General features: G+C 74.7%; 50 protein-coding genes (2 of these 50 running past the window's edge). 27 read left to right on the forward strand and 23 right to left on the reverse strand.

Translation table 11 applies throughout. The annotated features are described in order from the left end of the window. Positions 1 to 389, forward strand: the 3' portion of a protein-coding gene (locus ABT345_RS23370; RefSeq protein WP_345091049.1) for a hypothetical protein. 361 nt of this gene lie to the left of the window's left edge; only the last 389 of its 750 coding nucleotides appear in the window; the start codon falls outside the window, past its left edge; it ends in the stop codon at positions 387 to 389. 84 nt (positions 390 to 473) lie between these two features. On the opposite strand, the gene amaB is transcribed toward ABT345_RS23370, so the two are convergent. From amaB to ABT345_RS23385, 3 genes are read right to left on the reverse strand one after another with little or no spacing between them, the layout of a single operon-like run. Continuing rightward, a complete protein-coding gene (amaB, locus tag ABT345_RS23375; protein WP_345091052.1) occupies positions 474 to 2,015 on the reverse strand; it encodes an L-piperidine-6-carboxylate dehydrogenase in 1,542 nt (513 codons plus the stop codon). Beyond that, the gene (gene hglS / locus ABT345_RS23380) at positions 2,012 to 3,412 is read right to left on the reverse strand and encodes a 2-oxoadipate dioxygenase/decarboxylase (protein WP_345091054.1); all 1,401 of its coding nucleotides are present in this window, start codon (positions 3,410 to 3,412) and stop codon (positions 2,012 to 2,014) included. Before hglS ends, amaB begins: the two co-directional genes overlap by 4 nt. Before the next feature lie 21 nt (positions 3,413 to 3,433). Continuing rightward, positions 3,434 to 4,690 (reverse strand): NAD(P)/FAD-dependent oxidoreductase, encoded by a 1,257-nt coding sequence (locus tag ABT345_RS23385; protein ID WP_345091057.1) that lies wholly within the window; start codon positions 4,688 to 4,690, stop codon positions 3,434 to 3,436. Positions 4,691 to 4,956: 266 nt separating this feature from the next. Here ABT345_RS23385 and ABT345_RS23390 point away from each other — a divergent pair, with 266 nt between their 5' ends. Further along, entirely contained in the window at positions 4,957 to 6,141 is a 1,185-nt protein-coding gene (locus ABT345_RS23390) for a LysR family transcriptional regulator (protein WP_345091060.1), read from the forward strand. Here the strand turns inward: ABT345_RS23390 and ABT345_RS23395 are convergent. Together ABT345_RS23395 and ABT345_RS23400 are read right to left on the reverse strand one after the other, a co-directional pair. Beyond that, positions 6,084 to 6,809 carry a FadR/GntR family transcriptional regulator gene (locus tag ABT345_RS23395; protein WP_345092172.1) on the reverse strand — a complete coding sequence of 242 codons (726 nt, stop codon included), beginning with the start codon at positions 6,807 to 6,809 and terminating at the stop codon, positions 6,084 to 6,086. The genes ABT345_RS23390 and ABT345_RS23395 overlap by 58 nt on opposite strands. Positions 6,810 to 6,907: 98 nt before the next feature. Continuing rightward, on the reverse strand, positions 6,908 to 7,336 hold the full coding sequence (locus ABT345_RS23400; protein ID WP_345091063.1) for an STAS domain-containing protein: 429 nt from the start codon (positions 7,334 to 7,336) through the stop codon (positions 6,908 to 6,910). 493 nt (positions 7,337 to 7,829) lie between these two features. Here ABT345_RS23400 and ABT345_RS23405 point away from each other — a divergent pair, with 493 nt between their 5' ends. The 4 genes from ABT345_RS23405 (at position 7,830) to ABT345_RS23420 (ending at position 11,896) form a co-directional block, all read left to right on the forward strand. Next, positions 7,830 to 8,591 (forward strand): DeoR/GlpR family DNA-binding transcription regulator, encoded by a 762-nt coding sequence (locus ABT345_RS23405; RefSeq protein ID WP_345091066.1) that lies wholly within the window; start codon positions 7,830 to 7,832, stop codon positions 8,589 to 8,591. Positions 8,592 to 8,713: 122 nt separating this feature from the next. Then, entirely contained in the window at positions 8,714 to 10,090 is a 1,377-nt protein-coding gene (locus ABT345_RS23410; RefSeq protein ID WP_345091069.1) for an ABC transporter substrate-binding protein, read from the forward strand. Next, entirely contained in the window at positions 10,071 to 11,042 is a 972-nt protein-coding gene (locus tag ABT345_RS23415) for a carbohydrate ABC transporter permease (protein WP_345091072.1), read from the forward strand. Before ABT345_RS23410 ends, ABT345_RS23415 begins: the two co-directional genes overlap by 20 nt. Next, positions 11,039 to 11,896 (forward strand): carbohydrate ABC transporter permease, encoded by an 858-nt coding sequence (locus tag ABT345_RS23420; protein ID WP_345091075.1) that lies wholly within the window; start codon positions 11,039 to 11,041, stop codon positions 11,894 to 11,896. The genes ABT345_RS23415 and ABT345_RS23420 overlap by 4 nt, the downstream gene beginning before the upstream one ends. Before the next feature lie 33 nt (positions 11,897 to 11,929). Here ABT345_RS23420 and ABT345_RS23425 read toward each other — a convergent pair whose 3' ends face one another. Then, positions 11,930 to 14,020: a SpoIIE family protein phosphatase gene (locus ABT345_RS23425; protein ID WP_345091077.1), complete on the reverse strand. Its 2,091-nt coding sequence runs from the start codon at positions 14,018 to 14,020 to the stop codon at positions 11,930 to 11,932. Between the two features lie 336 nt (positions 14,021 to 14,356). Here ABT345_RS23425 and ABT345_RS23430 point away from each other — a divergent pair, with 336 nt between their 5' ends. The 3 genes from ABT345_RS23430 to proP all read left to right on the forward strand — a co-directional run bounded on the left by ABT345_RS23430 (position 14,357) and on the right by proP (position 18,029). Next, positions 14,357 to 15,892 (forward strand): AMP-binding protein, encoded by a 1,536-nt coding sequence (locus ABT345_RS23430; RefSeq protein WP_345091080.1) that lies wholly within the window; start codon positions 14,357 to 14,359, stop codon positions 15,890 to 15,892. Between the two features lie 118 nt (positions 15,893 to 16,010). Beyond that, positions 16,011 to 16,247 (forward strand): hypothetical protein, encoded by a 237-nt coding sequence (locus tag ABT345_RS23435; RefSeq protein ID WP_345091083.1) that lies wholly within the window; start codon positions 16,011 to 16,013, stop codon positions 16,245 to 16,247. A gap of 198 nt (positions 16,248 to 16,445) precedes the next feature. Then, the gene (proP, locus tag ABT345_RS23440; RefSeq protein ID WP_345091086.1) at positions 16,446 to 18,029 is read left to right on the forward strand and encodes a glycine betaine/L-proline transporter ProP; all 1,584 of its coding nucleotides are present in this window, start codon (positions 16,446 to 16,448) and stop codon (positions 18,027 to 18,029) included. 123 nt (positions 18,030 to 18,152) lie between these two features. On the opposite strand, the gene ABT345_RS23445 is transcribed toward proP, so the two are convergent. Then, positions 18,153 to 18,947, reverse strand: coding sequence for a 3-hydroxybutyrate dehydrogenase (locus ABT345_RS23445; protein WP_345091089.1), 795 nt, complete (start codon positions 18,945 to 18,947; stop codon positions 18,153 to 18,155). A gap of 259 nt (positions 18,948 to 19,206) precedes the next feature. Here ABT345_RS23445 and ABT345_RS23450 point away from each other — a divergent pair, with 259 nt between their 5' ends. Both ABT345_RS23450 and ABT345_RS23455 read left to right on the forward strand, forming a co-directional pair. Further along, on the forward strand, positions 19,207 to 19,773 hold the full coding sequence (locus ABT345_RS23450) for a hypothetical protein (RefSeq protein WP_345091092.1): 567 nt from the start codon (positions 19,207 to 19,209) through the stop codon (positions 19,771 to 19,773). A gap of 162 nt (positions 19,774 to 19,935) precedes the next feature. After that, positions 19,936 to 21,069 carry a hypothetical protein gene (locus tag ABT345_RS23455; RefSeq protein ID WP_345091094.1) on the forward strand — a complete coding sequence of 378 codons (1,134 nt, stop codon included), beginning with the start codon at positions 19,936 to 19,938 and terminating at the stop codon, positions 21,067 to 21,069. An 81-nt stretch (positions 21,070 to 21,150) separates the two neighbouring features. On the opposite strand, the gene ABT345_RS23460 is transcribed toward ABT345_RS23455, so the two are convergent. From ABT345_RS23460 to ABT345_RS23475, 4 genes are all read right to left on the reverse strand, one after another. After that, positions 21,151 to 22,302 carry a glycoside hydrolase family 43 protein gene (locus ABT345_RS23460; protein ID WP_345091097.1) on the reverse strand — a complete coding sequence of 384 codons (1,152 nt, stop codon included), beginning with the start codon at positions 22,300 to 22,302 and terminating at the stop codon, positions 21,151 to 21,153. A 303-nt stretch (positions 22,303 to 22,605) separates the two neighbouring features. Continuing rightward, the gene (locus tag ABT345_RS23465; RefSeq protein ID WP_345091099.1) at positions 22,606 to 23,595 is read right to left on the reverse strand and encodes a DNA polymerase Y family protein; all 990 of its coding nucleotides are present in this window, start codon (positions 23,593 to 23,595) and stop codon (positions 22,606 to 22,608) included. A 6-nt stretch (positions 23,596 to 23,601) separates the two neighbouring features. Then, a complete protein-coding gene (locus ABT345_RS23470; protein WP_345091102.1) occupies positions 23,602 to 27,057 on the reverse strand; it encodes a DNA polymerase III subunit alpha in 3,456 nt (1,151 codons plus the stop codon). A 182-nt stretch (positions 27,058 to 27,239) separates the two neighbouring features. Beyond that, positions 27,240 to 28,097 carry a GNAT family N-acetyltransferase gene (locus tag ABT345_RS23475; protein ID WP_345091106.1) on the reverse strand — a complete coding sequence of 286 codons (858 nt, stop codon included), beginning with the start codon at positions 28,095 to 28,097 and terminating at the stop codon, positions 27,240 to 27,242. Between the two features lie 200 nt (positions 28,098 to 28,297). Here ABT345_RS23475 and ABT345_RS23480 point away from each other — a divergent pair, with 200 nt between their 5' ends. Next, entirely contained in the window at positions 28,298 to 28,588 is a 291-nt protein-coding gene (locus ABT345_RS23480; protein WP_345091109.1) for a thiamine-binding protein, read from the forward strand. A gap of 173 nt (positions 28,589 to 28,761) precedes the next feature. After that, positions 28,762 to 29,931, forward strand: a complete 1,170-nt coding sequence (locus ABT345_RS23485; protein WP_345092175.1) for an MFS transporter — start codon at positions 28,762 to 28,764, stop codon at positions 29,929 to 29,931. Positions 29,932 to 29,969: 38 nt separating this feature from the next. On the opposite strand, the gene ABT345_RS23490 is transcribed toward ABT345_RS23485, so the two are convergent. From ABT345_RS23490 to ABT345_RS23505, 4 genes are all read right to left on the reverse strand, one after another. Continuing rightward, the gene (locus ABT345_RS23490; protein WP_345091112.1) at positions 29,970 to 30,329 is read right to left on the reverse strand and encodes a zinc ribbon domain-containing protein YjdM; all 360 of its coding nucleotides are present in this window, start codon (positions 30,327 to 30,329) and stop codon (positions 29,970 to 29,972) included. 91 nt (positions 30,330 to 30,420) lie between these two features. Beyond that, positions 30,421 to 30,879 carry a pyridoxamine 5'-phosphate oxidase family protein gene (locus tag ABT345_RS23495; RefSeq protein ID WP_345091115.1) on the reverse strand — a complete coding sequence of 153 codons (459 nt, stop codon included), beginning with the start codon at positions 30,877 to 30,879 and terminating at the stop codon, positions 30,421 to 30,423. Then, positions 30,876 to 32,543, reverse strand: coding sequence for a SulP family inorganic anion transporter (locus tag ABT345_RS23500; protein ID WP_345092177.1), 1,668 nt, complete (start codon positions 32,541 to 32,543; stop codon positions 30,876 to 30,878). Before ABT345_RS23500 ends, ABT345_RS23495 begins: the two co-directional genes overlap by 4 nt. Before the next feature lie 71 nt (positions 32,544 to 32,614). Next, positions 32,615 to 32,956 carry an ArsR/SmtB family transcription factor gene (locus ABT345_RS23505; RefSeq protein WP_345092180.1) on the reverse strand — a complete coding sequence of 114 codons (342 nt, stop codon included), beginning with the start codon at positions 32,954 to 32,956 and terminating at the stop codon, positions 32,615 to 32,617. Positions 32,957 to 33,199: 243 nt separating this feature from the next. Between ABT345_RS23505 and ABT345_RS23510 the strand changes: the two genes are divergently transcribed. Next, positions 33,200 to 34,039 carry an endonuclease/exonuclease/phosphatase family protein gene (locus ABT345_RS23510; protein ID WP_345091119.1) on the forward strand — a complete coding sequence of 280 codons (840 nt, stop codon included), beginning with the start codon at positions 33,200 to 33,202 and terminating at the stop codon, positions 34,037 to 34,039. Between the two features lie 45 nt (positions 34,040 to 34,084). Here the strand turns inward: ABT345_RS23510 and ABT345_RS23515 are convergent, their stop codons facing one another. Then, the gene (locus tag ABT345_RS23515; RefSeq protein ID WP_345091122.1) at positions 34,085 to 34,693 is read right to left on the reverse strand and encodes a helix-turn-helix domain-containing protein; all 609 of its coding nucleotides are present in this window, start codon (positions 34,691 to 34,693) and stop codon (positions 34,085 to 34,087) included. A 92-nt stretch (positions 34,694 to 34,785) separates the two neighbouring features. Here ABT345_RS23515 and ABT345_RS23520 point away from each other — a divergent pair, with 92 nt between their 5' ends. Further along, the gene (locus tag ABT345_RS23520) at positions 34,786 to 35,778 is read left to right on the forward strand and encodes an NAD(P)/FAD-dependent oxidoreductase (RefSeq protein ID WP_417833231.1); all 993 of its coding nucleotides are present in this window, start codon (positions 34,786 to 34,788) and stop codon (positions 35,776 to 35,778) included. Positions 35,779 to 35,846: 68 nt separating this feature from the next. Next, entirely contained in the window at positions 35,847 to 36,197 is a 351-nt protein-coding gene (locus ABT345_RS23525) for a thioredoxin family protein (protein ID WP_345091125.1), read from the forward strand. A gap of 195 nt (positions 36,198 to 36,392) precedes the next feature. Here the strand turns inward: ABT345_RS23525 and ABT345_RS23530 are convergent, their stop codons facing one another. From ABT345_RS23530 to ABT345_RS23545, 4 genes are all read right to left on the reverse strand, one after another. After that, positions 36,393 to 37,100: a class I SAM-dependent methyltransferase gene (locus ABT345_RS23530; protein WP_345091128.1), complete on the reverse strand. Its 708-nt coding sequence runs from the start codon at positions 37,098 to 37,100 to the stop codon at positions 36,393 to 36,395. A 443-nt stretch (positions 37,101 to 37,543) separates the two neighbouring features. Beyond that, entirely contained in the window at positions 37,544 to 38,035 is a 492-nt protein-coding gene (locus ABT345_RS23535) for an NUDIX hydrolase (protein WP_345091131.1), read from the reverse strand. An 87-nt stretch (positions 38,036 to 38,122) separates the two neighbouring features. Next, a complete protein-coding gene (locus ABT345_RS23540; RefSeq protein ID WP_345091134.1) occupies positions 38,123 to 38,728 on the reverse strand; it encodes a hypothetical protein in 606 nt (201 codons plus the stop codon). Positions 38,729 to 38,818: 90 nt separating this feature from the next. Continuing rightward, entirely contained in the window at positions 38,819 to 39,616 is a 798-nt protein-coding gene (locus ABT345_RS23545; RefSeq protein WP_345091137.1) for a glutamate racemase, read from the reverse strand. 138 nt (positions 39,617 to 39,754) lie between these two features. Here ABT345_RS23545 and ABT345_RS23550 point away from each other — a divergent pair, with 138 nt between their 5' ends. Beyond that, positions 39,755 to 40,903, forward strand: a complete 1,149-nt coding sequence (locus ABT345_RS23550) for a glycosyltransferase (protein WP_345092186.1) — start codon at positions 39,755 to 39,757, stop codon at positions 40,901 to 40,903. 15 nt (positions 40,904 to 40,918) lie between these two features. On the opposite strand, the gene ABT345_RS23555 is transcribed toward ABT345_RS23550, so the two are convergent. Continuing rightward, positions 40,919 to 42,310, reverse strand: coding sequence for a TerD family protein (locus tag ABT345_RS23555; RefSeq protein WP_345091140.1), 1,392 nt, complete (start codon positions 42,308 to 42,310; stop codon positions 40,919 to 40,921). A gap of 287 nt (positions 42,311 to 42,597) precedes the next feature. Between ABT345_RS23555 and ABT345_RS23560 the strand changes: the two genes are divergently transcribed. From ABT345_RS23560 to ABT345_RS23575, 4 genes are all read left to right on the forward strand, one after another. Then, positions 42,598 to 43,041 carry a DUF6643 family protein gene (locus ABT345_RS23560; RefSeq protein ID WP_345091143.1) on the forward strand — a complete coding sequence of 148 codons (444 nt, stop codon included), beginning with the start codon at positions 42,598 to 42,600 and terminating at the stop codon, positions 43,039 to 43,041. A 66-nt stretch (positions 43,042 to 43,107) separates the two neighbouring features. After that, positions 43,108 to 43,932, forward strand: a complete 825-nt coding sequence (locus ABT345_RS23565) for an MOSC domain-containing protein (RefSeq protein WP_345091146.1) — start codon at positions 43,108 to 43,110, stop codon at positions 43,930 to 43,932. 207 nt (positions 43,933 to 44,139) lie between these two features. Next, the gene (locus ABT345_RS23570; RefSeq protein ID WP_345091149.1) at positions 44,140 to 44,745 is read left to right on the forward strand and encodes an Rv1733c family protein; all 606 of its coding nucleotides are present in this window, start codon (positions 44,140 to 44,142) and stop codon (positions 44,743 to 44,745) included. 230 nt (positions 44,746 to 44,975) lie between these two features. Beyond that, a complete protein-coding gene (locus ABT345_RS23575) occupies positions 44,976 to 47,417 on the forward strand; it encodes a right-handed parallel beta-helix repeat-containing protein (RefSeq protein ID WP_345091152.1) in 2,442 nt (813 codons plus the stop codon). Here ABT345_RS23575 and ABT345_RS23580 read toward each other — a convergent pair. Next, complete coding sequence (locus tag ABT345_RS23580) at positions 47,387 to 49,843, reverse strand: hypothetical protein (RefSeq protein WP_386459702.1); 2,457 nt, start codon at positions 49,841 to 49,843, stop codon at positions 47,387 to 47,389. The two genes, ABT345_RS23575 and ABT345_RS23580, sit on opposite strands and share 31 nt — an antisense overlap. Positions 49,844 to 50,244: 401 nt before the next feature. On the opposite strand from ABT345_RS23580, the gene ABT345_RS23585 reads away from it, so the two are divergent. Beyond that, complete coding sequence (locus ABT345_RS23585; RefSeq protein ID WP_345091155.1) at positions 50,245 to 51,096, forward strand: DeoR/GlpR family DNA-binding transcription regulator; 852 nt, start codon at positions 50,245 to 50,247, stop codon at positions 51,094 to 51,096. 280 nt (positions 51,097 to 51,376) lie between these two features. Then, positions 51,377 to 51,859, forward strand: a complete 483-nt coding sequence (locus tag ABT345_RS23590) for an SRPBCC family protein (protein WP_345091158.1) — start codon at positions 51,377 to 51,379, stop codon at positions 51,857 to 51,859. Positions 51,860 to 51,897: 38 nt separating this feature from the next. Here ABT345_RS23590 and ABT345_RS23595 read toward each other — a convergent pair whose 3' ends face one another. Then, a complete protein-coding gene (locus ABT345_RS23595) occupies positions 51,898 to 53,073 on the reverse strand; it encodes a PLP-dependent cysteine synthase family protein (RefSeq protein ID WP_345091161.1) in 1,176 nt (391 codons plus the stop codon). A gap of 240 nt (positions 53,074 to 53,313) precedes the next feature. Here ABT345_RS23595 and ABT345_RS23600 point away from each other — a divergent pair, with 240 nt between their 5' ends. The 4 genes from ABT345_RS23600 to ABT345_RS23615 form a co-directional block, all read left to right on the forward strand. After that, on the forward strand, positions 53,314 to 53,601 hold the full coding sequence (locus ABT345_RS23600; RefSeq protein WP_345091164.1) for a hypothetical protein: 288 nt from the start codon (positions 53,314 to 53,316) through the stop codon (positions 53,599 to 53,601). A 365-nt stretch (positions 53,602 to 53,966) separates the two neighbouring features. Next, positions 53,967 to 54,473: an ATP-binding protein gene (locus ABT345_RS23605; protein WP_345091166.1), complete on the forward strand. Its 507-nt coding sequence runs from the start codon at positions 53,967 to 53,969 to the stop codon at positions 54,471 to 54,473. 143 nt (positions 54,474 to 54,616) lie between these two features. Then, positions 54,617 to 55,267 carry a TetR/AcrR family transcriptional regulator gene (locus ABT345_RS23610; RefSeq protein ID WP_345091169.1) on the forward strand — a complete coding sequence of 217 codons (651 nt, stop codon included), beginning with the start codon at positions 54,617 to 54,619 and terminating at the stop codon, positions 55,265 to 55,267. 41 nt (positions 55,268 to 55,308) lie between these two features. Then, on the forward strand, positions 55,309 to 55,620 hold the 5' portion of the coding sequence (locus ABT345_RS23615) for a DUF4865 family protein (protein WP_345092192.1). 273 nt of this gene lie beyond the right edge of the window; 312 of the gene's 585 nt are visible here — the first part of the coding sequence; the start codon lies at positions 55,309 to 55,311; its stop codon lies beyond the right edge, outside the window.

Genomic DNA, 55,620 nt, shown 5'->3' on the forward strand with positions numbered 1-55,620 from the left:
GTCTGCTGCATATCACGGGGCGCAGCGAGGCGGCGCACTTCTGGTGGCACTTCGGCGCCGGGGCGGGCAGCCGGACCGCGGCGTACTGCCTCTATCTGGCGCACCGCCGCAACGGCGACTTCCGGGACGCGGCGTACTGGCGGGAGCAGGCGGCGCACTCCCCGGACGAGGAGCGGCGGCAGATCCCGGCGTTCGACACCCGGCAGCTGCTGCCGGACGCCGCCCGTCACAACCTTCTGGTGCAGTGGCACAGCGGGCTCGCGCCGACGTTGCCGCCCGCGCTGGAGGGCGTGATCAGCCGGCTGACGGTGGACGGCGAGGACGAGGACTTCGGGGAGATCCCGCGGCCCTCGCCGACGCTGGTCCGGGATCTGGGCGGGGCCCGCTGACCGGACCGCTCCCGGGCCCGGGCCCGGTCGCCGCGGCCCGTCCGCAGTGCGACGCGGGGCCCGGCGGGCCCGGGAGCGGTGGCGTCACAGGAAGGTGACGCCCTGGGCGAGCGGGAGCGCGTCGGAGAAGTTGACGGTGTTGGTGGCGCGGCGCATGTAGCCGCGCCAGGCGTCGGAGCCCGATTCGCGGCCGCCGCCGGTCTCCTTCTCCCCGCCGAACGCGCCGCCGACCTCGGCGCCCGAGGTGCCGATGTTGACGTTGGTGATGCCGCAGTCGGAGCCGTCGGCGGCGAGGAAGCGTTCGGCCTCCCGCTGGTCGCGGGTGAAGATGCTCGCCGAAAGGCCCTGCGGGACGGCGTTGTTGAGGGCGATTGCCTCGTCCAGGGTGCGGTAGGTGAGCGCGTAGAGGATCGGGGCGAAGGTCTCGGTGCGGACGACGGCGGTCTGCCGGTCCATCCGGACCAGCGCCGGGCGGACGTAGGCCGCGTCCGGTGCCTCGTCGGTCAGGCATGCCTCGCCGCCGGCGAGGACGGTGCCGCCGTCGCGGCGCGCGGTGGCCAGCGCCTCGTGCATGGCGTCGCGGGCGGCGCGGTGGACGAGCGGGCCGACGAGGGTGGTGCCGGCGAACGGGTCGCCGACGGCCAGGCCGCGGTACGTGTCGGCGATGCGCGGCAGCAGGCGGTCGGCGACGTCCTCGTGGACGATCAGGCGGCGCAGGGTGGTGCAGCGCTGGCCGGCGGTGCCGGCGGCGGCGAAGACGATGCCGCGGACGGCGAGGTCGAGATCGGCGGAGGGGGCGACGACGGCGGCGTTGTTGCCGCCCAGCTCCAGCAGGGTGCGGCCGAAGCGGGCGGCGACGCGGGGCGCGACGGCGCGGCCCATCCGCACCGAGCCGGTCGCGCTGAGCAGCGCCACGCGGGGGTCGTCGGCGAGGAGCGCGCCGAGGCCGGGGCCGCCGAGCAGCAGGTGGTGCAGGCCGTCCGGCGCGTCGGTGTCGGCGGCCGCCCGCGCCAGCAGGGCGGTGCAGGCGAGGGCGGTGAGCGGGGTGAGTTCGGACGGTTTCCAGACGACCGGGTCGCCGCAGACGAGGGCGAGCGCGACGTTCCAGGACCAGACGGCGACGGGGAAGTTGAAGGCGGTGATCACACCGGCGACGCCGAGCGGGTGCCAGGTCTCGGCGAGGCGGTGGCCGGGGCGTTCGCCGGCGATGGTGCGGCCGTAGAGCTGGCGGGAGAGGCCCACCGCGAAGTCGCAGATGTCGGTCATCTCGCGGACCTCGCCCAGCGCCTCCGAGCGGATCTTGCCCGCCTCGATGGTCACCAGGTCGGCGAGGTCGTCCTGGTGGGCCTCGATCAGCGCGCCGAGCCGTTTGACGAGCGCGCCGCGGCGGGGCGCGGGGACGGTCCGCCAAGCGTGGAAGGCGCGGGTGGCGGCGGCGAGCGCGGCCTCGGCCTCGTCGGCCGAGGTGGCCGGCAGCGTCCCGAGGAGGCCGCCGGTCAGCGGCGTACGGGAGGGGAGCGCGGCGCCGGACGGGGCGGCGGCCGGGTCGAGGGCGGTGGTGGCGCCGCAGCGGGCGAGGGCGGCGGCCGCCCGGTCGCGGAGGGTGTCGGTGGTGGGGTGGCTCATGCGGACTCCTCGGGGGTCGGGTCGAGGCCCAGGGCGCGGCGGGCCTGTTGCAGCGTGCCGAGGCTGCGGTCGGCGTAGCGGGCGAACGGGTCGTGGACGGGGCGGTCGAGGGCGGCGGCGAGGCGGTCGGCGTCGTAGGGGGCGGCGGTGCGGTCGGCGGTGCGGGTGGTGTCGCGGGTGAGGTTGGAGCGGAAGATCCCGGCGGCGGAGCGCGGCAGGAAGTCCTCGTAGACGATCGGACGGGCGGTCAGCCAGCCCTGGTCGAGGAGGGCGGCGAGGGTGTCGGGCGGGCGGCGGCCGTCGCGGGGGCGGGTGAGGGCGGGGGCGTAGGTGAAGAACGCGAGGCCTTCGGCGGCCAGTTGGCGTTCGGTGCGGGGGAAGCCGGCCTCCCAGACGGCGCGGGCGGTGGCGGCGTGCTCCGCCGCGGTGGTGCCGGAGCCGGCCGTGCGCCGGTCGGTCTCGGCGGTGAGGGCGTCGTAGCGGGCACGGCCGGTGCGGGTGAGGGCGATGCCGCGGGCCTCGACCTCGCCGAAGCGGACGCGCAGGGTGCCGTCGGTGACGCGGCCGTCGGCCTCGCGGAAGGCGCGGGGTTCGGCGAGCGCCCGGAACGACGTCTGGCGCAACAGGACGTCGGGGCCGTCCCAGCGGGGCGGGCCCTGGATGCGGTCGATCATGGTGATGCCGTGGTCGGTCATCCGCCGGTAGAGGGCGTCGATGTCCAAGACGCGCGGGGTGAGGTGGTTCAGGTGGGTGGTGGTGACCCCGCCGATGTCCGCGGCGACCGCGCTGACCTGGGACAACTCCTCGTACCAGGCGCGGTCCACGGGTTCGGTGGAGAGGGCGAACGCCTCGGTGGCGAGGGTCAGGAAGCGGTCGGCGTCCGCGTCGGGCAGGCCGCCTGTGTCCTCGGCGCGGGCGGCCAGGGTGAGGAGTTCGGGCGGGAAGAGGGTGCGGCGGCCGAGGAAGGCGGCCAGGCGGCGGGCGAGGGAGTCGTCGAAGAAGCGGCGGTCGTCGGGGGTGAGCAGGGAGGTGAAGACGCGGAACGGGTTGCGCTCCAGCTCCTCGGCGTCGAGGGGGCGGAAGGCGGTGGAGACGACGGGGACGGCGCCGGGCCCGTCGCGCAGGTCGTAGAAGCCGACGGGGTGCATGCCGAGCGCGGCGAAGACCGCGCCCGCCTGGCGCAGTTCGTCCGGGGTGCCGACGCGGATCGCGCCGTGCCGTTCGGCGGTGACGCGGTCGAGTCCGCCGAGGTGTCCGGGGTGTCCGTCGCGGCGCACGGTCTCCTCGTTGATCTGCGCGGTCACGTCGAGGAGCGTGGTGTAGGCGGGGACCTCCGCGCCGTACACGGCGGACAGGCGGCGGGCGAAGGCGGCGCGCAGCCGCCAGGTGGGGACCATACGGGAGCCTCCAGGGGACGGTCAGATGATGTGGGCCTCGGGACGGGTGGGCGTGGCGCCGTCGAAGCGGGCCGCGGAGAGCGGGGTGACGTCGAGGAACGGGGTGCGGCCAAGGCACAGGTCGCGGACGATCTCGCCGACGGCGGGCGCCTGGAGGAAGCCGTGGCCGGAGAAGCCCGTGGCGTACAGGAACCTTCCCTGATGGTTCGGGGGGCGGTCCGCCTCGCCGATGAGGGCGTTGCGGTCCGGCGTCATCTCGTAGAGCCCGGCCCAGCCGTCGCGGACCGGGAGGCGGGCGAGGGCGGGGGCGCGGCGGGCCGCGGCGGCGCGGAAGGGGGTGAGCCATTCGCGGGTGAAGGTCCGGTCGAAGCCGGGCTGTTGGGCGGGGTCGGAGAGGCCCAGGAGGAGGCCGCCGGCGGCGTCGTTGTGGAAGTAGAGGGTGGAGCCGAAGTCGAGGGTGAAGGGGATGCGGGGCGGGGCCGGGTCCAGCGGTCCGGTGAGGGCGATCTGCCGGCGCAGCGGGGTGACCGGCAGCCGCGCCCCGGCCATCTCACCGACGGTCGCGGACCAGGCGCCGGCGCAGCAGATGAGGACGGGCGTGCGGATGGATCCGTACGGGGTGCGGACCGCCTGGAGCCCGGGGGCGGCGGCGGTGTCGACGCCGGTGACCGGGCAGTGGGTGTGGATGCGGGCGCCGAGGCGGCGGGCGGCGCGCAGATAGCCGGTGACGGCGGCTTCGGGGCGGGCGTAGCCGTCGGCGGGTGACCAGGCGGCGGCGGTGAGGGTGTCCGGGTCGGCGTACGGGCACAGGTCGTGGGCCTCGCGCGGGGTGATCAGACGGCTGGGGACGCCGAGGGAGTTCTGCAGCTCGATCCCGGCGGCGAAGAGGTCGCGTTCGGCGGCGTCGCCGAGGAGGAAGAGGTATCCGGCGTGTTCCAGCCCGATGTCGGCGCCGGGGCGGCGGGCGAAGTCGCGCCAGGCGTCGAGGCTGCGCTGTCCGAGGCGGATGTTGAGCGGGTCGGAGAACTGCGCGCGGACGCCGCCGAGGGGTTTGCCGGAGGAGCCGGCGGCGGGGTGGTCGCGTTCGAGGAGGACCACGTCGCCGGCGCCCGCCTCGGCGAGGTGGAAGGCGACGGCGGCGCCGATGACGCCGCCGCCGACGATGACGACATCGGCGTGGCCGGGAAGGCCGGGGAGGGCCGCCGGGGCAGGCGCGGGGCCCGGCGGGTGCGCCCGGTCCGGGGTCTGACCGTCGGTCGGATCTGCGGTGGGAGCCATCGGTTCGCCTTCCCGTCGTCCGGTACCTGGGTGGGTGCGGTGGTGCGGGGGCGGTGCGCCGCCGGGTGGCGCCGCCCGGCGGGCCCGGGACGGCGTCGCGGTGCGCCTCCGGGTGCCTCGATGGTGGGGCCCGGGCGGCCGTACGTCCATGGAGAGTTGCTCCATGTGATCTTTCAGCGGTCCTGCGGATTCCCGGTGGACGGCGCGCGGTGGCGGCGGGTGCGGCCCCCTCCCCCGGCGGAGCGGGCGCCCGTAGATTTGGCGCCATGGAACTCCCGGGCCCGCAGCTCAGAACGCTTCTGGAGCTGGCCCGCGGCGCCACGATGACCGCGGCCGCCGCGGCGCTGGGGTACACGCCCGGCGCGGTGTCGCAGCACATCGCGGCGCTGGAGCGGGCCACCGGCGCGCGGCTGGTGCGGCGGGCGGGCCGCCGGGTGGAGCTGACCGACGCCGGGCGCACCCTCGCGGTGCACGCCGAGCGGATCCTCGCGGCGCAGGCGGCGGCGCTGGCGGCGCTGGAGCGCGGCCGGGGCGAGGTCGCCGGGCGGCTGGTGCTGGGGGTGTTCGGCAGCGCGGCGGCGGTGCTGCTCCCGCCGGCCCTGCACCGGCTGCGCGCCCGGCACCCGGCGGTGCGGGTGGTGAGCCGCGAGGTGGACGTGGACCAGGCGTATGCGGAGGTCTGCGCGGGGCGGGTCGATCTGGCGCTGGGGCTGGACTATCCGGACGCGCCGCTGCCGCGCGACGGCAAGGTGGCGCTGGTGCGGCTGCGGACCGAGCGGTTCGCGCTGGCGGTGCCGGCCGGGTGTCCGCCCGCGGAGGCGGCGGAGGGTGCGCTGCGGCTGGCCCGGGCGGCGGAGTGGGCGTGGATCCTGCCGGCGCCCGCGTCGCACTACGGGCGGGCGATGCGTACCGCGTGCCGCCGCGCCGGGTTCGAGCCGCGGGTGGCGCACGAGGTCACCGACACGGCGACGTCGCTGGCGATGGTCGCGGCGGGGCTGGGCGTGGCGCCGGTGACGGAGCTGATGCTGCGGCTGCGGTCGGAGGGGGTCGCGGTGGTCCCGCTGGAGGACGCGCCGGCGCGGCATCTCGTGGTGGCGGTGGACGCGGTGACCCGGCGGCGGCCCCCGGTCGCGGCGCTGATCGGGGCGTTGGGCGAGGGGCCGGTGGTGCCGGGGGCCGGTGCGGGGGCGGGGGCCGGTGCGGGGGTGGACGGCGCGGTGGCCCCGGATGCGGAAGCCGCCGCGTCCGCGGAAGCTCCTCCGGACGCGGAAGCCGCCCCGGACGCGGCCGGGCCGCGGCACCCGCCGGGGCCCGGGAGTGCGTCCCGTACGGGCGAGGCGGGGCCCGCCGGGGCCCGGGCGGACAGCGCGGCCGCCGGCCCGCCCGCCGGCGGCTACGGCCGGCCGGCCGCCCCGCGGGCCGCCGCGACCCGGCCGCGCACCGGTGCGTAGTGCGCGCCGATCGCCGCCGCGAAGGCGCTCGCGTCGCCGGAGCGGGCGGCGTCGACGACGGCGCGGTGGGCGGCGAGGCTCCGGCGTTCGTCGTCGGGGGTGACCATGCCCAGCTGCGGGCCGACGGCCTGGTGGCTGTCCCACAGCGCCTGGGTCAGCCGGCTGATGAGGTCGTTGCCCAGCGGTTCGACGAGGAGGGTGTGGAAGGCGCGGTCGGCGGCGGTGAAGCCGTCGCCGCCCGCGGGGTGCCGGGCCATCTCCGTGACCAGGTCGTCCAGCGCGTCGAGGTGGGCGGGGGTCAGGGCGGCGACGATGCCGTCGGCGTTGCCGCGTTCGAAGAGTTCGCGGACGTCGACGAGGTCGGCGTAGGCGCGGAAGTCGTCGTCGGGGCTGAGCAGTCCGCGGAAGGTGACGCTCTCGGCCAGCGCCGACAGGCCCAGGCCGCCGACGTAGGTGCCGTGGCCGTGGCGGACCTCGACGATGTCGAGCGCGGCGAGGGACGTGACCGCCTCGCGGACGCTGGAGCGGCTGGCGCCGAGGGTGGCGCACAGCTCGGACTCGGTGGGGAGGGGGTCGCCCGGGCGCATCCGGTGGGCGAGCATATGGCGCTTGATCTCGTCCGCGACCTCCTGCCGGAGCGACGACCGTCCGCGGCGCGCCTGCGCCACCTCAGCACCCGGCACCTGATGCCCCTCTCCCCGTTGCGGCCGGGCGCAGCGTATCAATCGGACATGACGCGGCCGGGCGCCGCGGGAGGGGCCCGCGGTCAGGCGGGGGCCGGGGCCTGCGGTGTCTGCGGGTCCTCCGGCTCCGGGGGCCAGACGGGGCGGCTGGCGAGCGGGACGGCGGCCAGGGCGTGGCCGACGGTCGGGTAGCAGGAGAAGACGCCGAGCGACTGGGTGCCCACCAGCAGGCGCAGCATCCGCACGCCCAGGGAGGCGAGGAGGAGGCGGCCCTCCAGGCGGCGGCAGAGCCATTCCAGGGCGAGCAGGCAGCTCAGACCGCGGGAGTCGCAGAACCGCAGGGCGGTCAGATCGAGCACGAGGAAGCGGTGTCCGGCCGAGACGACGGACCGGGCCTCGGCGAGAAATGCCTGCTCGGTGCGGAGGTCCAGCTCCCCCGTGACACGCAGCACCGCGCACTCGTCCGCCTGGACGAGCGCCGTGACCGCCAGCGACCGCATATCCGCACTCATGCCGTCCAGCGTAAGCGGCCCGGCCGCCGGCCCCGCCGCCGCGGCCGTCCGGGCGCTCGGGGCGTACGCCTGCGGGCGGGCCGGTGCGCGGCGGTGCGGACGGGGGCTCCGCCGCCGCTCAGGGGCCTTTGCGGGGCGCTCCGAACCCCTCGCACGAGTGATCATTCGGGGCCTTGGATGATCTTTTGCGGTCATTCGGGAGCGATTCGGTCAGCCGGTCCGGCCGGAATTCGCCGGGTCGGGTGGGCCCGCAGATGCCCGCGGACCGCGGGGAGCGGTCAAACGGGCAGCCTCCGGATCACGGGACCGCAACGGAGCGGACCGGCACGGGCAGAAGCGGGCATTTTTTCTCTCCCTGCGGGCAGCGGGACGCCCCGGTTCGGTTGCTATAAACCTCGGGCGGGCAGAAACGGGCAGGTCCATGACCGAACGGATCGGCGCGCGCACCCTGATCCGTGCCCGAGCGGGCCGACGTACAGCGCAGGAGAGAACCATGAGGGCCGAGGAACGTCAGCACCGGATCCTCGTGCTCGCCCGGCAGACCGGCCGGGTGGAGGTCGCCGACGCCGCCGAGGAGTTCGCCGTCGCCCGGGAGACCGTCCGGCGGGACCTGAGCGAGCTGGAGCGGCGCGGTCTGGTGCGGCGCACCCACGGCGCCGCCTACCCGGTCGAGAGCGCGGGGTTCGAGACGACGCTGGCGCGCCGGGAGACCCAGCAGGTCCCCGAGAAGCGCCGGATCGCGGCGGCCGCGGCGCAGCTGCTCGGCGAGGCGGAGACCGTCTTCGTCGACGAGGGGTACACCCCGGAGCTGGTCGCCGGGCTGCTCCCGGCCGACCGGCCGCTGACCGTGATCACCCCGTCGCTGCGCACCGCCTCCCTGGTGTCGGCCAACGAGTCCGCGACCGTGCTGCTGGCCGGCGGCCGGGTCCGCGCCGGGACGCAGGCGACCGTCGGCTCCTGGGCGCGGGACATGCTCGCCCGCTTCGTCATCGACCTGGCGTTCCTCGGCGCCAACGGCATCTCCCGTGAGCACGGTCTGACCACGCCGGATCCGGCGGTCGCCGAGGTCAAGGAGCAGGCCGTGCGGTCCTCGCGGCGGCGGGTGCTGGTGGGGGTGCACAGCAAGTTCGGGGCGAGCAGCTTCTGCCGGTTCGCCGCGATCGGGGACGTGCACACCGTCGTCACCGACGCCGGGCTGTCCGCGCCGGAGGCCCACCGCTACTCCCTCCTGGGGCCGCAGGTGCTCCGGGTCTGACCCGGGCGGGCCACCGTCCGCCGCCGTTCCCGCGGCCCGCCGGCCGCTCCTCGCCCCCGTGCGGGCCGCCGCGTCCCCGGGCGCCGCGGTCCGGACCCGACCCGTCCAGAAAGGTACGAGCCGTGAGAGCACGCTCCCCCGGAATCCGCCGGGCCCGCACGGCGGCGCCGGCCGCCCTCGTCCTGGCCCTGACGCTGACCTGCACCGGCTGCTACCGCGGCGCCGGTGACACCGGCAACGACGGCAGCGACACGATCAACGTCCTGATGGTCAACAACCCGCAGATGGTCGACCTCCAGCGGCTGACCGCCCGGCACTTCACCGCGCGGACCGGCATCAAGGTGCACTTCACGCTGCTGCCGGAGGACGATCTGCGCGACAAGATGAGCCAGGACTTCTCCAGCCAGGCCGGGCAGTACGACGTCGCGAGCCTGAGCAACTACGAGACCCCGATCTACGCCCGCAACGGCTGGCTGACGCCGCTGGGCGAACGCGCCGCGAAGGACCCGGAGTTCGACCAGCAGGACATCCTGGCGCCGGTCCGCTCCTCGCTGACCGCGGCGGACGGGAAGGTCTACGCCGAGCCGTTCTACGGCGAGTCGTCGTTCCTGATGTACCGCAAGGACGTCCTCGCCGCGGCGGGGCTGACCATGCCCGCGCATCCGACGTGGCGTCAGGTCGCCGCGCTGGCCGCGAAGCTGGACGGCGCCGAGAAGGGCATGAAGGGCATCTGCCTGCGCGGTCAGCCCGGTTGGGGTCAGCTGGCCGCGCCGCTGACCACCGTCGTCAACACCTTCGGCGGCACCTGGTTCGACAAGGACTGGAAACCGCGCGTCGACTCCCCCGAGTTCACCCGGGCCACGCGGTTCTACGTCGACCTGATACGCGAGCACGGCGAGGCGGGCGCCCCGCAGGCCGGCTACACCGAGTGCCTCAACGACATGCAGCAGGGCAAGGTCGCCATGTGGTACGACGCGACGGCGGGCGCCGGTTCGCTGGAGAGCGACGGCTCCAAGGTCGCCGGGAAGATCGGCTACGCACCGGCGCCGGTGGAGAAGACGAAGAGTTCCGGGTGGCTCTACACCTGGGCCTGGGGCGTGCAGAAGGCGAGCCGGCATCAGGACGCCGCCTGGAAGTTCGTCTCCTGGGCGTCCGGCAAGGGCTACGAGCGGCTGGTCGGCAAGGAGTTGGGCTGGTCGCGGACGCCGGGCGGCAAACGCGCCTCGCTCTACCGCGATCCGGAGTACCGCGAGGAGTCCGGCGCCTTCGCCGCCGCGACCGAGGAGGCGATCCGCACCGCGCGGCCCGACGATCCGGGGGTGCAGCCGCGGCCGGCGCCCGGGATCCAGTTCGTCGGCATACCCGAGTTCTCCGACCTGGGCACCAAGGCGTCCCAGGAGATCAGCGCGGCCATCGCGGGCAAGCAGAGCGTGGCCGCCGCCCTCGCCGAGAGCCGGCGGCTCGCCCAGGAGGTGTCCGATGCCTACACCGACCGCTGAGACCGCTCGTCCGGCCACCGCGTCCGGTGGTGCGGCGCCCGTGCGGGGGCCGGCCGCCCGGCGGGCGAAGGAGTGGGCGCGGCGGGCGCCGCTGCTGCCCGCGCTGGTGTTCCTGATCATCGTGACCCAGCTGCCGTTCGTGGCGACGGTGGTGCTCTCCTTCACCCGCTGGAACGCGCTCGCGCCGGACCGCCGCGGCTTCGCCGCCCTCGACAACTACGCCGCGGTCCTCACCGACCCGGCGCTGCGCGCCTCGGTCGCCACGACGGTGCTGCTGACGGTGGTTGTGGTCCTGGTCAGCCTGGTGCTGGGGCTGGGGCTCGCGCTGCTGCTGGACCGGAAGTTCTTCGGCCGGGGCGTGGTGCGCACGCTGCTGATCACGCCGTTCCTGGTGGTGCCGGTGGCCGCCGCGCTGCTGTGGAAGCACGCGCTGTACAACGCGTCGTACGGGCTGCTCAACGGCGCGTTGACCGCGGTGTGGCGGCTCTTCGGCAGCGACGGCGCGCCGCAGCCGGACTGGATGACGTCCGCGCCGCTGGCCGCCGTCGAGACCGCGCTGATCTGGCAGTGGACGCCGTTCATGATGCTGATCCTGCTGGCCGGGCTGCAGTCGCGGCCGGCGGATGCGATCGAGGCGGCGCGGATGGACGGCGCCGGGGCGTTCGCGATCTTCCGGTATCTGACGCTGCCGCATCTGCGCCGCTATCTGGAGCTGGCGGCGCTGCTGGGCACGGTGTACGTGGTGCAGAACTTCGACGCGGTGTTCACCATCACCTCGGGCGGGCTGGGCACCGCCAATCTGCCGTACACCCTCTACCAGACCTTCTACCAGGCCCACGACTACGGGCGGGCGTCGGCGCAGGGGGTGGTGGTCGTGCTGTGTTCGCTGCTGGTGGCGACCTTCGCGCTGCGCACCGTGTCGTCCCTGCTCCGCGAGGAGATCACCCGATGACCACGTCCACCGCGCCCGTCTCCCTGCGGCGCCGCCGCCGCGTCAACGGCCTGCTGGGGCTGGTGGCCTGGCTCTCGGGGATCGCGTTCTTCCTGCCGGTCGCCTGGATGGTGCTGACGTCGCTCCACGGCGAGCAGGACGCGGCGACCAACCCGCCCTCGCTCACCGCGCCGCTGACGCTCGACGGCTACCGCGAGTTCTTCGGCGCGAGCGGCGGCCTCAGCCCGTGGCCGCCGCTGGTCAACTCGCTGACCGCCTCGGTCCTCTCCACCCTGCTGGTGCTGCTGCTCGCGGTCCCGGCGGCGTACGCGCTGTCGATCCGGCCGGTGCGCAAGTGGAGCGATGTGCTGTTCTTCTTCCTGTCGACGAAGATGCTGCCGCTGGTCGCCGGGTTGCTGCCGGTCTATCTCGTCGCGCAGAACACCGGGATGCTGGACAACGTCTGGCTGCTGGTCCTCCTCTACACCTCGATGAACCTGCCGATCGCGGTGTGGATGATGCGGTCGTTCCTCGCGGAGGTGCCGGTCGAGATGCTGGAGGCGGCGTCGCTGGACGGTGCGGGGCTCGCCACCACGCTGCTGCGGATCGTCGGCCCGGTGGCGCTGCCCGGTATCGCCGCCACCTCGCTGATCTCGTTCCTCTTCAGCTGGAACGAACTGCTCTTCGCGCGGGTGCTGACCGGCGTGGTGGCGGGCACCTCGCCGGTGTTCCTGACCGGTTTCGTCACCAGCCAGGGCCTCTTCCTCGCGAAGGTCTGCGCGGCGGCCACGGTGATCTCGCTGCCGGTGCTGGCGGCCGGTTTCGCCGCCCAGGACAAGCTGGTGCAGGGGCTGTCCCTGGGGGCGGTGAAGTAGCCGGGGCCCCGGCCGGCCCCGTGCGCCGGGTGGTCAGGTGCGCGGGGTCAGGCCGGTGGCGTGGGCGACGAGCAGGGCGACGTCGTCGTGGTCGTGGGGGTGGCGCAGCGCGGCCAGCAGGTGGTCGCACAGCTCCTCCAGGTCGTCGTGGGGTGCGGCCAGCAGGTCGACGAGGCGCTCCAGACGCCGGTCGAGCGGGACGTCGCGGGTCTCCACCAGCCCGTCGGTGTAGAGCACCAGACGGTCGCCGGGGTCCAGCGGGACGACGGTCTGCTCGAAGGGGACGCCGCCGACGCCGAGCGGTGCGCCGGTCGGCAGCTCGATGAGGAGGGGCCGCGGTCCGGGGCGGACGACGACGGGCGGCAGATGCCCGGCGCTCGCCATCCGGCACTCCCCGGCGTGCGGGTCGTAGACGGCGTAGATGCAGGTGGCGAAGGCCGGGTCGAGTCCGGCGGCGGCGTGGTCGAGGTGGCGCAGCACCTCGGCGGGCTCCAGGTCGAGGTCGGCGAGGGCGCGGGTGGTGGTGCGCAGCTGCCCCATGGTGGCCGCCGCGTTGATGCCGCTGCCCATGACGTCGCCGACGACGAGCGCGGTCTTGTCGCCGGCCACCGCGAGGGCGTCGAACCAGTCGCCGCCGACCTCCCCGGCGGCGCGGGCCGGCTGGTAGCGGTGGGCGATGGCCATCCCGGTGGGCTGTGCGGGCGCCTCGCTCATCAGATGGCGCTGGAGGGTCAGCGCGGTGCGGCGTTCGCTCTGGTACGAGCGGGCGTTGTCGATGCAGACGGCGGCGCGGGCGGCGAGCTCGACGGCGAGGACCACGTCGTCCTCGTCGAACGGCGCCTCGTTGCGGACGCGGTAGAGCGACACGGCGCCGAGGACGTCGCCGCGGGCGATCAGCGGGACGCCGAGGTAGGAGCGGAGCCCGGCGCGCGCCAGGGCCGCGGCGCCCTTCTCGTCGGCGGCGATCCGCGGCAGGTCCTCGGGGCGCACCCGGGCGAGGAGCACCGGGCGGCCGGTGGTCACGCACCGGGTGATGACGCGCTCGGCGTCGTAGGAGGCGAGCTGTCCGGCCGGGTCGAGCGCCTGCTCGGCATCGGTGGGACGGGCGCTGGCGACGGCGAGCGCCCGGAAGCGCACCGGGCCGTCGGGGACGGGCGGGAGCGGGCGGCGGCCCTCCAGGACGGAGTCGAGGACGTCGACGGCGGCGAGGTCGGCCAGCTCCGGGACGACGACGTCGGCGAGTTCGCGGGCGGTGCGGTCGACGTCGAGGGTGGTGCCGACGGTGGCGGAGGCGTCGGCGATGACGGCGAGGCGGCGGCGGGCGCGGGCCGCCTCGGTGGCGGCGCGGTGGTGGTCGGTGACGTCCAGCACCGAGGAGGCGACGCCCAGCACCTGGCCGCCGGGGCCCTCCAGCCGGTAGTGGGAGACGGACCAGGCGTGTTCGGTGCCGGGGTCGTCGGGCGGACGGCCGACGGTGACCTGGTCGAGGCGCGGGGTGCCGGTGGCGAGGACCTTGCGCATGCTGGTCATCAGCATGTCGGAATCGAGGAACCGCAGGCAGGCGTCGGGGCGCAGCCCGAGCTGGGCGCCCGCGGGCTGGCCGTTGAGGCGTTCCAGCGCCGGGTTGACCATGACGTACCGCAGGTCGGTGTCGAGGACGGCGAGGCCGATCGGGGACTGGGCGACGAGGCGGACGGAGAGCGCGAGATCGCGTTCGATGCGGCGCAGCAGCTGACGGTCGCAGGCCATGCCGAGGGCGTAGACGCGGCCCTCGGCGTCGGTGAGCCGCATGTTGCGGAATTCGACGAGCAGGGTGGTGCCGTCCTTGTGCCGGACCGGGAAGGAGCCGGACCAGGGGGTGCCGTCGGCCATGACCTGGGCGAACAGCTGGAGGACGAGTTCGGTGTGCTCCGGCGGGACCAGCAGCGGGGCGGCGGGGCGGCCCAGCGCCTCCGCGGCGCTCCAGCCGAAGAGGGCCTCGGCCTGCGGGCTCCACAGCGTGATCCGGCCACGCGCGTCGAGGACCACCGCGGCCACGCCCAGCGCGTCGAGAAGGCCCCCCGCGTCCCCCGATGCCGCCCCGGCGGGGCCCACGTCGCCGGGGAACGCGTCGGTCGCCCCCATCCAGGCACTCCTTCCGCCGGTCACGGGCGGCGCCCGGGGCACCGTCCGTTTTCCGCCGTGCTGCGCTGCGCACCATCATCCCTCGCGGGCGCCGAGTCGGCCATGGACGGGCGCCGCGGCGGCGGCAACACGGGGCTGAGCGGCGCCGTGACACCGCTTTGACGAGCGCTTTCGGGGCCGGTGCGGGGCCGCGGCGGCAGACGTCCGAATCCCGACCCTCCGATTGGAGGTGGGATTCGCGAGCCACTACGCTCCTTTTAGTTGCCTCTAGCAACTAATTCTTTCCTTACATTGCCCGCCCGCGCGCCCCGTCGCCGGTCCCAGGAGGATCCCCCCATGTCCGCAGCCGCCCCGCCATTCCGTACGCACGTGGAGGAGATCCTCGACGTCCTCGCCGCCCACCCGGACCGCGAGATACTGATTCACCAGGGCCGCCGGATCACCGGCGGCGAGCTGCGCGACCTCATCCACCGCCTCGCCCGCGCCCTGCGCGCCCGGGGCGTGACCCGCGGCGACACCGTCACCCTGCTCAGCGGCAACATCCCCGAGGTCCTCGCCGCCCGCTACGCCGCGGGCCTGCTCGGCTGCCGCATCAACCACCTCTACAACAAGCTCTCCGCCGCCGCCCAGGCCGCCATCGTGCGCGATGTGGAGACCCGGGCGCTGATCGTCGACCCGCGGCAGGCCGAACGCGCCGCCGAGCTGGCCGAGTCGGCGCCGGGCCCGGACGTGCTGATGCTCGGCCCCGCCAAGACCGGCAGCGATCTGCTGGAGCTGGCCGCCGCGCAGAGCGCCGAGCCGGTGGCGAGCGAGGCCCGCCCCGACGACATCTGCCTCATCCGCCACACCGGCGGCACCACCGGCCACCCCAAGGGCATCTGCAGCACCTTCGACCAGGGGCGCTGGGACCGCGGCGGGATGTTCGACGAGGAGCTGCCCCGCCAGCTCGTCTGCACCACCCTCGCGCACGCCGCGGGCCTGCTCGCCGATGCCACCCTGCGCCACGGCGGCACCGTCGTCCTGCACGACGACTTCGACCCGGGCGAGGTCCTCGCCGCCATCGAGCGCGAGCGGATCACCCACCTCTTCGTCCTGCCGCCGCTGCTGTACGAGCTGATCGACCACCCCGCCTCGGCGGCCACCGACACCGGCAGCCTGCGGTATCTGACGTACGGCGGCTGCCAGGCGTCGCCCGCCCGCCTCGCCGACGCCGTCGAGCGGTTCGGCCCGGTGCTGATGCAGGTCTACGGCCAGAACGAGGCCGGCGGCGTCTCCTTCCTCAGCCCCGAGGACCACGACCCGGCGCGCCCGGAGCGGCTCCGCTCGGCCGGAAAGATCATCCCCGGCGTCGAGGTCGCCGTCCGCGACGAGGCCGGCAACGACCTCCCCGCGGGCGAGGCCGGCGAGCTGTGCGTGCGCTCCGACATGACCATGAAGGGCTACTGGAAGCAGCCGGAGCTGACCGCCGAGGTCATGCGGGACGGCTGGGTGCGCACCGGCGACATCGGCTTCGTCGACGCCGACGGCTACGTCACCATCGTCGACCGCATCAAGGACATGATCGTCGTGGTCGGCGGCCATGTGTACACCACCGAGCTGGAGGACCTGCTCAACACCCATCCGCAGGTCCGCCAGAGCGCGGTCTACGGCGTCCGCGACAGCGACCGGATGGAGCGGGTGCACGCCGCCGTCGTCCTCGCGCCCGGCTCGGACGTCGACGAGGCGCAGCTGCGCACCCTGGTCCGCGACACCCGCGGCGCGATGTACGAACCGGCCCGCATCACCTTCCTGGACGCGCTGCCGCTGACCGATGCGGGCAAGCCCGACAAGAAGCTGCTGCGGGCGGCGGCCGAGGCGGAAGCGGGGCGCTGATCTCGCCGGGGGAATCGCTCACGCGATCGGCCGAGCACGGGGTGCGTGCACGTTTCGCGGGGGGCGGGCCGGGGTGATCTGTGAATCGATCGCATCCCCCGCACTCTCAGGAGTCTTCATGCGCATGCGCGCCGTCCTCTCCGCCGCCGCCCTCGCCGCCACCCTCGTCCTGGGCGGTGCCGGCTCCGCCATGGCCGGTGGCGACAAGGACCACCACGACGACCACTCCACCCACTCCAGCGGCGACGCCAAATTCGGCGCCTGCGGCCTCGGCGCCGCCATCATCGGCGGCAACCCGATCTTCGACGAGGGCTGCCTGGGCGGCTCCCTGAAGTGGCTGGACGAGTGGAAGTGACCCGGCTTCCCGCTTCCTGAGCGGGATCCCACGGCAGCCGGCCGCCACCCCCGCGGGTGGCGGCCGGTTTCCGTGTCCGGCGGCGGGCGCCACCCCGGTGGGCGACACGCTGGGCCGAAGGAGCCACCCCCGAACCAGGACATCGCGGGCAATAATCCGTCGTCATGCTCCTCTCGACATCGTCATGGACGGGGTGACATGCCCCCTGGACGCCGCACACCGCAGGCGCGGCGGGGCCGGGGCTCCGCCCGCGGCAACGCCGTCAACGACCGTCTGCTCCGCATCCTGCTGCGCCGCCGCAAGCACGCCCTGAGCGCCGCGGACGTCACCGTCGCCGACCGCCCCCAGGTCCGCCGCGCGGTATCCGCCGCCGCGCTCGGCAACACCATGGAATGGTTCGACTTCGGCGTCTACGCCTATCTGGCCGGGACGCTGGGCAAGGTGTTCTTCCCCGCCAGCTCCCCCGGCGCGCAGGTCGTCTCCGCGTTCGCCACCTTCGCCGCCGCCTTCCTCGTCCGGCCGCTGGGCGGGCTGGTCTTCGGGCCGCTGGGCGACCGCATCGGCCGCAAACGCGTCCTCGCCGCGACCATGATCATGATGGCGGTCAGCACCTTCGCGGTGGGTTTCCTGCCCACCTACACGGCCATCGGCTTCGCCGCGCCGCTCCTGCTGCTGGTCTGCCGTCTCGTCCAGGGGTTCTCCACGGGCGGCGAGTACGCGGGCGCCACGACGTACATCGCCGAGTACGCGCCCGACAAGCGGCGCGGCTTCCTCGGCAGCTGGCTCGACTTCGGCACCTTCGTCGGCTACTCGCTCGGCTCCGGGCTGGTCACCGTGCTCACCGCGGTCCTCGGCGACGACGGGATGACCGGCTGGGGCTGGCGGCTGCCGTTCCTGGTGGCCGGGCCGCTCGGGCTGATCGGCCTGTACATGCGGCTGCACCTGGAGGAGACGCCCGCGTTCGAGCGGGAGGCCGAGGCGGCGCGCGAGGAGGCGGAGCGGATCCGCAGCGCGGGCGGCGAGGACCCCGTCGAGGTGGCCCGGCAGTCCGGCCACGGCCGGCTGAAGGAGATCTTCACCCGCCACTGGCAGGCGGTCCTCATCTGCATGGGTCTGGTGCTGCTCTACAACGTCACCAACTACATGGTCACGTCCTACCTGCCGACCTTCATGAGCGAGACGCTGCACCAGGACGCCCTCACCGCGCAGCTGCTGGTGCTCGGCACGATGATCGTGGTGGTGCTGACGATCACCACCGTCGGCCGCACCTCGGACCGCTGGGGCCGGCGCCCCGTCTTCATGGCGGGCAGCATCGCCCTGATCCTGCTGGCGGCGCCCGCGGTGCTGCTGATCCGCGCCGGCGGCGTTCTGCTGCCCGCCGCCGGCTGTCTGATCCTGGGCCTGCTGCTGGTCTGCTTCGCCGGGACCTCGGCCGCCACGCTGCCCGCGCTGTTCCCGACCCGGCTGCGCTACGGCGCGCTGTCGATCGCCTTCAACATCTCCGTGTCGCTCTTCGGCGGGACGACGCCGCTGTTCGCCTCCGCCCTCGTCCAGGCGACCGGCGACACGATGGTCCCGGCCTACTACCTGATGGTGGCGGGCCTCATCGGCCTGGTGGCGACGTTCTTCCTGCACGAGACGGCGGGCAAGCCGCTGCGCGGCTCCGGCCCGATGGTCGAGACGACGGAGCAGGCGCGGCAGCTCGTCGCCCGCAGCCGGACGCAGGCCGGGCGCCGCGCCCGCGATCTCTGGATCCGGCTGCGCCACCCCTGGGCCCGCTGACCGCACGACGGCGCCCCGCCCTCCGGCGACGGGGGCGGGGCACGGGCGGGCCCGACCGGGCGACCGCACCGGGCCCCGGCGGCGCGGACGGCCCCGGTGCGGCGACGGCCCGCCGCGCCGCGCTCAGTGCGCCGTCCAGCCCCCGTCCAGCGACAGCGACGCACCGGTGACGAACGCCGCCCCCGGCGAGCAGAGGTAGGCCACCGTCTCGGCGACCTCCGCCGGCTCCACCAGCCGCTTCATCGCGGACCGCACCAGCAGCACTTCCTCCAGCACCCGCTCCTCGGGGATGCCGTGCGCCTCGGCCTGATCGGCGATCTGCCTCTCGACGAGCGGGGTGCGGACATAGCCGGGGTTGACGCAGTTGGAGGTGACGCCGTGCGGGGCGCCCTCCAGCGCCGCGGTCTTCGACAGTCCCTCCAGCCCGTGCTTGGCCGCGACGTACGCGGACTTGTACGGCGAGGCGCGCAGCCCGTGGACGGAGGAGATGTTGACGATGCGGCCCCAGCCGGCCCCGTACATGTGCGGCAGCGCGCCGCGCAGCAGCCGGAAGGGGGCCTCCAGCATGATCGTCAGCACGTCGTGGAACGCCTCGGGCGGGAACTCCTCGATGGGGCGGACGAGTTGGATGCCCGCGTTGTTGACGAGGACGTCGCAGCCGGCGGCGGCCCGCTCGGCCGCGTCGAGGTCGGTCAGATCGAGGGTGCGGGGTTCGACGGCGCCGGGCAGGCCGCCGGGGAGCGCGTCGAGGAGGCGGGTCAGGCCGTCCTCGTCGCGGTCGACGGCGCGCACGGTCGCACCGGCGGCGGCGAGCCGCAGCGCGCAGGCGCGTCCGATGCCGCCGGCGGCGCCGGTGACCAGCGCCGTCCGGCCGCCGAGGTCGAGGGATACCTGTCCGGGTGTTCCCATCATGGTCATGACGGCACCCTACGGGCCGGGCCCACGGGCCCCGTAGGGTTCGCGCCGCCCCAGGAGCCACCGGCCGGATCCGGCCCGGCACGCGGCGCTCGGTCGGGCGGCGGAGCGCGCGGCGCCACCGTCACGAGCCGCCGGGGTGCGCGCCGCGCCGGCCGTCCCCGGTGGCGCTCACCCGGTCGGCCGCCCCGGATCGCCGTACCGCTCCCGGGCTCCTACCGTCCGAAGATGCAGTACGCCACCGACACCAGGGGGTCCGACCATGCGCCGACTGCTCGCCGTGCCGACCGTGCTGCTCGCCCTCGCCGCCGCCGCGTGCTCCGGCGGCGAGCGGGCCGCGGACACCGCGGCCTCCTCCCGCACCCGTGCGCCCGGCCAGGCGCCGACGCCGACCGGCAGCGCGCCGACCGTGCCGGGACAGCCGGTCGGGTGCGGCACGATCCGCGATGCGCTCGGCACCGCGCACGACGTGGCCCTCTTCGCGGACCCGGGCGCCGACGGCACGGTGGGCTGCGGTGAGGCCCACGACGTGATGGCCGATTTCTTCCGCCGGGCGCCGCAGGACGGCGGTGACACCGCCGGCTCCCTCTCCGTCCGCGGCTGGCTCTGCCGCTACGAGGGCGGCCCGACCGGCACCTGGGTCAGCAGCTGCCGCAAGGACCGCCTGGAGATGCACACCGAGGAGCCCGAAGGGCCGCCCTCCGACGCGCCGGGCTCCCCCTCCGACGAACCCGGCTCCCCCTCCGACTCCCCCGACGAGTCCCAGCTCCCGCCGCTGCCGGACGACTCCAGCACGCCGGTGGACGATCCGTCGACCGAGGAGCTGTGAGCCGGGGCGAGCTGCCCGTTCGTCCCCGTACGGCATACCCGAAGGGCATCGGGCCGGGCGTCACCGCTGCCCCCGGCGCCACCCGTCCGTACCTGTTCCCGGGCGCCCCGGTCCCGTAGCGTCCGGTTCCGCCTTGTGCCGCACCACCGGAACGGAGTTTTCGTGCACGCCTGGGAACAGCATCGGCCCGCCGCCGCACGGGCGCAGGCCCCCGCCCGGCAGCACGTCCGGCAACCCGCCGGCGGCGGGGCGCCGGACGTGGCCTTTCTGCAGCGGACGGCGGGGAACGCCGCGGTGGCGCGGCTGCTCGGGACGGCGGTGCAGCGGGCCACCGGGGCGGCGGACGGCGGCGCCCAGGGGTTCGAGAAGGTCTCCGCGGGCGGGCACCTCGCGCTCCGCGGCCGCCAGGAGGCGTACGCGTCGGAGACGATGTTCGCCCAGGCCAACGCCCGGCTGGCGGCTCTGGACCGGGTGGCGATCACGCTGCGGCGCGGGGAGCCCGTGCGGGTCGGCGCGGAGCGGCTCTTCCGGGTGCTGCCCGTGTACAAGAGCGCGGAACGGGCGAAGGCCTCCGGATCGGCGGAGCACGAGCCGGTGCACGGGGACGACGACGCCCGGCGCGCCGGCAAACGCGCCGCCTACCAGCGGTCCCTGGCGCGGCCCCCGGAGTTCGAGCAGCTCAACGCCCTCGCGCTGCGCGTCAGCAAACTGCTCGGCAGCGCGAAGGAGCCGGCCGGCCGGTCCGTCGACGGCGTCCGCGAGGAAGCCATGACGCTGACGCTGAAGACGATGGGCGGCGGCTGGCTGAGCGCGCACTTCCCCTACCCGGAGCAGTTCGGGCGCGACGGGCTGAAGGACATGCGGGACTTCCTGCCGAAGCTGGCCCTCGCGTACGCCGAGCAGATCGCCGTCGGGGCGGGGCAGGAGGCGCAAGTCGACGAACTGCTGATCACGCTGCCGAACGACTGCCAGGCCGCGGCCCAGCGGCTCATCGGCCGCCCCGAGAACGGCCTCGGCCACCGCCGCGAGCGGCCGGAGGTGGGCGAGAACCACTACATCGACCTGAGCGGCGCGGCGCCGGACGGCTGGCAGAACCACTTCGCCGCCGTCATCATGCGCGACGGCCCGCACTCCCTCACCTACGAGGCCGCCGCCAACCGCGACGCCGTGCTGCAGGAGGGCAAGTCCCTGGGGTATTTCGCCCTGTACGGCGCCACGCAGGCCGAGGACTCCTTCGACGCGGTCATCGGCGCCCAGAACCAGGCGTACTCGGCGGCGTCCACGGCTCACGGCTGACCGCCTCGGAACGGGCCGCCCGCCGCGCCGGAAGTGACCGGGGCGGCGGGCGGAAGGTGATTCATCCCCGCCGGGGAACCCTCACTCGAAGAACTTGATGCTGAATCCCTTGTCGCTGTTCGGGCCGGGGACATGGGCGCGCTTGTAGGTGGTGTTTCCCCACCAGACGAACGACCCGGTGTACCAGTAGCGGTTCTCCCACTTGTACGGCGTTCCCTTGGCGACCGCGTGGAACATCAGGGGGAACTTCTTGCCCGCCGGCGGGCTGGTGCCGATGTCGCCGTTGAGCAGGACGAAGCTGTGGTGCCCGGGGCCGTCGACGTGCAGCGTCGGGTCCCAGCCGGGCATCATCGTCTCGCGGTGCGAGCCGAACAGGCAGCCGTTGGACTTGTACCAGTCCCAGATCTTCGTCGGGTCACCGCCCTTCTTCAGCCGCAGGTCGCCCAGGCAGTAGTAATCGGTCCAGCTGCCGTTGGCGGAGTAGACGAGGTGCAGCTGCCCGTTCGGGTCCTTGATGGCCTCCGGCGCCTCGTTGATGTAGGGATTGCCCCTCTTGCGCTCCCATGCCTCGCGGGGCTGCGAGATGAGGTAGCGCTTGCCGGTCGGGGTGACCGGGTCGCTCATGCGGGCGAGGTAGAGGTTCTGTTCGTTGGCGCTGCCGCCGGACCAGCCCGACCAGACGAACCAGCGCTTCCCCCCGAAGGTGAACAGCGTGCCGTCGATGGCCCATCGGTCGTCCGGCAGGGCCAGTTTCTTCTCGGCGCCGTATCCGCCGTCCGGGGTGGCGGAGCTGATGACGTACATCCGGTGGGCGGAGCTGCGGCCGCCGGTGAAGTAGACGTAGTAGCGGCCGTTGTCCCGCACGATCTCGGGGGCCCAGACGTCCTGCAGGCCGTTCGGGTTCGACCAGATCTTCTTGGCGGGCGCCGCGGCGAGGCCGTCCGGGGACGAGGCCTGGCGTACGACGATGCCGCCGGCCGCCGCCTTGACGGCGATATAGGTGCCGCCGACCCTCAGCACGCTGGGATCCGCGCCCCGTAAGGTCGTCCGGCCCCGGGTGGCCGGGTCCTGTGCCGTGGTCGTCCGTACCGTCGCCGCCGTTTCCGCTCGCGTCCTCTCCTGCGCGGACGGCGCGCCGCGGGCGGCCTCGGGAGAGGAGAGGGACAGCGAGAGGGCGAGGGCGCCGGCCAGCGCCATGGCGCCGAGGCCGGCGGAGCTGCGGAAGAGTTTCATGGGCTCTTTCCTGGTAGGCCTCCGCTGCGGCGTCGCCCGGCCGGCGCGGACGCCGGTGGACGGGTGACGCCGGGTCAGGGCGTGGCGATCGGGAGGCTGCGGAAGGGGTCCCTGACGTCGCGTCCGTCCGGGTGTACCTCGGGTTGACCGGCACCGGCAACGGGACGCCCGTCCAGCGTCACGAGGGGCCCGGGGCGCGTCAACGGCCTCTCCCGGCACCGTGGTCGTCCTGGGACGAAAAGGGCTTTTCCTGTGACCGAGGTGTCACACGGGAGGGGTTGACCGGTGCCCGGGGCCGGGCGCTCAGGGCAGCCCGGCCGTGCTGGCGGGGCGCACCGCGCCCGTCCCGAAGCGGGCCCGGGCCCGGTCGGCGGCGGCCTCGATGCGGCGGGCCCGGTCGTCGTCGGGGCCGAAGGTCAGCTGCCGGGAGACCGTCCCCGCGTCGCACAGCTCCTCGGCCCGCAGGGCGAGGCGGCGGACCCGGGCGCGCTGGAGCCCCAGCCCCAGGTGCACCGCATGGGCCGCGGCGCGCAGTTGGGGGCTGTGGGAGGTGGGTTCGGGCAGGGTGCGGCCGCGGGTGGTGGTGGAGCGGTCGGCGTACCCGACGGTCAAGGTCAGCGCCCGGCAGGCCCGGTGCTCGGCGCGGAGCCGGGCGCCGAGGCGTTCGGCGAGGTGGGTCAGGGCGCCGCGCTGCCGGTCGGGGTCGAGTTCGTCGTACGGGAAACGGTGCTCGGCGCCGAAGGCGGGCGGTGGGGTGCCGGGCAGGACGCGGGTGGGGTCGACGCCGTGTGCGCGCCGGTGGAGCTGCCGGCCGGCGGTCGTGCCCAGGATGCGCTGGAGGGTGAGCAGCGGGGTGGCGGCGATCCGGTCGGCGGTGGTGAGGCCGTAGGAGGCGAGGGTGCGCGCCGTCGCCGGGCCGACCCCCGGCAGTGCGGCGGCGGGCAGTCCGGTGAGGAACGCGGTGACGGCCCGGGGGTCGTCGGGGAGGGCGCGGATCGCGCCGGGGGCCCCGCGGTGGGCGACCAGTTGGGCGAGGAGCGGGCTGGGGCCGATGCCGATCGTGGTGTCGACGTCGAGGACGGCGGCGGCGCGCATACGGATCAGCGCCGCGAGCCCGGCGGCGTCGCGGTCGAAGTACCGCACGCTCCCGGACACATCGGCGAGCGCCGCGTCGGGCGGCAGCGCCTGGACCACGGGGGTGAACTCGCCGAGCAGGTCGATGAGCTGCCGGTACGCGGCCTCGGCCGGGGCGCCGGCGGGGGGCAGGTTTCCGAAGTGCAGGTAGAGGATCATCGCCGGTCACCCCGCGCTGCCGGGACTCGCATGGTGGAAGGTCCTTCCGTCGAGGGCCGTGAGCGGGGTGCGGGCGGTGCCCGCGGGCCGCAGGTCGGCCCAGGGGTGGAGGGCGGCGCCGGTCGGCTGGGCGAGGGTGCGGCGCGGACCGGACCTGCGGGTGGCGGGCGCGGGCCCGGCGAGCCGGTCCGCGACGGCGGCCGGTCCGCCGCTGTGGTGCAGGTCGATCAGTTCGGCCAGATCCCAGGCGGCCGTGCCGGTGATGCTGAGCGCGCGCGGAGGCCGGCGGGTCAGCGTGCCGCGCACCAGCAGCAGGCCGCTGTGGAAGACCGTATGGGCGCAGCGCGCATGACTGTCCTCGAAGAACGCCAGGTCGGACAGGCCGGTGGGGTCGTCGAGGGTGACGAAGACGACGCGTTTGCCGGAGCGGATCGGCGGGGTCTGGGTGGCGACCTTCACGCCGGCGACCAGCACGGTGGCGCCGTGCCGCAGCCGCGGCAGGTCCGCGGCGGGGGTCGCCCCGATGTCGGCCAGCAGGGACCGGTGTTCGGCCAGCACATGGCGGGAGACGTCCATGCCGAGCACGTCCAGCTCCGCGGCGAGCTGCTCGGAGCCGCCCATGGACGGCAGGCCGGTGGCGGGGCCCGCGGCGCCGTCCGGTCCGGGGCCGGCCTCGCCGTCCGCCAGGGGGAGCTGGCCCGCGGCGGAGCCGTGGCCGCGGGCGGAGCGGTGCAACTCGGCGATCTTCAGCAGGAGTTCGCGGCGCGGGCCGAAGGCATCCATCGCCCCGACCTGTGCCAGGCGTTCGGCCAGCGGGCGGCTGGGGCGGGCGCGCTGCCAGAAGTCCTCCAGGGAGGTGTAGGGCTGCCCGGAGGTGATGCGGTCGCTCTCCGCCTCGGTGATGCCGCGGACCTGCGACAGCCCGATCCGCACCCCCCATTTACCGGACACCAGTTCGATCGTGTGTGCGGCCCGGGACGCGTTGACGTCGGGCAGCAGCAGCGGCACCCCGTGCCGGCGGGCGTCGGCCGCGAGGACGCGCTTGTGGTACATCCCCGGATCGTGGGTGAGCAGCCCGGCCAGCAGCGCCGCCATCCGGTGGGCCTTGAGCCAGCTCGACTGGTAGGCGGGGTGCGCGAAGGCCGCGGCGTGCGCCTTGGCGAAGCCGAAGCTGCCGAAGCCCGCCAGGACGTCCCACACGTCCCGCACCGCCCGGACCGGATAGCCGCGTCCGCGCGCCCGGTCGGCGAACCAGGCGCGGACCCGGCCCTGCCGCTCGGGGACGGACAGGGCGCGGCGCGCCTCGTCCGCCATGCCCCGGTCGCAGCCGGTCATCGTCGCCATGATCGCGATGACCTGCTCGTGGAAGACGACCTGCCCCTCGGTCTCCTCAAGGATCGGCTTCAGGTCCGGGTGCGGGTAGCGGATCGGCCTGCGGCGGTCGCGGGCCTCGATCAGCGGAGCCACCATGTCGGCGGCCACCGGCCCCGGCCGGAACAGGCTGATGTCCAGGGCCAGATCGCCGAACGAACGCGGCCGGAGGTTCCGGACGAGTTCGCGCTGCCCGGGGCTCTCCAGCTGGAAGGTGCCCAGCGTGTCCCCGGAGGTGATCAGGTCGTACGTGGCCGGGTCGTCCGGCGGCACCTGTGCGGGATCGTCCAGGTCGAACCGTTCGCCGGTGACCCGTTCGATCTCGGCCACCGCGTGCGCGAGCGCCGACTGCATCCGTACGCCGATGACGTCGATCTTCGGGTGCCCGGTGTCCTCGATGTCCTCCTTGTCGAACTGGGACATGGCGATGTTCCCGACGGTGGTCGGCGCCACCGGGGTGCGCCGCAGCAACCCGGCGTTGGAGACGAGGAGCCCGCAGGGATGCATGGCCGCCTCGTGCGGCAATCCGTCCAGCGCCTCCACCAGCTCCCACAGCCGGCCGTGGTCCTCGGCGGCGACCTCACGCAGCTCCGGCAGCTCGGCGAGCGCGGCCCGTACGTCCTTCGCCCGGATGTGCGGGAACGCCTTGGCCAGGCGGGCCGCCTCGTCGGGGGCCATGCCCCGGGCCCGCGCCACGTCCTCGATCGCGCCGCGCGCCCGGTACGTCTTGTAGACCGCGAGCGTCGCCACCCGGTCGGCGCCGAACCGCTCGCGGACCGCCTGGTAGACCTCCAGGCGGCGCGCCGACTCGACGTCCAGGTCGATGTCGGGCAGCGCGGAGCGCCGGGCGGACAGGAAGCGCTCCATCAGCAGGCCGTGCGCCACCGGGTCGATGGGGCTGATGCCCAGCAGGTGCGTGACGAGCGAGCCCACGCCCGAGCCGCGGGCCGCGACCCGGATACCCAGGCGCCGGGCCTGCGCCGCCACCTCGGCGACGGTCAGGAAGTACCCGGCGAAACCGTGGCCCGCGATGATCCGCAGCTCCTCCTCCAGCCGGTCCCAGCGCCGTACCTCCCGGTGGTAGCCGCGGCTCAGCATGCCCGCCGCGCACCGGTCCGCGAGGGTGCGATCGGCCTGCTCGCGGGAGGCGCCGACCAGTTCGGGCTCGGGGAGGTTGAGCCGTCCCAGGCCGAACGCCTCGCCCGGGTCGACCGCGCAGGCGGCCGCGGTCTCCTCGGTCGCCGCCAGCAGCCGCTGCACGTCCGCGCCCCGGCCGCCCGCCGCCTCGGCGATCCGGGCGGCGATCCGCTCCATCTCCCCGGCGTCCTTCAGCCACCGCTGCCCGCCGTCCAGCCGGGAGGCGTCCCGGGTGTCGACCGGCACCAGCAGCCGGGCGGAGTCCAGGATGTCGGCGACCTCGCCCTGCCCGGGGTCGGCGTAGCGCACGGCGTTGCTCAGCACAGCCGTCACCCGCTGCTCGGCGGCGAAGCCCGCAAGGCGTGCGGCCAGGCGCAGCGATCCGGGCCCGGTGCCGGTCCGGCCGTGCCACGACACCTCAAGCCGCAGCGCGCCGCCGAACCGCTCGCGCCACGGGGCGAGCAGCGCGACGGCCCGGTCGGGGCGCCCGGAGGCCAGCGCCTGCCCGACCTCGGAGTCGGCCCCGAGGAGGACGAACACCTCGTCGTCGGGGCAGTCCAGATCCGCCCAGGTGAGCCCGGTGTCCGACGCCGCCGACGCCGACACCAGACGGCACAGCTCGGACCAGCCGCGTGCGCTCCGGGCGAGGAAGACCGCGCGCGAGGGGGCCTCCGTCACGAACGCGCCGCCCTTGGCGGGGGTCCGCCGCCGGCCGGCCGGGCCGTCTCCGGGCGCCGGGACGCCGGGCACCGCGAGATCGACGCCGAACAGCGGCCGGACGCCGGACCGCGCGCATGCCTTGGCGAAGCGCACCGCGCCCGCGAGCGAATCCCGGTCGGTCAGCGCCAGGGCGTCGAGCCCCCGCTCGGCGGCCCGCTCGGCCAGGACGTGCGGATGGCTGGCCCCGTAGCGCAGCGAATAGCCGCTCGCCGTACGGAGATGCGTGAACGACATACACACCTCCTGGCTCCCATAACCCCCCTTTGCGTCATCTGCGGCATCCACGGCATCCGGACCCGTGGAAACACTCTAACTCAATGTTCGCACGTTCGTTCGAGTAACAGTTTAGCGAGCGGCGGTGACAGAGAGTGCCTTCGGATGCGGGAAACGCGGGAAAGGGGACGCACCCGCAGTGCCTATGTGAAGTCGTACACGGCGAAGTCGGTGATCCGGACGTATCCGAGGCGCCGGTAGAGGGCGTTGCTGGTGGCGTTGGCCGGGTCCGTGAAGAGGACGACATCCGTGGCGCCCGCGGCCCGTGCGGCACGGCTCACCTCGGCCGTCACGGCGCCCGCGTAGCCGCGGCCCCGCAGGTGGGCGGGGGTGTGGACGGGGTCCACCCGGACCATCCCGCCGATCATCGCCGTCGCGCCCGCCAGCGAGACCGGGGTGCCGCCCGGCGTCTCCCAGAACGTGAAGCGCTTGTCCGCGAAGCGCGAGGTGGCCCAGGAGCCGGCGTCGATGGCCGGGGTCTCGCCGACGGCGGTGACGAACCCGTCGCACCAGCGGAGCAGCGCGTCATGGTCCGACGGCCCCAGGCGGCGGCCCCGGCCCTCGGGGCGGGGCTCCGGCGGGGTGAGCGTGCCGAGCCGGTAGAGGTGGAGCCGTTGGCGGAGCACCGGCAGCGCGCCCGTGCGCCGCTGCCAGGCACCGGCGAACGCGGTGGCGGTGCGGTGGTCCGCGCTGACGTACGGGAGGCGGTGCCCGGGACCGGCGAGGCAGTCGGCGAGGGCGTCGGCCTCCTGAGGGGTGAGGGCGGTGGGGCTCAGCCCGCGGGACGGGAGCCGGTGGAAGGCGGCGCGGACCTCGCCCGCCCGCTCCAGCCGCCCGAACACGGCGGCTCCGGCGCCGTACGCGTCCGGCCCGTGCGTCCGCAGCCGCTCGGTCACCGTCAGCGCCATGGTGTGCAGGGCGGGGCGGGAGCGCAGGAAGTCCCCGGCGCGGGCGAGGTGTGCGTCAACGTCGTGGGTGAGGTGCCATCCGTCGGGGCGCATGCCTCATGGTTCCCCCGACGACGGCCCGGCCATGTGGGGCCGGGCGCCTCCGCCGGCCGCCGGGGCGGGTGCGGTGTGCCCGGGCGCGGACGATCTCGGTGAGGCGGGCGGCCGGCGGCATCGGAGTGGTCGTCCCGGGCGCCCCGGGGACGGCGGCGGGTCACCCGCGGCGGCGCACCGCGGCGTGTCAGGCTCGGGCCATGATCGTCGCCTTCTCCGTCACCCCGCTCGGGGTCGGCGAGCACCTCTCCGACCTCGTCTCCGACGCCGTACGCGTGGTGCGCGCCTCCGGTCTGCCGAACCGTACGGACGCGCTGTTCACCTCCGTCGAGGGCGAGTGGGACGAGGTGATGCCGGTGATCAAACAGGCGGTGGAGGCAGTGACCGCGCGGGCGCCTCGGTCGTTGCTCGTCCTCAAGGCGGACCTTCAGCCCGGCGGCGGACTGGAGAGCAAGGTGGCGAGCGTCGAGCGCCGGCTCGAAGGCCACTGACGGAGGACGTGCCGCCGGCCGGGGAATTCCGGTTGCGGCCGGGTGCGCCGGCCCGCTGGGCTACCGCCATGGACGGTGTCATCGGGCGGACGCGACGGATGAGGCCACGACGGGCCGGCGGCGGCGCACCGCGGCCGGCCCGGTGGCGCAGGGCGGCGGTGCTCGGGGCGCTGATGCTGGCCGCCTTCACCTTCAACACGGCGGAGAATCTGCCGATCGGCCTGCTGGGGATGGTCTCCGGGGACCTGCGGGTGTCCCTGTCCGCGGCCGGTCTGCTGGTGACCGGGTACGGCGTGACGGTGGCCCTGGCGTCGCTGCCGCTCGCCCATGCCGTGCGGGCGGTGCCCCGGCGTCAGGTGCTCGCGGGCCTGTTGGCCGTGCTGGTGGTGTCCAGCCTGATGGCGGCGGCGGCCGCGTCCTACGGTCCGCTCCTCGTGGCGCGGCTGCTGACGGCGCTGGCCCAGGCGTTGTTCTGGGCGGTGATGGGGCCGGTCGCGGTGGGGCTGTTCGCGCCCGCGGTCCGGGGGCGGGTGGTCGGTGCGCTGTCCGTCGCCGGTTCGCTCGCCCTCGTGCTCGGCGTGCCCGCCGGGACCTGGCTGGGGCGGCGGAGCGGCTGGCAGGCCCCCGTCGCCCTGCTGGCGGTTCCCGGGCTCGTCTCCCTGGTGACGATCGCCGTGCTGCTGCCGACCTCGCGTCCACAGGAGTCGCACGCCGCCTACGGGAGCCACCCCGACGCCCGCCGGTTCGGGGCCGTGCTGGCGGCCGGGGCCCTCTCCGCCACCGGCGCGTTCACGGGATTCACCTACCTCGTGACGTTCCTGGGCGAGGTGAGCGGCTTCTCCCCGGACGCGGTCGGCGCCCTGCTTTCGGCGTTCGGCGTGGCATGCCTGGCCGGGGTGGGCGTCACCGGGGCGCTGCTGGACCGTTTTCCGCAGGCCGCGTTGGCCGCCGCGGTGGCGGTGCAGGCGGTGGGCATGCTCGGCCTGTACGCGGCCGGGGCCCGTCCGGTGGCGGCGGTGGGGTTCCTGGTGCTGATGGGCGGTGCGCTCGGGCCGGTGTTCATGGCTGCCCAGAACGCCGTGCTGCGCTGCGCGCCGGGGCGTACCGAGATCGCCTTCGCGGCCAACTCCGGTGCGTACAACGCCGGTATCGCCGGGGGCGCCGCGCTCGGCGGGCTGGTCCTGCCGTCGGCCGGGGTGCGCGGCGCCTTCCTCGTCGGCGGGCTGCTGACGGCGGGGGCGTGCGCGGTGCTGCTCGGGAGCGCCGCGCGCGGGGCCCGGCGGCGCAAGGCCCTGCCGCCCTCGCTCCCGTCCGCCGGGTGCCGTGCGGCGGACGGGAGGTGACGGCAGGGCCTGGTGGTGTACGGCGAACAGACGGCGGGTCAGGCCTTCTTCACCACGCCGGACTTCAGCTGCATGGCGCCGAAGCCGTCGATCTTGCAGTCGATGTCATGGCCGGCGACCCCGTCGACCAGCCGGATGTTGCGCACCTTGGTGCCGGCCTTGATCCCCGACGGGCTGCCCTTGACCTTCAGCGCCTTGACGACGACCACGGAGTCGCCGTCCTGCAGCACATTGCCGACGGAGTCCTTGACGACCCACTCGCCGGCGCCTTCCCCGCCCTCCGTACCGCCGTCGGCGGGGACCCATTCGTGGCCGCACTCCGGGCACACCACAAGGGCGTTCATCTCGTAGGTGTACTCACAGGAACACTTGGGGCAAGGGGGAAGATTCTCAGTCATAGTGGATGAATATACCCCGTCGGAACGGCGGCCCGAGCCATGCGGTGGCGGCCCTTGGGCGCCCGACTCGGGCCGCCCCGCCGCCCGTTGGTCACCGGGCCGCGGGCCGCCGCGTGCGAGGCGCGTCCTCGGCGGGTCCGGCGGCGTGGGCGAGGCGGTAGCCGCTCACGTGCTGCGGGTGGATGCGCAGGAGGGTGTCGTGCGGGCCGTGGGACCAGCCCGGCAGGGTGCGCCGGTAGTGGGCGGCCTCATCGCTGTCGCGGACGGCCTCGGCGACACCGGAGGCGGTCACCGCCCACCCGGTGCCGGTGCGCGGGTTCAGCTGGTCGACGTGGTACGTGACGGTGGTGCGCCCGGCGAGGGCGGCGGCCGGGACCGGTGCGCGGACGATGAGGCGCCCGTACTCCTGGACGTGCGAGGCGACGCGGACGGCGATCTCGTCCCGCTGCTCGTACATCAGCCGTCCTTGCGTGGCGCCTTGCAGCAGGTGGACGGCCTCCTCGCCGGAGATGTCGAGCATCCGGCGGTCGGCGGTGGGCGGGGTGATCATCGGGCGGACTCCTCGGTGGTCGCGGTGGCGGACGCGTCCGCGGGGACGGGCACCGGGAGGACGCCGGTGCGCTGCAGATGGGCGCGGGCGCCGGCGATGGCTTCGGGGGTGGTGGCGTACTCGCGCCCCTCCCGCCGCAGCAGTTCCAGGGCGCCCACGGAGTCGAGCACGCGGCGCTGGCCGGGGCGCAAGCCCGAGGTGAGGACGACGATGCCGCGCCGGTTCAGCTTCTCCACCGCGTCCTTGAGGACCAGTGCGCCGGTGGCGTCGATGGTCATCACCCGCGACATCCGCAGGATCATCACCCGGACGTCGGCGACCTCGGACAGCTCCAGCAGGAAGCGGTGCGCCCCGGCGAAGAACAGCGGGCCGTCTATCCGGTACGCGACGATGTGCTCCGCGAGCAGCGCGTGCTCCTCCGCGCGGTCCTCGCCCGGCAGGTGGGCGGCGAAGGAGACCTGTTCCATCCGGGTCTGGCGGGCCACCGCGCGCAGCGCCAGCGCGCCCGCCACCGCCAGGCCGATGATGACCGCGTACACCAGGTCCAGGGCGAGCGTGGCGACCGCGGTCAGCACCAGGACGACGGCGTCGGAACGGGTCGCGCGCGCCATCGCCCGCAGCGAGCCGACCTCGACCATCCGGACCGCGGTCGCCAGCAGCACGCCCGCCAGCGCGGCCAGCGGGATCCGGGAGACCAGCGGCGCGGCGGCGAAGACGATCACCGCGAGGACCGCGGCGTGGGTGAGGGCGGCGAGGCGGGAGCCGGCGCCGGTGCGGACGTTGACGGCGGTACGGGCGATGGCGCCGGTCGCCGGGACGCCGCCGAACAGCGGCGCCGCGAGGTTCGCCAGCCCCTGCCCGAACAGCTCCCGGTCCGGGTCGTGCCGCTGACCGACCGTCATCCCGTCGGCGACGGACGCCGACAGCAGCGACTCCAGCGCGGCGAGGGCGGCGACCGCGACCGCGGGGGCGAGCAGCGAGCCGAGCGCGGCCGGGTCGAGGAAGGCGAGGGAGGGGACGGGCAGGCCGGCGGGCAGGTCACCGATCGGCTCGGCGGCGTCCAGGTGGAAGGCCTGTGCGGCGACGGTCGCGGCGACCACGGCGACGATCGAGAAGGGGATGCCGGGCCACTTACGGGCCCCGGCCAGCATGAGGACGGCGACGGCGAGCGCGAGGCCGACGGCCGTCCAGTTCGGCTGCCGGACGAACTCCTCGACCGCCCGCCACGTCACGACCAGGACCTTGTCGCCCTCCGGCTTGGCCACGCCCAGCGCGTTCGGCACCTGCTGGAGGCCGATCACACAGGCGATGCCGAGGGTGAAGCCCTCCACCACGGGCGCGGGCACGTACCGCATGTAGCGTCCGGCGCGCGCCGCGGCGAGCGCGATCAGCAGCACCCCGGCGAGCAGTCCGACGGTGAGCACGCCGCCGGGTCCGTACCGCGCCACGATCGGGACGAGGACGACGGTCATGGCGCCGGTCGGCCCGGACACCTGGAGCTCGGAGCCGCCGAAGACCGCCGCGAGGGCGCCCGCGACCACCGCGGTCGCGAGGCCGGCCTCGGCGCCCAGGCCCGACGAGACGCCGAAGCCCAGCGCGAGCGGGAGGGCGACGATGGCGACGGTCAGACCGGCCAGCAGGTCCCGGCGCGGGTCGCGGCCCATCGCCGCGAGATCGGCGCGGGCGGGCAGCAGGGCACGGACCCGGCCCCACGCCCGGGTGGGCGGTGACGCGCTCACGGTGCGCCGACCTCCGCTTCCCGCAACTCGGCCAGCAGCTCGTTCTTCCCGGCCAGCAGCTCGGTGAGGATCCGCCGCGCCGCCCGCATCAGCTCCGCGACGTCCCCGCCGGCCAGCTCGTAGACGACCTGGGATCCGGTGCGGTGCGAGGTGACGATGCCCGAGCGGCGCAACACCGCCAGCTGCTGGGAGAGCGCCGCCGGCTCGACCTCGATCTCCGCGAGCAGCTCCCGGACCGGCATCGGCCCGCCCTGCAGCAATTCCAGCACCCGGATCCGTACCGGATGTCCCAGCATCCGGAAGAACTCGGCCTTGGCCTGATACAGCGGGACCAGCACAGCCACCCTCGATCGCTCCGCCCCGCGCGGGACGGGGCACTCGTTGGGCGCCGTGCCCGCGGCTACCTACGGGCACGACGGGAGACAGCATGTAAGGAATTGCTTATTTTCGCAATTCGTCATTTCGGCATGCGGGCGGGGCGGGCGGCGGTATCGGCCATCCGCCCGCGCCGTCCGAGGTCAGCGGGGACGGCGCGGGTGGCGCCATGGCGCGATCCCGGCCGGAGGGGAAGGGTGGCGGTCATGCGCGTGCTGACATGGAACCTGTGGTGGCGCTTCGGCCCCTGGGAGCGGCGGCAGGAGGCCGTCCTCGCGGTGCTGGACGCGCTCCGGCCCGATGTCGTCGGCCTTCAGGAGGTGTGGGCCCGCGGCGGGGAGAACCTCGCGGGACGGCTCGCCGACCGCCTGGGCATGCACTGGACCTGGGCGCCGTTCCGCGCCCCGCAGCGGTGGCAGCGGCGGATCGGGGACCCGGCGGTCGACATCGGCAACGCCGTCCTGAGCCGCTGGCCCCTCGTGGAGCACGCCACGGTGGAGCTGCCGCCCCGCCCCGGCGACGACGACGGCCGCCCGGCCCTCTACGCCCGCATCGACGCCCCCGGGCACCGGGTGCCGTTCTTCACCACCCACCTGACCTCGGCGCTCGACGCCTCCGCGGTCCGCTGCAGGCAGGTCGAGGCGCTCGCCGCCTTCGTCGCCGCCCACCGCGGCGGGACCGACTTCCCGCCGGTGATCACCGGCGACTTCAACGCCTGGCCCGACTCCGACGAGGTCCGCAGGTTCGGCGGCTACAAGACGGCCCCGGCCGTCCCCGGCCAGGTCTTCCTCGACGCCTGGGAGTACGCGGACCCGGACCGGCCGTCGGCCACCTGGAACGCGGCCAACCCGCACGTCGCGGCGCGCGGCGAGCCGAGCGTCCGCGTCGACTACATCCACGTGGGCCCGCCGGGCCCCGGCGGACTCGGCTCGGTCGGCGCGGTCCGGCGCATCGGCGATCACCCCGTCGGCGGCGTCTGGCCGTCCGATCACGCCGGGGTCCTGGCCGACCTGCGGGGGCCGTCGGCGCCGCCGCTTCCCTCCTGACGGCGATCCCGGCGGCGATCCCGGCGGCCGGCCTTCATTCCGGACCTAATCGGCGGAAGGACGCCGCTCCGCCCGGGAGCCGGGCCTGGCCCGTACGTGCATGCGCTCTCCCTGCGGGCCGAACAGATTGAGGATCTCCACGGGCGAGTCCCCCACGGGGCCGAACCAGTGCGGCAGACGGGTGTCGAACTCGGCCGCCTCGCCCGGCCCCATGACCAGGTCGTGGTCGGCCAGGATGAGCCGCAGCCGCCCGGACAGCACGTACAGCCACTCGTACCCCTCGTGCGTGACCGGCTCGGGACGGTTCTGATCGGCGGGGATGATCGACTTCCAGGCCTGCATGCCCCCGGCCCGGTCCGACAGCGGGATCACCGTGCGGCCCTTGTGGTTCCGGGGTCTGACGCGGATCCGCGGATCCCCGACCTCGGGCGCCCCGACCAGTTCGTCCAGGGGGACCTGGTGGGCCTGTGCGAGGGGCAGCAGCAGTTCCAGGCTCGGGCGGCGCTGCCCCGACTCCAGCCGCGACAGGGTGCTCTTGGAGATGCCGGTGACCTCGGCCAACGCCGACAGGCTCACGCCGCGCCGGGTACGGATGCTCCGGAGGCGGGGGCCGACCTCGGCCAGCGCGGCGGCGATCGGTGCGTGCTCGTCCATGCCCCCATTCGACCTCCGTTTCCCAGAAATGGCAACGAACATTGCCATTTCCGAGCCTGGCTCGCACTCTCGCGGCAGGAGGTTGATCCGACATGAACGAACCGATGAACGACCAGCACACCCCGCGCGCCAAGGCCCGCGGCAGCGCCTTCGACGACGTCCACGACGTGGTGGTGATCGGCGCCGGAGCGGCCGGTCTGAACGCCGCCCTGCTCCTGGGCCGCGCACGCCGCAAGGTCGCGGTGATCGACGCCGGAGCGCCGCGCAACGCGCCCGCCGCGCACCTGCACGGCTTCCTGTCCCGCGAGGGGATGTCGCCGGCGACCCTGCTCGACCTCGGGCGCGCCGAGATCGACCGCTACGGCGTCCAGATCATCCAGGGGCTGGTGGAGGAGATCCACCACGGCTACTTCGTCCGCCTGGCGGGCGGGGTGGTGCTCAAGGCGCGCCGGATCCTGGTCGCCACCGGGCTGCGCGACGAACTGCCCGACATCCCCGGCGTACGCGAGCGGTGGGGCAAGGACCTGCTGCACTGCCCCTACTGCCACGCCTACGAAGTCCGTGACCAGCCCCTGGCCGTCCTCAGCACCCACCCCGGGGCCGTCCACCACGCCCTGATCCTGCGGCAGTGGAGCGACGACGTCGTCCTCTTCCCGCACACCCTGAGCCTGACCGCGCAGGACCGGGAGCAGCTGGCGGCGTACGGCGTGCGCATCGCCGAGGGCGAGATCAAGCAGCTCGTCGTCGACGACGACCGGCTGCGGGGCATCGAGCTGGCCGACGGCCGCGTCGTCCCCCGCGCCGCCGCCTTCGTCTTCCCCCGCCCGGTGCCGCACGACGATCTGCTGACCCAACTGGGCTGCGAGAAGGACGCCAACGGCTGGGTCGTCACCGACCGCACCGGCCTCACCAGCGTCTCCGGCGTCTGGGCCGCCGGCAATGTCGTCGACCACCACGCCCAGGTCGTCACCGCCGCCGGCATGGGGTCCGCCGCCGCCTTCGCCCTCGATCTCGACCTGCTGAACGAGGACATCGACCGCGCCGTGGAACACCACCGCCGCGCGGCCGCCGACGCCGACCGGTAACCCGCGGCAGGACGCCGCTCCGCCGCACTCCCCCACCCCCGTCCCGACGCAAGACAAGGAACCCGCACATGCCCGCACTCTTCTCCCGCCCGGTCGACGCCGTCACCGAGCAGACGTTCCCCGAACGTGTCCTCCGGTCGCAGCGGCCCGTCCTGGTCCAGTTCTGGGCCACCTGGTGCCGCCCGTGCCGGATGGTCACCCCGCACGTGGAACAGCTGGCCGCCGAGCGGTCCCCCGGTCTCGACGTCGTCAAGGCCGACCTGGACGAGGAGCCCGGACTGGCCATGGAGCTCGGCATCACGTCCGTTCCCGCCTTCGTCGTCTTCTCCGGCGGCCGCCCCGTGGGCTCATGGGTCGGCGCCGCACCCAAGAAGGCCCTGGAAAGAAAGCTCGACTCGATACTGCAGGCCACGAAGTAGAACCCGCCTGCCGTGCGCCCCGCACCGGGCGGGCTCCCCCGGCACCGTGTCCGCCGCATCCTTCGGGCGCGGCGGACTCGGTGCCCACGAAGGCGGGAAGGCGGGCAGCGGCCCGGCGGTGCCGTGCTCCGCCGGGCCGGCCGCACGAGCGCCTGCGCAAAACCCGTGGAAGCAACGCCCGGGGAGCCGGCCCCGCTACGCCCCCGGCCGCCGCGCGCACAGCAGGAGAGCGGCGGGCTCCTCACCGGCGTCGCCCGCCACCGGTCCGACAGGGGCGAAGGTCACGTCGGCGAAGCCGCCGGCCCGCAGGGCCTGTTCCAGCGCCGCTCGGCTCCAGCGGTACACCGCAAGCCGGACCGGGGGCGTGGTGTGGATCGTCAGGGTGCACACATCGCCGTCGTGGACCGGCGTGGGGCGCTGTATCGAGAGGGCATCGCGCACCACACCGGACGGCAGGTCGGCGTTGCCCACGACGGTGACCAGGCGCCCACCGGATGCGAGATGGGCGAACAGGCTCCCGCACATCCGGTGCAGGGTCTCCCGGGAGTCCGCGTAGTGCAGGACGCTGATCGCCGTGACCACGCCGAAAGCACCGACCACGTCCATGGCGGAAAGGTCGGCCCGCCGGTAGGCGACACCGAGCGGCTCCCGTTCCTCAAGCGCCTGGGCCGCGGCCACCATCCCCGCGCTCGAATCCACCCCGAGCACCTCCGCCGCACCGCGCCGGCGCAGCAGCCGGCTGTAGGCGCCGGTTCCGCATCCGGCGTCCAGCACGGTGACGCCGTCGAGAGAGCCCACGGCGTCCAGCACGGCCGGGATCTGCTCGTGCTCCCGGTAGGGTCCGAGCGCCCGCTCGATCTCGACGATCCGAGAAGCGACACCGTCATACTGCGTAGTGGACATTTCACCCTCACGGATAGACACGTCACCGGCAGCCGGGACACCCTCCGCCCATGTCCGGACGGCTACAGGTCCTGAGCCCACACGGCGGGCCGGCGCTGCCGCGCCCCCGCCGCTCCCCGTGGACGTGGCCGGCTCCCGCGCCCCACGTCCGACCGGTGGAAAACCGGTCCGCCCTCTTCCCGACGCTAAATCCCTGCGACGGGAGCCGCATTCGCACAGCCCGGGAGCGATTTCACCGCGAGGCTTCAGCGGGCTCCGGCTCCGGCTCCGGCTCCGGCTCCGGCTCCGGCGGGAGTGATCCCCTCGCGGGGCAGTGCCGCCGCACGCCCGGGGACAGCAATCCCGGCGAGGAGGACCGGAGCACCGGCCGTCCCCCTACGCGAGCGGGACGCGGCCCGTACCGGCTTCCGGTTCTCCCCCTCGTGCCCGGACCTGTGCCTTCCCTACGACAACGCCGGCACCCCGTCCTTCCCCTCGAACCACGCCTCCCCCTCCTCCGCGGCCCGCCGGATGCGGGTCAGGGCGAACTCCTCCAGCTCCGGGAGCGCGTCCAGGGCGAACCACGCCACGTCCAGCGACTCGTCGTCGTTGACCCGCGCCTCGCCGCCGACCGCCCGGCAGCGCAGCGTGGTGTCCATGAACTGGCAGATGTCGCCGTTCGGATAGGTCAGCGGGGGCAGTGCCTCGACGAGGACGACGCGCTCGGGGACGACCCGGACCGCCGTCTCCTCGAAGACCTCGCGGACCGCGACCGCGGCCGGCTGCTCACCGGGCTCGGCGATGCCGCCGATCACCGACCAGCCGCCGGTGTCCGCACGGCGGCCCAGCAGCACCCGGCCGTCGTCGTCGAAGACCACGGCGGTCACCCCGGGCAGCCACAGCAGCCGGTGTCCGATGGTGGCACGCAGGTCACGAATGAAGTCGGGGGTTGCCATGCCTGCACTGTAGAGGAACGGGCCGCTCCCCCTTTTCGTTCTCCGTGGGCCCGGCGCCACGCCCCCCGAAGACCGGGAAGACACCCCCTAGGACGTCGCCGTAGGGGCCGGGATGCGGCTGCGGATGCAGCGGGCCGCGCCCTCGGCGTCGTCCACGGTGACCGTGAACGTCCGGCCGTCGCGGAGGGTGAGGACGATCGCCTCGCCGCGGCGCACCACGATGGCCATGCCCTGTTCGGGACGCCAGCGGTAGCCCCAGCCGCCCCAGTGGCACGGCGTGACCCGGGGAGCCGTCTCGACGCCGACGACCTCGGCGAGCGGCACGCGGCGGCGCGGCACGCCGATGTGCCCGCAGCGCACCTCCAGCGACTCCTGGTCCACCCGTACCTCGACATGGACGAAGGCGAGCGTGCCGAAGACCACCAGCAGCCCCGCCGCGACACAGCCGACCACCGCCATGACCAGCGGAATCGGCGAGGACGTCCACCGGCTGTCGACAGCCAGCTGCACGCCCAGCGCCAGGCACGCCACGCCGACCGCGGCCAGCAGCCACTGGATGCGGTTGGTGGCGCTGCCCTGCCAGACCTCGGGGATCTGCGCATGCGCGCCGGAGAGGTGGGCGTCGTCGCCGGAGCCGGCGGGGCGGGGGTGCGCGTCGGGGGCGGCTGCCCCGTCGTGGGGGTGGTCCCTCATGCCACGCAGCGTACGCGCCTTCCCGCCCGTGAGCAGCGTGTCGCCCGCCACGTCGGCGGGGCCGGGCGGACGGCCCGCGCGGCGGTGCGGTCAGCCGCGCCCGGCGGTCGCGGCGGCGCCGGGGGCCAGCAGCCGGCCCTCGGCGTAGGCGAGCGCGAGGGGCGGCAACGCGCCGGGGCGGCCGCTCTCGATCATGTGCAGGCCGCCGGTCGGCGCGGCGTCCGGCGCGGGCTCGGCACCGATCCGCCGCAGCGCCTGGGCGGCGACCGCGTCGGCCGAGCCGTACAGCGTAAGGGCGGGCGCGCCGGGCTGCTGGAGGGCGTCGCGGATGGCGTCGGCGACCAGCTCGTAGTGGGTGCAGCCGAGGACGACGGCCCGGACGTCGTGCGGGGTGCGCGCGGCGGCGGCCGCGACCGCGGTGGCGATCGCCTGCTCGTCGGCCGCCTCGACGGCGTCGGCGAGACCGGGGCAGGGTACGCCGGTGACGTCCACGCCCGCGGCGAACCGCTCGATCAGCCCGCGCTGGTACGGGCTGCCGGTGGTGGCCGGCGTCGCCCAGATGGCGACCGGGCCGCCACCGGCCGCGGCGGGCTTGACCGCCGGGACGGTGCCGATGACCGGGATGCCGGGCTCCAGCTCGGCACGGAGCGCCGGGAGGGCGTGTACGGAGGCGGTGTTGCAGGCGACGATCAGCGCGTCCGGACGGTGCGCGGCGGCGGCGCGGGCACAGGCGAGCGCGTGCGCGGTGACATCGTCGGGGGTACGCGGACCCCAGGGCATGCCGTCGGGGTCGGTGGAGAGGACGAGATCGGCGTCCGGCCGGAGCCGGCGCACCGCGGCGGCCGCGGGAAGCAGGCCGGTACCGGAGTCCATCAGCGCGATCTTCACCCGGGCACCCTACTCGGCGGGTGCCCGACTTGTCATACCGGACCGGGCGCCCCGGGCGGGCGCGCCGCCGCCCCGCCGGGCGCCCGGAACACCCCGCCACCGCGCCCGCCGTGCGGCAGACTGCGGCCCGTGGGAGCGATGGAGTGGATCGGTGCCGGGTCGCTGGCGGCCTGGGCGTGGCTGCTGCTGGGCCGGGGCTTCTTCTGGCGCACCGACGTCCGGCTGCCCGCCCGTGGCGAACCGGAGCGGTGGCCGTCGGTGGCCGTGGTGGTGCCCGCGCGGGACGAGGCGGCGGTGCTCCCGGTGAGCCTGCCCTCGCTGCTGGCGCAGAAGTACCCGGGCCGCGCCGAGGTCTTCCTCGTCGACGACGGCAGCACGGACGGCACCGGCGCACTGGCCCGCGCGCTCGCCGCCGAGCGGGACGGACTGCCCCTGACCGTCGTCTCCCCCGGCCCGCCGGAGCCGGGCTGGACCGGCAAGCTCTGGGCCGTACGCCACGGGATCGCGCTGGCGCGGGAGCGGACGGACCCGGAGTATCTGCTGCTGACCGATGCCGACATCGCCCACGATCCGGACGGCCTGCGGGAGTTGGTGGCGGCGGCGCGGTCGGCGCGGCTGGACCTGGTGTCGCAGATGGCCCGGCTGCGGGTCGCCACGTTCTGGGAGCGGCTGATCGTCCCGGCGTTCGTGTACTTCTTCGCGCAGCTCTACCCGTTCCGGTGGGTGAACCGGCCGGGCGCCCGGACCGCGGCGGCGGCCGGCGGCTGCGTCCTGCTCCGCACGGAGGCGGCCGAACGGGCGGGCGTCCCGGAGTCCGTCCGGGGCGCGGTGATCGACGACGTGTCGCTGGCCCGGGCGGTCAAGTCGGCCGGCGGGCGGATCTGGCTGGGGCTGGCGGAGCGGGTGGACAGCGTCCGGCCGTACCCGCGGCTGGCCGAGCTGTGGCAGATGGTCGCCCGCAGCGCCTACGCCCAGCTGCGCCACCGGCCGCTGCTGCTCCTCGGCACGGTGCTGGGGCTCGCGCTGGTGTATCTGGCGCCGCCCGCCGCGCTGCTGGCGGGAGCGGCGGCGGGCAGCGCCGTGGCGGCGGGGTGCGGGGGCGCGGCGTGGGCGGTGATGTGCGGGACGTTCCTGCCGATGGTGCGGTACTACCGCCAGCCGTGGTGGACGGCGCCGCTGCTGCCGTTCACCGCCCTGCTGTACCTGTTGATGACGGTGGACTCGGCGGTGCGGCACCACCGGGGCCGCGGGGCGGCGTGGAAGGGCCGGACGTACGGCGCGCCGTGAGGGCCGCGCCGCCGGTCACTTCCTGGCGGGCGACCACGTCAGACCCCAGCCGTACGCCTGGTCGACGGTGCGCTGCGGGCTGACGCCGGGCTCCGGGACGAGGTAGCGGGCCTCGCGGTGGACGACCAGCTCGCCGCCGGTGTTGGTGATCAGGGCGAGGGCGCAGACCGTCGAGGGGACGGTGCAGGCGTCGAGGGTGAACTCGACGGGCGCGCCGTGCTGCGGCTGGAGGGTGACGGACGCGGTCAGCCCCTCGAAGCTGCGGGCACCGGCGTAGACGGTGACGAAGAGCAGGATGCGGCGGATGCTGCGCTGGTGGTCGAGGTTGACGGTGAGGTTCTCGCCGGTCGCGACGGCACCGGTGCGGTCGTCGCCGTCGAGCTGGATGTAGGGCGGGGCGTGCAGCGCGCCGAAGCTGTTGCCGAGCGGATGGACCACTCCGGCGCTGCCGTCGGTGAGTTCGTACAGGGCGCACAGGTCGAGATCGAGGTCGCCGCCCGGCGGCAGCAGCGCACCGCGCGCGCCGAGCGCCTCCATGGCCTTGCGCCCGAGCTTCTTGCCGAACCGCTTGGCGGCCCCGGCGCCCGTCCAGTTGAGGTTGACCCGCATCGCCCCGCCGGTGCCGCCCTGCTTGGTGAGCGAGACGGACGGCGCCTCCTTCGTCAGCGTGACCTTGGTGAGGCTGACGGGAGCGGGCGCCGCGGAGGGCGGGGGCGGGCCCACGGGTGCGGCGGGCGCGGGCGTCGCACCCGGATACGCGCCGCCCGGTGCCGCGCCGTAGGGGCCGCCCGGCGCGGGGCTCGCGGGCGGCGGAGGCGCCGGGGTCGGCGGAGGCGGCGCGGGCAGCGGGGGCGCCGGGGCGACCGCAGGCTGCGGCTCCGGCTCCGCCTCGACGCTGATGCCGAAGTCGGTGGCGAGGCCCGCGAGGCCGGTGGCGTAGCCCTGACCCACGGCGCGGAACTTCCACCCGCCCTGGCGGCGGTACAGCTCGCCGAGGACGAAGGCGGTCTCGGTGGTGGCGTCGGCGCTGTCGAAGCGGGCCAGTTCGGCGCCGCCCGCCGCGTCCCGCACCCGGATGTACAGGCCGGGCACCTGTCCGAAGGCACCACCGTCGGCGGAGGCGGCGAGCACCACCGTGTCCACCGCGCCGTCGACGGCCGCGAGGTCGACGGCGAGGGTGTCGGTCCGCGCGTCGCCGGAGCCGCTCCTGCCCTCGTACCGGACGGCGCCCGAGGCGTGGACCGGCTGGTTGTAGAAGACGAAGTCGCCGTCGTCGCGCACCCGTCCGGAGACCAGCAGGAGGGCGGAGGCGTCGACCTCCGGCACCCCCGGTGCGGCGCGCCAGCCCAACTCGACCCGCACGGCCCTCGCCGCCACCGGAACGTTCCCGCCCTTGAGCATCGCCATCTCGGCACCCTTCTCGCGCTTCCCGCGCCCCACCGACCTCACGGAACACTTCCGTCCCGCCAGTCGCCCCGTCAGCCACGGCTGTTCCCAACCTACTTGGCCGGAACGAGGTGTGAACGTCCCCTGTTCACTTGCGAGAAGCGAGGTCTTTACGCATTTTCTACGGGCGATCTCAACCGATTTTCACCATTTAACTACCATTACGGGCAGGAGGTCACCACCGCCCCGTGAAACAACCGGCTATCCAGGCTCCCCAATCGGCACATCGTGGGCTTAACTTAAGAGGTATGACCTCCCCCCGCTCTACCTACGGCGGCGGCTACTACGCTTCGCCGTCCTTCCCGGACACCCCGATCTACGACAGCCTCGTCGCCGAACGCGGGACGCCGCAGATCGCCCCGATCCGGGTCAACCCGGCACCGTACGACACCGGCTCGTCGTACCTTCCCGCGCTCCCGGCGGCGCTGCCCGCCGCCCCGTCGCATCCGTCGCCCGGACCGGGTCACCCCGGCGTCGCGGCGCCGGTCGCCCCGCTCCAGCACACGCCCGCGCCGTACATCCCGCAGCAGGCGGTCACCCGCGGCCACCCGGCCGCCCCGCAGCCGCCGCGCCCGCCCATGGGCACCGGCTACGAGGCGATGCGCCCGGCCGCCCCCGTCGCCCCGGCCCCGCAGCGCCCGTCGCCGTACGACGACCCGTACGGCCGCTCGTACCAGCCCCGGGGCTACTGACCCGGAGCGGGGGTACGGGACCGGCCTCCCGGGTCGGCTGTCGGTGGTGGCTGGCAGGATGGGGACATGCCCGAGCCAGTTCTGCGTGACATCCATCTGTACCCGGTCAAGTCCCTTGCGGGGGCCGGTCCCGGCGAAGCGGTCGTCGAGCCGTGGGGGCTCGCCGGGGACCGGCGCTGGATGCTGGTCGACGCCGAGCGCCGGCTGGTGACCCAGCGGCCGCACCCGAAGCTGGCCCTGGCCGCCGCCGAGGGCCTGCCGGGCGGCGGCGTGCATCTCACCGCGCCCGGGATGGAGCCGCTGAGCGTCGAGGTCCCGGAGCCCGGCCGGACGGTCACGGTCGGGGTCTGGCGGGACGAGGTCGAAGCGGTACCGGCCGGCTCCGCCGCCGCCGCGTGGTTCAGCCGGTATCTGGCGACGCCGGTGGAGCTGGTGCACCTCGACGCGCCCGCCGAGCGGCGCCCCGTCGATCCGCGGTACTCCCGGCCGGGCGACACCGTCTCCTTCGCCGACGGCTATCCGCTGCTGCTCACCACCACCGCGTCCCTGGACGCCCTCAACTCCCTCATCGCCCAGGGCGATCACGCCGACGAGGGCCCGCTGCCGATGGACCGCTTCCGGCCCAACGCGGTCGTCGACGGCACCGCCCCGTGGGCCGAGGACACCTGGCGCACGGTGCGGATCGGCGCCGTGGTCTTCGACGTCGCCAAGCCCAGCAGCCGGTGCGTCGTCACCACCACCGACCAGCGCACCGCCGAGCGGGGCAAGGAGCCGCTGCGCACCCTGGCCCGCCACCACCGCATCGCCGAACGCCCGGTCTTCGGCCAGAACCTCATCCCGCGGAACACCGGCACCATCCGCGTCGGCGACCCCTTCGAGATACTCGGCTGACGACCTCGGGCCGGGCATCGCGCGGCCGTACGGCGACCGCGGGGCGCTCCGGTCCGAAGGGCCGCGCGGCGGGGCGCGCCCGCGCACGGTGCGGCCCCCGGCGCCCGGTCGGGCCGCGGGGATGAGCCGGAACGCCGGTCGCGGTGGGCCGAAGCCGCGCACGAGCGGCGTCGAATGGGGTATTCAAGGAGTCGGAGAGGGGGCCCGGTGAAGCCAGTGAAACCCGGTCTGCGTGCGCGGTGGTGCAATCCGCTGCGCCGCCGTACCGACCACGTCGAGTCCTTGCTGACCGTGCTCGCCGTGCTGCTGATCGCCCTGGGAGCGCCGCTGGCGGGGGTGGCTACGGGCGGTGCGGTGCACGACACCCTGCTGGCGACGGTGCGCGCCCAGGCCGCCCACCGCCATCTGGTGTGGGCCACCGTCGACCGCCTCGCCACCCGCACCCCGATGGACCCGGACCCGGAGACGTCCTCGCGGCGCGACTCCCATCTGCAGGTCATCGCCCGGTGGACGGCATGGGACGGCAGCCCGCGCACGGGACGGATCGGCGCGCCCCGGCCCGTCGAGCCGGGCGACCGCTTCCGGATCTGGACCGACGACCGCGGTCTGGTCATCCCGCGCCCGATGGACGAGTCCACCGCCGCCACCCATGCGACGCTGGCCGGGCTCGGCGTCGCCGCCTGCGTCGGCGGGCTGATCGAGGGCGCCCGGCGGCTGGCCGTGCGGCAGCTGATGGTGCGCCGCTACCGCCGGTGGGACGAGGCCTGGGAGCGCGCGGGGCAGACCTGGGGCCGCGCGGACGCCGGAAACTGACCGCTGCGGTGCCTCGCGGCGCACGCCGCGGACGTCTGCGCCGGGCCCGTGCGTCCGTGCGTCCCCATGTCCGGCAGGCGCTCTCCGACCACGTCAACTACCGCCCGCCGGGCGCGCTACGGTGGTGCAGCCAGCCACTCGGCTGGGGCCCGGGCACCCGTATGCGGACATCAGCGGACGGAACCTGCCGGGCCGTCAACAGCCGCACGAGGTGGGGGCACGACAGCACCATGGCACAGGGCTCGGTCCAGGTGACGCACTCCGGAACATCCCGCTGGCGACGCCGCACGGGCGAGTACAGCTCGCTCTCCGCAGCGCTGGAGGCCGCGGGGGACGGTGATGTGCTGACCGTGCCGGCGGGGACGTACCGCGAGAATCTGGTGTTGCAGCGCGCGGTGACGCTGCGCGGCCCGGACGGGGCGCGCGGCTCGGTGCGAATAGTTCCGGCCGACGGCGTCGCGCTGACGGTACGGGCGTCCGCGACCGTCCACGATCTGCACCTGGAGGCGGCGGATTCGGCGTCGCCCGCCGTGCTGGTGGAGGACTGCGCGCCGGAGCTGGTGGGGCTGCGGGTGGTGACCCGTTCCGCGGCCGGCGTCGAGGTGCGCGGCGGGGCCCGGCCGACGGTGCGCAGGTGCACGGTGGACAACGCCGGGGGCGTCGGCATCAGCGTGCTGGACGGCGCGGGCGGCGTCTTCGAGGAGTGCGAGGTGGTGGCCGCCGGGCAGGCCGGGGTCGCGGTGCGCTGCGGCGCCCATCCGCGGCTGGAGAGCTGCCGGATCCACCACGCCTCCGGCGCCGGTCTGTCGCTGCACGGTGAGGGCAGCGCCCTGGAGGCGGTCGGCTGCGAGATCTACGAGATCAAGGGCACCGGGGTGCAGGTCGCCTCGCGCGCGACCGGGCACCTGACGGACTGCACCGTCCACCGCACCTCGGCCGACGGCGTCACCCTCGACACCGACGCGGTGCTCACCCTCGCCGACTGCGACATCCACGACATCCCGGAGAACGCCGTCGATCTGCGCTCCCGCTCCGTCCTCACCCTGACCCGCTCCACGGTGCGCCACTTCGGACGCAACGGCCTGTCGGTGTGGGACCCGGGCACCCGGGTGGACGCCAACCAGTGCGAGATCCACGACAGTACGGGCGACTACCCCGCGGTGTGGGTGAGCGACGGCGCGACGGCCGTGCTGGACGCCACCCGGGTGCACGACGTGCCCGATGCGCTGTTCGTCCTCGACCGCGGCTCGCGCGCCGATGTCGTCGACTGCGATCTCTCGCAGGTGCGCAACACCGCGGTGTCGGTCAGTGACGGCGCGACGGTGCAGCTGGACGACTGCCGGATCCGGGAGGCGGCGACGGGCGCGTGGTTCCGCGACCACGGCAGCGGCGGCACCCTCGCCAACTGCGTCATCGAGGGTGCGCAGACCGGCGTCATCGTCACCAAGGGCGCCGACCCCACTGTCGAGGGCTGCACGGTCGGTTCGCCCACCGAGGCCGGTTTCTACGTCTCGGCCGAGGGCCGCGGCACCTTCCAGAGCTGCCGGGTGACCGGCAGCTCCGGCTTCGGCTTCCACATCATCGACGGCTGCCGGACGACGCTGACCCGCTGCCGTACGGAGCGGTGCGCCCGCGGTGGCTACGAGTTCGCCGACGGGGCGTCCGGCGACGGCACCGGCGGCCCGACCGTCACGGACTGCACCAGCGACGAGAGCCGCACCGCGACGCCCGCGCCGTCCACCGGGGCGGCACCGGCGGTGCAGCAGGCGGCGCAGACCACCGGGCTGCTCGGCGGGGTTCCGGCGCAGGCCACCGCGCGCCCGGAGGCGACGCCCGCGGCGGCCGGGCCCGAGGCGCCGCGGCGGCCGTCCGAGGAGGTGCTCGGCGAACTCGACACCCTGGTGGGGCTGGAGAGCGTCAAGCACGAGGTCCGCAGCCTGATCAACATGATCGAGGTGGGGCGCAGGCGGCAGCAGGCCGGCCTGAAGGCCGCGTCCGCCCGCCGTCATCTGGTCTTCACCGGCTCCCCCGGCACGGGCAAGACGACCGTCGCGCGGCTCTACGGGGAGATCCTGGCCTCCTTGGGGGTGCTGGAGCGCGGGCATCTGGTCGAGGTGTCGCGGGTGGATCTGGTGGGCGAGCACATAGGCTCGACCGCGATCCGCACCCAGGAGGCGTTCGACCGGGCGCGCGGCGGGGTGCTGTTCATCGACGAGGCGTACGCCCTCTCGCCCGAGGACTCGGGCCGGGACTTCGGGCGGGAGGCCATCGACACGCTGGTGAAGCTGATGGAGGACCACCGGGACGCCGTGGTGGTGATCGTCGCCGGCTACACGGCCGAGATGGAGCGCTTCATGGCCGTCAACCCCGGGGTGGCCTCCCGCTTCTCGCGGACCATCACCTTCGGCGACTACGGCGCGGAGGAGCTGCTGCGGATCGTCGAGCAGCAGGGCGAGGAGCACGAGTACCGGCTGGGCGAGGGGGCCGACGAGGCGCTGCTGAAGTACTTCACGGCGCTGCCGAAGGGCCCGTCGTTCGGCAACGGCCGTACGGCGCGGCAGACGTTCGAGGCGATGGTCGAGCGGCACGCGGGCCGGGTCGCGCAGCTCACCGACCCGAGCACCGACGACCTCGCTCTGCTCTACCCCGAGGATCTTCCCGAACTTCCCTGAGCCGTACGGGAATCACCGCCCGTCTCCGGGGCGCCGGACCGCTCCGGCTCTCCGGAGGCGGGCGTCGTCGTGGCGCGCTGTCCCGGCAGGGCCGTGCCGAGGCGGGCGAGGAGGTCGCCGCGGACGCGGTCGAAGACGGGATCGGCCTGGTAGTCGCCGTGGCCGAGGATCTGGGCGGGCAGCGGGTGCTGGAGGGTGCGGCCCAGGGTCAGCGGGTCGCGCAGCGGTCCCTCGTCGATCCGTCGGCCCTCCTCGGTGGTGAGGCGGATCGGGCCGCCGATGGGGTCGGTGAAGCGCCAGAGGTTGCGCCAGTCGTCCATCTCGCGGTGCAGCCCGGTCAGGAACGGGGGGCCGAAGAAGGCGGGGAACCAGCGGCCGTACAGGCGCTCCAGCGGGGATCCGTAGGTGAGCAGGGCGACGCGGCTGCGGGTGACGAGGTCGAGCTGCCAGACGGCTGCCGCGGCCAGCACGCTGCCCTGGGAGTGGCCCGAGATCACCAGCCGTCCGTCGAACCGCTCGGTCCAGGTGGCCATCCGCCAGGTGAGGTCGGGGACGGCACGCTCGGCGTAGCAGGGCGGCGCGAAGGGGTGGGCGGCGCGCGGCCAGAAGGTGCCCACGTCCCAGAGGATGCCGATGGTGCGGCGGGCGGAGCGGTCGCGGTAGGCCCGCCGTCCGGTGGCGAGCAGGAGTATCACCCCGGCGCCCATCAGCCAGGAGCCGAGGGCGGACGCGGTCTCGGCGGCGGCGTGCACGGCGGGCGGGGCGCCTTCGGTGGCGGGGCCGGGCGCGCGGCCGGTGCACCAGGCGCCGAGGACGGCACCGGCGCCCAGGAGGAGGGTGACGGCGGCGGTTGCGGCGACCAGGACGGGCGCGGAGTCGGTGAGCCCGGCGCGGGCGATGGTTCCGGCGATCTTCCCGGTGAGCCAGGCGTCGGGCTTCTCCCGGTCGTCGTAGAGCCCGGGGACGTCGGTGGCGACGCGGCGGCGGACGGCGCCCACCCGCAGGGCGGCGAGCAGGACGACGGCGACCACGACGAGCAGCAGCACGGGAAGGACCGACGCCTGCCAGGAGAGCAGCACCGGCGGCCCGGCCATGGCCGCTCCGGTGTCGCCCGGGGTGGCGTCGCCGTCGATCCAGTCGGCGAACCGCTGGGCCGCTCCCCCGGACAGCACGCCGCCCACCGCGCAGGCGAGCAGGGCGACGGCGGGGCCGCCCATGCCGTTCAGCGCGACGCGGGCGTCGTCGCGGGAGGCGCGGTGCAACGCCCGGGCGGTGAGCACCAGGGCGAGGACCAGGGCGCCCTGCAGGACGGTGAGGACGCCGAAGCCGGCGACTCCGGGCAGCGCACCCGAGGTGGTGGCCATGGGGCGCTGCCATGCGGCGTACACGGCGGTCAGGGCGAAGGCGGCGAGGGCGGCGTAGGGCAGGGCGCGGACGACGGCGCCGTCCCGGGTGTCGTCGGGCTCCGCCTCGCTGCGGGCGGTGCGTCCGACGACGGCGAGGGTGGTCGCGGCGAGCAACGCGAGCAGCACGGCGAGGGCGTCACCGCTGACGGTGAGCGCGGCTCCGGCGCCGCTCCGGGCATCGGTGGTGCGGACGGCCCAGAGCACGGCGGCGGCGGTGGTCAGCACGCCCGCGGTGGTGTGGGCGGTGCGCAGCCGGGCCACGACGCGGCGGCCGTACCAGAAGCCGTCGAGGCTGAGGGCGGTGCGCTCGTCGGGCGGGGTGTTGCGGGAGGTGCCGGGGCGGCGGGGCGGCGGGGACGCCGATTCGTAGGCGCTCCAGGTGCGGTGTGAGAGCCAGGTCAGAAGGGCGATGACGAGGAGGGGCAGGGCGGCGGCGAGGACCAGCCGGCGGCCGGGCAGGCTCCACCAGCCGCCCTGGGCCGGGCTGACGAACCCCATCCAGGATCGGCCGGCGACGCAGGAGGCGGTCCCGGCGCACTGCCAGGCGGTGAGGTCGAGGGCGACCTCGCAGGCGGCGGCCGTCAGCAGGACGGTGAGGCTGAGGGCGAGGGCGCGGACGAGGACGTCGTAGACGCGCTGGGCGGGGTGGCCGGGCGGGCCCGCGGGGCGCATCCAGTGGGCGAGGTTGGCGACCATGAAGGGCACCAGGATGAGCCAGAGGGCGCGGGCGCCGTTGCCGGAGGTGAGGTTGGACCAGCAGTACGCCTCGCGCACCGGGATGTCGCGGTAGTCCTCGGGGCGCTGCTCCGCGTCGGCGTCCTCGCTGCGGCGGTGGCAGGCCGCGGTGTCGTCGCCGGTGATCAACGTGGTGCGTGGCTCGTTGAGCATGGCCTGCGGTGTGGTGCCGCCGACGCCGTGCACCAGCAGTTCCAGGGCGAGTTGCGGTGGTCGGTCGGTGGTGTCGGTGGCGTCCGGTGTGCGCGGCGGTTGCGCGTGTGGTGTCGTGTCCGCGGTCTCCACTGTGTCCCCCGTAGTCCGAGCGGCGCCGGCGGCGCCAGGTCCTCACACAAGGATCACCTTTCCCCGCCGCGGAGTTGCACTCCCCTGCCGAAAGAGCGCCCTTCGCCCGATAAATACCCCCGTGGCCCCAGGGAGGCCCGGTTCGGGGCCTCCGCTCGCCTGCGGCCCCGGCCCGCCACGCCTCCCTCGCCGCACCGCGCGGCGGCCCGGTTCGTCCGTCCGCGGCAGGCGCGACGGCCCCCTCGGCCCTCCTTCCGCGTTCCGCCACGCCGCCCGAGGCGGGTGCCGGTGTGCGTCCGACGGCGTTGTCGGTGGCTCGTGCGAGGATGAGGAAAACGATCGGGACGGGCGGCGGAGCGCAGATGGCGCGCCGGTGAGCCGGGCGGAAGGGACGGGCCGGGGTGAGTGACAACCAGAATCTGCTGGCCGAGCAGCGGCGGGCCCTGATCCTCGAAGAGGTCAGGCGGCGCGGCGGGGCGCGGGTCAATGAGCTCACCCGCAGACTCAGCGTCTCGGACATGACGGTCCGCCGCGATCTGGATGCGCTGGCCCGGCAGGGCATGCTGGAGAAGGTGCACGGCGGCGCGGTTCCGGTCGGCGAGCCCAGTGCGCACGAGCCGGGTTTCGAGGCGAAGTCGGCGCTGGAGCTGAGCGCCAAGGAGGACATCGCGGTGGCGGCGGCGCAGATGGCCGCCCCGGGCAGCGCCATCGCGCTGGCCGGCGGCACCACCGCCTATGCGCTGGCCCAGCAGTTGGTGGACGTGCCGGATCTGACGGTGGTGACCAACTCCGTGCGGGTCGCCGATGTCTTCTACACCGCGCAGCGGGCGACGGCGAGCGGCGGCGCGGGCCCGCGTGCCGGTGCGGCCACCGTGGTGCTGACGGGCGGGGTGCGCACCCCTTCGGACACCCTGGTCGGGCCGGTCGCCGATGCCGCGATCCGCTCCCTCCACTTCGATCTGCTCTTCCTGGGGGTGCACGGCATATCGGTGAAGGCGGGACTGTCCACGCCCAACCTCGCGGAGGCGGAGACCAACCGGCACTTCATGCGCTCGGCGCGGCGGGTCGTGGTGGTCGCCGACCACACCAAGTGGGGCACGGTGGCGCTGAGTTCGTTCGCGACGCTGGAGCAGGTCGATGTGGTGGTGACCGATGCCGGTCTGGCCCCTGAGGCACGGGAGCGGTTCGCGGAGCTGCCCCCGGAGCTGGTGGTGGCGGGCGAGCCGTGGCAGGAGTCCGCGGGAGAAGGGTGACGACCCGGTCCGCCCGCGCACGACACCGGACGCGTCGGGCAGCGGACATCAACCGGCAGCAACCGGCGGCAATCGACGGCCAGTTGACGTGCCAACGGGAGGCACCACCGGACCGCCCGTCCGGCGTGGCCCGAGGTGCGGCTTTCCAGCGGCGCGATATCGCAGACATCTGCGGCCGGGGCCTCTAGGATCCGCGACGCCGGCCCATCCGGGCCGGGGTTTCGCGGGCGTCCCGTGGCGTCCGCGCTGCCGGTCCGCTCCGCCCGTTGGGGGTTGCTCCATGCGTCGGCTCCGCCCCGTAGAACTGGACTTCGCCCGGTCCGCGCCGCTGCGGCTGGTCTTCTCCGCACGGCTCGATGCGCCGCCGCCGGCGGTGTACGCGGCGCTGGCGGAGGACACCGGCGGGTGGGCGCGCTGGTTCACCGGGGTCGCGCGGGCCGTGCCGACGGATGGCGGCGCGGGCCGGGAGGTGCGGCTGACGGGCGGCACCCGGTTCCTGGAAACGGTGCTGGCCGCGCAGCCGGAGGCGCGGTACACCTACCGCGTGGACCGCACCAACGCCCCGGGGCTGCGGGCCCTGTTGGAGGATTGGCAGCTCACCCCGGACGGCGACGGCACCCGGCTGCGGTGGACGTTCGCCGCCGACGGTCCGGGGCCGCTGCGCCTCGCCCTGCTGCTGGCTCGGCCGGGGCTGGGCCGGGCCTTCCGGGTGTCGGCCCGGGTGCTCGACCGCCGGCTCGCCCGGGCGAACAGCGGCAGCTGACCGCGCCGGGCGGAACCGGCCCGGTCGGCCGCCCGTGCTCAGTCGGGCCAGACGCCGGCGCTCAGGAAGGTGTCGAGGGTGCGGGCGTACGGCGTGATGTCCAGGCCCTGGGCGGCCAGCCAGTCGTCCGAGTAGTACTTGTCGAGGTAGCGGTCGCCCGGGTCGCAGAGCAGGGTGACGACGGAGCCGGTCCGCCCGGCGGCGTGCATCTCGCCGACGATCCGCAGGGCGCTCCACAGTCCGGTACCGGTCGAGCCGCCCGCCTTGCGGCCGATGGCCGCTTCCAGGGCGCGCACCGCGGCCATGCTGGCGGCGTCGGGGACCTTCATCATCCGGTCGATCGCGCCGGGCACGAAGCTCGGTTCCATCCGGGGACGGCCGACGCCCTCAATCCGGGAGGGGGTCGTGCAGTGCGCCGTGGCGTCGCCGGTGAGCCAGCCGTCGAAGAAGCAGGAGTTCTCCGGGTCGGGGACGCAGATGCGGGTGTCGTACTGCATGTAGTGGACGTAGCGGGCGATGGTCGCGGAGGTGCCGCCGGTGCCCGCGGTCGCGACGATCCAGGCCGGTTCCGGATAGCGCTCCAGGCGCAGCTGCTCGTAGATCGACTCGGCGATGTTGTTGTTGCCGCGCCAGTCCGTCGCCCGTTCGGCGTAGGTGAACTGGTCCATGTAGTGGCCGCCGGACTCCGCCGCGAGCCGCGCGGAGACCTCGTAGACGGTGCGCGGGTCCTGTACGAGGTGGCAGGTGCCGCCGTGGAATTCGATCAGCCGGGTCTTCTCCCGGCTGGTGGTCGCCGGCATCACCGCGATGAACGGCACGCCGATCAGCGAGGCGAAGTACGCCTCGGAGACGGCGGTGGAACCGCTGGAGGCTTCGATGACGGGCTTGCCGGGGCGGATCCAGCCGTTGCACAGCCCGTAGAGGAAGAGGGAGCGGGCGAGGCGGTGCTTGAGGCTGCCGGTGGGGTGGGTCGACTCGTCCTTGAGGTAGAGGTCGATGCCCCACTCCTCGGGGAGCGGGAAGCGCAGCAGATGGGTGTCGGCGGTGCGGTTGGCGTCCGCCTGGACCTTGCGGACGGCTTCCTTGAGCCAGCTGCGGTAGTCCGGATCGGTGCGGTCGACGTCGACGGTCGGCGTCGGGGCGTGGACGGCCGTCCGCGGTGCGCCGTCGGCGCCGGCGCGGTGCGGGGTGTGCGGCTGCTGTGCGGTGCTCACGGGAGCGCTCCTCAAGGGTTGCGAGCCCCTGCGAAGAGGCGGGCCGAATTCGACTATAACCACCTCGCGCACGCTTCTCACCTGCATAAACGTGCCTTTGAGGGGCCCCAAGGAGGGCCTGGGTGGCGGGTGTTCGCACCGACCGGCCCCGAGGGCACTGGTGTCCGGCGCGAAGGCCGTGCACACTGCCCCCATAGGGGGCGGTGAGGGGCACCTGCCCATGGCGAGGAGGTGGCGGGCATGGCCGAGCCCGAGTTCAATGCGACGGGCGTGCACATCGAGCGATCACTGCGGTCCCTGACCCGGGCCGGGCAGGTGGTGATCCGGGACGGCAGGCTCGCGCTGCTGACGAGTTACGGCAAGGAGATCGACAGCGCGCCACTCCGTGCGGTCCAGGTGCACAAGCCCCTGTTCGCCGCCCGCGACCGGGCGTTGGCCCGCCTGAACGGCAACCGCTACTCCCTGACCCTGGGCGCGCCCGACCGCTTCCTCGACGCGGTACAGGCGGCCCACACCCCGCGCGCCTGACACCGCGGGCGACCGGTTTCTCCGTTACAGGTCCGCCACCGGCCGGGCCGTCCGCACCGCCTGCCCGAGGCGGAGCGGAGCCTTCGCTCAGCCGCTGCGCCGTTCGGGGGACGGCGGGCGGTGGCGCGTACGGAAATCCCGGATGCCGTGCCCGGAGGGGGCGTACGGCGCTTTCCGCGCTCCGGGGTGCGCACGGACGGCGGTGGCGCGGCAGGGCTGCGGTTGCGGGAGCGCCACTGCGGGCCGACCCTGGACCTGTATCACTGAGGGTTCACCGGCGATGACGCTGCGGTGTACGGCGGACGTTGCCGGTTTCGGTCTTCGCCCCGCCCTGCGGGACGCCCGGCCTCGTCAGGAGTCGCGTCGTGATCAGGCAGCCCAGCAGACACTGCACGGTGGAACTCCAGGCCCGCCCGGCCCGTATCGGACAGGTGCGCCGGGTCATCTCGGCCCAACTGCGCTACTGGCACCTCGATCCGCTGATCGACCCGGCCACGCTCGGCCTCACCGAACTCCTCGCGAATGTGCACCGGCACGCCCGCCCCAGCAAGCAGTGCACCGTCCAACTCTGCGTTCTGATAGACCATTTGACGGTCTCCGTGCACGATCACGATCCGCACCTGCCGCAACTGCGGGCCGCCGGGACCTGGGAGACCTGCGGCCGTGGCCTGGCCCTGATCGCCGCGCTCAGTGAGAGCTGGGGGGTGCGCCCGGAAGGCGCCGGAAAGGTGGTGTGGTTCACCCTGCCCGCGCTCTCCCTGGCACCCCGGGAGCCGGTGGCCGGTCCACCTCCCTGGACCGGTGCCCCATGGGAACACACCTGGACAGCAGCCGGCCCACGCACCCGGATACGGGGCGCGGGGGTCGGCTGAACGGTTTCCGGCCTGCGAGGGCGGCTCCTCGGCGGCCGGAAACCGGCGTCAGCCTGCGCACCGGTACCCACAGCGGCGCCACCCACCTCGTCCGTCGCCACGCTCCTTGCCTTCTGTAACTACTGGTATGTACATTCGCGTCCATGACGAATTCCGGCAGCAGCACCGGCCGCGGCTCCGCCTCCGCCCGCGAACGGCTCGTGCGCAGCACCCAGGAACTGCTGTGGGAGCGCGGCTACGTGGGCACCAGCCCGAAGGCCATCCTGGAGCGTGCCGGAGTCGGACAGGGCAGCATGTACCACCACTTCGACGGCAAGGCCGCCCTGGCGCTGGCCGCCATCGAGCGCAGCGCCGAGGAGCTGTGGGCGTCGGCCGACGCCTGCCTTTCGGGCCCCGGTACGGCCTACGACAAGGTCGCCGCCTATCTGCTGCGCGAGCGGCAGGTGCTGCGCGGGTGCCCGATCGGCCGGATGACACACGACCGCGACGTGGCGTGCAGCGCCGAACTGCGCCGCCCGCTGGACGCCCTCTTCGACCGGCTGCGCACCCGGATCGCCGAGGTGATCACCGAGGGCGTACGGGCCGGTGAACTGGCCGCCGGGACCGACCCGTCGGCCCTCGCGGCGACCGTCGCGGCCACCGTCCAGGGCGGCTACGTCCTGGCCCGCGCCGCGGATGACCCGGCCCCCTTCGACGCCGCCGTCCAGGGCCTGCTCTCCCTCCTCTCCGCGCAGGTCGTCACAGGTCGGCCGGCTCCCTCGACCGGCCCCGCCGGGCGCCGGTCCGTCCGCTGACATCGCCCCTCACCTCGCCCCGGGAGCCCGCCATGCACGCCATGCACGCCATGCAGTACGTCCGTACCCTCCCCGCCGACTACGACATGGGGATCATCCGGAACCGGGTACGCACCCGGGGACATCTGCTCGACGACCTCGACGGGCTCGGCCTGAAGGCGTACGGGATACGCGTGCGGGGCACCGACGGCTCGCCGGTGAACGCGTATGCGCCGTTCTACCTCTGGACGGATCCCCGGGCGATGAACAGCTTCCTGGCCGGTGACGGGTTCCGCGGTGTGATCCGCGACTTCGGGCGGCCGCCGGTCCACCACTGGCAGGGGCTCTTCCACCACGCGGGGCCCGCGGCGGAC

Source organism: Streptomyces sp. NPDC000404, assembly GCF_040300365.1.
GTDB classification, from domain to species: domain Bacteria; phylum Actinomycetota; class Actinomycetes; order Streptomycetales; family Streptomycetaceae; genus Streptomyces; species Streptomyces ramulosus.

What these genes read in the sequence shown, in the direction of transcription:
- ABT345_RS23600 (WP_345091164.1), top strand. Translation starts at nt 53,314, where the DNA reads ATGGCCGAGCCCGAGTTCAATGCGACGGGCGTGCACATCGAGCGATCA.
- ABT345_RS23610 (WP_345091169.1), top strand. Translation starts at nt 54,617, where the DNA reads ATGACGAATTCCGGCAGCAGCACCGGCCGCGGCTCCGCCTCCGCCCGC.
- ABT345_RS23450 (WP_345091092.1), top strand. Translation starts at nt 19,207, where the DNA reads ATGCGCCGACTGCTCGCCGTGCCGACCGTGCTGCTCGCCCTCGCCGCC.
- ABT345_RS23405 (WP_345091066.1), top strand. Translation starts at nt 7,830, where the DNA reads ATGAGGGCCGAGGAACGTCAGCACCGGATCCTCGTGCTCGCCCGGCAG.
- ABT345_RS23425 (WP_345091077.1), bottom strand. Translation starts at nt 14,020, where the DNA reads ATGGGGGCGACCGACGCGTTCCCCGGCGACGTGGGCCCCGCCGGGGCG.
- ABT345_RS23520 (WP_417833231.1), top strand. Translation starts at nt 34,786, where the DNA reads ATGAACGAACCGATGAACGACCAGCACACCCCGCGCGCCAAGGCCCGC.
- ABT345_RS23540 (WP_345091134.1), bottom strand. Translation starts at nt 38,728, where the DNA reads ATGAGGGACCACCCCCACGACGGGGCAGCCGCCCCCGACGCGCACCCC.
- ABT345_RS23525 (WP_345091125.1), top strand. Translation starts at nt 35,847, where the DNA reads ATGCCCGCACTCTTCTCCCGCCCGGTCGACGCCGTCACCGAGCAGACG.
- ABT345_RS23400 (WP_345091063.1), bottom strand. Translation starts at nt 7,336, where the DNA reads ATGAGTGCGGATATGCGGTCGCTGGCGGTCACGGCGCTCGTCCAGGCG.
- ABT345_RS23500 (WP_345092177.1), bottom strand. Translation starts at nt 32,543, where the DNA reads ATGGGCCGCGACCCGCGCCGGGACCTGCTGGCCGGTCTGACCGTCGCC.
- ABT345_RS23470 (WP_345091102.1), bottom strand. Translation starts at nt 27,057, where the DNA reads ATGTCGTTCACGCATCTCCGTACGGCGAGCGGCTATTCGCTGCGCTAC.
- ABT345_RS23445 (WP_345091089.1), bottom strand. Translation starts at nt 18,947, where the DNA reads ATGACCATGATGGGAACACCCGGACAGGTATCCCTCGACCTCGGCGGC.
- ABT345_RS23495 (WP_345091115.1), bottom strand. Translation starts at nt 30,879, where the DNA reads ATGATCACCCCGCCCACCGCCGACCGCCGGATGCTCGACATCTCCGGC.
- ABT345_RS23475 (WP_345091106.1), bottom strand. Translation starts at nt 28,097, where the DNA reads ATGCGCCCCGACGGATGGCACCTCACCCACGACGTTGACGCACACCTC.
- ABT345_RS23575 (WP_345091152.1), top strand. Translation starts at nt 44,976, where the DNA reads ATGGCACAGGGCTCGGTCCAGGTGACGCACTCCGGAACATCCCGCTGG.
- ABT345_RS23590 (WP_345091158.1), top strand. Translation starts at nt 51,377, where the DNA reads ATGCGTCGGCTCCGCCCCGTAGAACTGGACTTCGCCCGGTCCGCGCCG.
- ABT345_RS23565 (WP_345091146.1), top strand. Translation starts at nt 43,108, where the DNA reads ATGCCCGAGCCAGTTCTGCGTGACATCCATCTGTACCCGGTCAAGTCC.
- ABT345_RS23420 (WP_345091075.1), top strand. Translation starts at nt 11,039, where the DNA reads ATGACCACGTCCACCGCGCCCGTCTCCCTGCGGCGCCGCCGCCGCGTC.
- ABT345_RS23510 (WP_345091119.1), top strand. Translation starts at nt 33,200, where the DNA reads ATGCGCGTGCTGACATGGAACCTGTGGTGGCGCTTCGGCCCCTGGGAG.
- ABT345_RS23430 (WP_345091080.1), top strand. Translation starts at nt 14,357, where the DNA reads ATGTCCGCAGCCGCCCCGCCATTCCGTACGCACGTGGAGGAGATCCTC.
- ABT345_RS23550 (WP_345092186.1), top strand. Translation starts at nt 39,755, where the DNA reads ATGGAGTGGATCGGTGCCGGGTCGCTGGCGGCCTGGGCGTGGCTGCTG.
- ABT345_RS23385 (WP_345091057.1), bottom strand. Translation starts at nt 4,690, where the DNA reads ATGGCTCCCACCGCAGATCCGACCGACGGTCAGACCCCGGACCGGGCG.
- ABT345_RS23555 (WP_345091140.1), bottom strand. Translation starts at nt 42,310, where the DNA reads ATGGCGATGCTCAAGGGCGGGAACGTTCCGGTGGCGGCGAGGGCCGTG.
- ABT345_RS23415 (WP_345091072.1), top strand. Translation starts at nt 10,071, where the DNA reads ATGCCTACACCGACCGCTGAGACCGCTCGTCCGGCCACCGCGTCCGGT.
- ABT345_RS23515 (WP_345091122.1), bottom strand. Translation starts at nt 34,693, where the DNA reads ATGGACGAGCACGCACCGATCGCCGCCGCGCTGGCCGAGGTCGGCCCC.
- proP (WP_345091086.1), top strand. Translation starts at nt 16,446, where the DNA reads ATGCCCCCTGGACGCCGCACACCGCAGGCGCGGCGGGGCCGGGGCTCC.
- ABT345_RS23460 (WP_345091097.1), bottom strand. Translation starts at nt 22,302, where the DNA reads ATGAAACTCTTCCGCAGCTCCGCCGGCCTCGGCGCCATGGCGCTGGCC.
- ABT345_RS23490 (WP_345091112.1), bottom strand. Translation starts at nt 30,329, where the DNA reads ATGACTGAGAATCTTCCCCCTTGCCCCAAGTGTTCCTGTGAGTACACC.
- ABT345_RS23485 (WP_345092175.1), top strand. Translation starts at nt 28,762, where the DNA reads ATGCTGGCCGCCTTCACCTTCAACACGGCGGAGAATCTGCCGATCGGC.
- ABT345_RS23390 (WP_345091060.1), top strand. Translation starts at nt 4,957, where the DNA reads ATGGAACTCCCGGGCCCGCAGCTCAGAACGCTTCTGGAGCTGGCCCGC.
- ABT345_RS23465 (WP_345091099.1), bottom strand. Translation starts at nt 23,595, where the DNA reads ATGATCCTCTACCTGCACTTCGGAAACCTGCCCCCCGCCGGCGCCCCG.
- ABT345_RS23435 (WP_345091083.1), top strand. Translation starts at nt 16,011, where the DNA reads ATGCGCATGCGCGCCGTCCTCTCCGCCGCCGCCCTCGCCGCCACCCTC.
- ABT345_RS23480 (WP_345091109.1), top strand. Translation starts at nt 28,298, where the DNA reads ATGATCGTCGCCTTCTCCGTCACCCCGCTCGGGGTCGGCGAGCACCTC.
- ABT345_RS23560 (WP_345091143.1), top strand. Translation starts at nt 42,598, where the DNA reads ATGACCTCCCCCCGCTCTACCTACGGCGGCGGCTACTACGCTTCGCCG.
- ABT345_RS23535 (WP_345091131.1), bottom strand. Translation starts at nt 38,035, where the DNA reads ATGGCAACCCCCGACTTCATTCGTGACCTGCGTGCCACCATCGGACAC.
- amaB (WP_345091052.1), bottom strand. Translation starts at nt 2,015, where the DNA reads ATGAGCCACCCCACCACCGACACCCTCCGCGACCGGGCGGCCGCCGCC.
- ABT345_RS23530 (WP_345091128.1), bottom strand. Translation starts at nt 37,100, where the DNA reads ATGTCCACTACGCAGTATGACGGTGTCGCTTCTCGGATCGTCGAGATC.
- hglS (WP_345091054.1), bottom strand. Translation starts at nt 3,412, where the DNA reads ATGGTCCCCACCTGGCGGCTGCGCGCCGCCTTCGCCCGCCGCCTGTCC.